Origin of the sequence: Streptomyces longisporoflavus (assembly GCF_014649775.1) — a bacterium.
GTDB lineage: Bacteria > Actinomycetota > Actinomycetes > Streptomycetales > Streptomycetaceae > Streptomyces > Streptomyces longisporoflavus.
Window position 1 is genome coordinate 171,489 of record NZ_BMTR01000005.1, and the last position, 57,289, is coordinate 228,777.

General features: G+C 71.4%; 49 protein-coding genes and 1 pseudogene (2 of these 50 only partly in view). 21 read left to right on the top strand and 29 right to left on the bottom strand.

The window, feature by feature from the left end; genetic code table 11:
* From IE226_RS12230 to IE226_RS12240, 3 genes are all read right to left on the bottom strand, one after another.
* Positions 1–353: the beginning of an FAD/NAD(P)-binding protein gene (locus IE226_RS12230; RefSeq protein WP_190081149.1), read on the bottom strand. Its footprint begins 1,666 nt before the window's first position; only the first 353 of its 2,019 coding nucleotides appear in the window; its start codon is at positions 351–353; its stop codon lies beyond the left edge, outside the window.
* Between the two features lie 380 nt (positions 354–733).
* A complete protein-coding gene (locus tag IE226_RS12235) occupies positions 734–2,464 on the bottom strand; it encodes an alkaline phosphatase D family protein (protein ID WP_190081434.1) in 1,731 nt (576 codons plus the stop codon).
* A gap of 151 nt (positions 2,465–2,615) precedes the next feature.
* The gene (locus tag IE226_RS12240) at positions 2,616–3,263 is read right to left on the bottom strand and encodes an HNH endonuclease family protein (RefSeq protein ID WP_190081150.1); all 648 of its coding nucleotides are present in this window, start codon (positions 3,261–3,263) and stop codon (positions 2,616–2,618) included.
* Between the two features lie 490 nt (positions 3,264–3,753).
* On the opposite strand from IE226_RS12240, the gene IE226_RS12245 reads away from it, so the two are divergent.
* A complete protein-coding gene (locus IE226_RS12245) occupies positions 3,754–4,332 on the top strand; it encodes a TMEM165/GDT1 family protein (protein ID WP_190081151.1) in 579 nt (192 codons plus the stop codon).
* Between the two features lie 304 nt (positions 4,333–4,636).
* Positions 4,637–5,302 (top strand): HAD-IA family hydrolase, encoded by a 666-nt coding sequence (locus IE226_RS12250; RefSeq protein ID WP_190081152.1) that lies wholly within the window; start codon positions 4,637–4,639, stop codon positions 5,300–5,302.
* An 87-nt stretch (positions 5,303–5,389) separates the two neighbouring features.
* Here the strand turns inward: IE226_RS12250 and IE226_RS12255 are convergent, their stop codons facing one another.
* Positions 5,390–6,430 carry a peptidoglycan-binding domain-containing protein gene (locus IE226_RS12255; RefSeq protein WP_229870796.1) on the bottom strand — a complete coding sequence of 347 codons (1,041 nt, stop codon included), beginning with the start codon at positions 6,428–6,430 and terminating at the stop codon, positions 5,390–5,392.
* Between the two features lie 137 nt (positions 6,431–6,567).
* Here IE226_RS12255 and IE226_RS12260 point away from each other — a divergent pair, with 137 nt between their 5' ends.
* Positions 6,568–8,637, top strand: coding sequence for an MDR family MFS transporter (locus IE226_RS12260; RefSeq protein ID WP_190081153.1), 2,070 nt, complete (start codon positions 6,568–6,570; stop codon positions 8,635–8,637).
* Positions 8,638–8,659: 22 nt separating this feature from the next.
* Here IE226_RS12260 and IE226_RS12265 read toward each other — a convergent pair whose 3' ends face one another.
* From IE226_RS12265 to IE226_RS12280, 4 genes are all read right to left on the bottom strand, one after another.
* Complete coding sequence (locus tag IE226_RS12265; protein ID WP_190081154.1) at positions 8,660–9,208, bottom strand: GNAT family N-acetyltransferase; 549 nt, start codon at positions 9,206–9,208, stop codon at positions 8,660–8,662.
* 5 nt (positions 9,209–9,213) lie between these two features.
* Positions 9,214–9,852, bottom strand: a complete 639-nt coding sequence (locus tag IE226_RS12270) for a LysE family translocator (RefSeq protein ID WP_190081155.1) — start codon at positions 9,850–9,852, stop codon at positions 9,214–9,216.
* Positions 9,853–9,961: 109 nt separating this feature from the next.
* Complete coding sequence (locus IE226_RS12275) at positions 9,962–10,291, bottom strand: antibiotic biosynthesis monooxygenase family protein (RefSeq protein WP_190081156.1); 330 nt, start codon at positions 10,289–10,291, stop codon at positions 9,962–9,964.
* 85 nt (positions 10,292–10,376) lie between these two features.
* A complete protein-coding gene (locus tag IE226_RS12280) occupies positions 10,377–10,784 on the bottom strand; it encodes a DnaJ family domain-containing protein (protein ID WP_190081157.1) in 408 nt (135 codons plus the stop codon).
* 177 nt (positions 10,785–10,961) lie between these two features.
* Between IE226_RS12280 and IE226_RS12285 the strand changes: the two genes are divergently transcribed.
* A complete protein-coding gene (locus IE226_RS12285) occupies positions 10,962–11,354 on the top strand; it encodes an FHA domain-containing protein (RefSeq protein WP_190081158.1) in 393 nt (130 codons plus the stop codon).
* 50 nt (positions 11,355–11,404) lie between these two features.
* Here IE226_RS12285 and IE226_RS12290 read toward each other — a convergent pair whose 3' ends face one another.
* Positions 11,405–12,073: an O-methyltransferase gene (locus IE226_RS12290; protein ID WP_190081159.1), complete on the bottom strand. Its 669-nt coding sequence runs from the start codon at positions 12,071–12,073 to the stop codon at positions 11,405–11,407.
* A gap of 132 nt (positions 12,074–12,205) precedes the next feature.
* Here IE226_RS12290 and IE226_RS12295 point away from each other — a divergent pair, with 132 nt between their 5' ends.
* Positions 12,206–13,312 carry a serpin family protein gene (locus IE226_RS12295; protein WP_190081160.1) on the top strand — a complete coding sequence of 369 codons (1,107 nt, stop codon included), beginning with the start codon at positions 12,206–12,208 and terminating at the stop codon, positions 13,310–13,312.
* Positions 13,313–13,441: 129 nt separating this feature from the next.
* On the opposite strand, the gene proP is transcribed toward IE226_RS12295, so the two are convergent.
* A complete protein-coding gene (gene proP, locus IE226_RS12300) occupies positions 13,442–14,941 on the bottom strand; it encodes a glycine betaine/L-proline transporter ProP (protein WP_373306933.1) in 1,500 nt (499 codons plus the stop codon).
* Positions 14,942–15,363: 422 nt separating this feature from the next.
* On the opposite strand from proP, the gene IE226_RS12305 reads away from it, so the two are divergent.
* Positions 15,364–17,460 carry a bifunctional glycosyltransferase 87/phosphatase PAP2 family protein gene (locus IE226_RS12305; protein ID WP_190081162.1) on the top strand — a complete coding sequence of 699 codons (2,097 nt, stop codon included), beginning with the start codon at positions 15,364–15,366 and terminating at the stop codon, positions 17,458–17,460.
* On the opposite strand, the gene IE226_RS12310 is transcribed toward IE226_RS12305, so the two are convergent.
* Both IE226_RS12310 and IE226_RS12315 read right to left on the bottom strand, forming a co-directional pair.
* Positions 17,414–19,036, bottom strand: a complete 1,623-nt coding sequence (locus IE226_RS12310) for a hypothetical protein (protein WP_190081163.1) — start codon at positions 19,034–19,036, stop codon at positions 17,414–17,416. The two genes, IE226_RS12305 and IE226_RS12310, sit on opposite strands and share 47 nt — an antisense overlap.
* A 154-nt stretch (positions 19,037–19,190) precedes the next feature.
* Positions 19,191–20,435, bottom strand: coding sequence for a cytochrome P450 (locus IE226_RS12315; RefSeq protein WP_190081164.1), 1,245 nt, complete (start codon positions 20,433–20,435; stop codon positions 19,191–19,193).
* Between the two features lie 294 nt (positions 20,436–20,729).
* Between IE226_RS12315 and IE226_RS12320 the strand changes: the two genes are divergently transcribed.
* Complete coding sequence (locus IE226_RS12320; protein WP_190081165.1) at positions 20,730–21,899, top strand: steroid 3-ketoacyl-CoA thiolase; 1,170 nt, start codon at positions 20,730–20,732, stop codon at positions 21,897–21,899.
* A gap of 117 nt (positions 21,900–22,016) precedes the next feature.
* On the opposite strand, the gene IE226_RS12325 is transcribed toward IE226_RS12320, so the two are convergent.
* The 7 genes from IE226_RS12325 to IE226_RS12355 form a co-directional block, all read right to left on the bottom strand.
* Positions 22,017–22,472: an aggregation-promoting factor C-terminal-like domain-containing protein gene (locus IE226_RS12325; RefSeq protein ID WP_229870802.1), complete on the bottom strand. Its 456-nt coding sequence runs from the start codon at positions 22,470–22,472 to the stop codon at positions 22,017–22,019.
* A 343-nt stretch (positions 22,473–22,815) separates the two neighbouring features.
* The gene (locus IE226_RS12330; protein ID WP_190081167.1) at positions 22,816–23,715 is read right to left on the bottom strand and encodes an ECF transporter S component; all 900 of its coding nucleotides are present in this window, start codon (positions 23,713–23,715) and stop codon (positions 22,816–22,818) included.
* On the bottom strand, positions 23,712–25,406 hold the full coding sequence (locus IE226_RS12335) for an ABC transporter ATP-binding protein (protein ID WP_190081168.1): 1,695 nt from the start codon (positions 25,404–25,406) through the stop codon (positions 23,712–23,714). The genes IE226_RS12330 and IE226_RS12335 overlap by 4 nt, the downstream gene beginning before the upstream one ends.
* The gene (locus IE226_RS12340) at positions 25,403–26,572 is read right to left on the bottom strand and encodes an energy-coupling factor transporter transmembrane component T (protein WP_190081169.1); all 1,170 of its coding nucleotides are present in this window, start codon (positions 26,570–26,572) and stop codon (positions 25,403–25,405) included. Before IE226_RS12340 ends, IE226_RS12335 begins: the two co-directional genes overlap by 4 nt.
* A gap of 8 nt (positions 26,573–26,580) precedes the next feature.
* Complete coding sequence (locus IE226_RS12345; protein WP_229870805.1) at positions 26,581–27,249, bottom strand: SCO2322 family protein; 669 nt, start codon at positions 27,247–27,249, stop codon at positions 26,581–26,583.
* Complete coding sequence (locus IE226_RS12350) at positions 27,246–28,463, bottom strand: SCO2321 family membrane protein (protein WP_190081170.1); 1,218 nt, start codon at positions 28,461–28,463, stop codon at positions 27,246–27,248. The genes IE226_RS12345 and IE226_RS12350 overlap by 4 nt, the downstream gene beginning before the upstream one ends.
* 342 nt (positions 28,464–28,805) lie before the next feature.
* Positions 28,806–29,855, bottom strand: coding sequence for a Strvi_7410 family MBL fold metallo-hydrolase (locus IE226_RS12355; protein ID WP_190081171.1), 1,050 nt, complete (start codon positions 29,853–29,855; stop codon positions 28,806–28,808).
* A gap of 196 nt (positions 29,856–30,051) precedes the next feature.
* Between IE226_RS12355 and IE226_RS12360 the strand changes: the two genes are divergently transcribed.
* The 6 genes from IE226_RS12360 (at position 30,052) to IE226_RS12385 (ending at position 38,766) form a co-directional block, all read left to right on the top strand.
* Complete coding sequence (locus tag IE226_RS12360; RefSeq protein ID WP_190081172.1) at positions 30,052–31,518, top strand: aldehyde dehydrogenase; 1,467 nt, start codon at positions 30,052–30,054, stop codon at positions 31,516–31,518.
* On the top strand, positions 31,518–31,751 hold the full coding sequence (locus tag IE226_RS12365; RefSeq protein ID WP_190081173.1) for a ferredoxin: 234 nt from the start codon (positions 31,518–31,520) through the stop codon (positions 31,749–31,751). Before IE226_RS12360 ends, IE226_RS12365 begins: the two co-directional genes overlap by 1 nt.
* 228 nt (positions 31,752–31,979) lie before the next feature.
* Positions 31,980–34,616 carry a class III lanthionine synthetase LanKC gene (lanKC, locus tag IE226_RS12370; protein WP_190081174.1) on the top strand — a complete coding sequence of 879 codons (2,637 nt, stop codon included), beginning with the start codon at positions 31,980–31,982 and terminating at the stop codon, positions 34,614–34,616.
* Positions 34,617–34,661: 45 nt separating this feature from the next.
* The gene (locus IE226_RS12375; RefSeq protein ID WP_190081175.1) at positions 34,662–34,787 is read left to right on the top strand and encodes a SapB/AmfS family lanthipeptide; all 126 of its coding nucleotides are present in this window, start codon (positions 34,662–34,664) and stop codon (positions 34,785–34,787) included.
* Positions 34,788–35,140: 353 nt separating this feature from the next.
* Positions 35,141–36,865, top strand: a complete 1,725-nt coding sequence (locus tag IE226_RS12380) for an ABC transporter ATP-binding protein (RefSeq protein WP_190081437.1) — start codon at positions 35,141–35,143, stop codon at positions 36,863–36,865.
* A complete protein-coding gene (locus IE226_RS12385; RefSeq protein ID WP_190081176.1) occupies positions 36,862–38,766 on the top strand; it encodes an ATP-binding cassette domain-containing protein in 1,905 nt (634 codons plus the stop codon). The genes IE226_RS12380 and IE226_RS12385 overlap by 4 nt, the downstream gene beginning before the upstream one ends.
* Here IE226_RS12385 and IE226_RS44070 read toward each other — a convergent pair.
* Positions 38,680–39,267: pseudogene (locus tag IE226_RS44070) on the bottom strand (LuxR C-terminal-related transcriptional regulator); the annotation flags it as partial. The gene IE226_RS12385 and the pseudogene IE226_RS44070 overlap by 87 nt on opposite strands.
* Positions 39,268–39,426: 159 nt before the next feature.
* Positions 39,427–40,062, bottom strand: coding sequence for a TetR family transcriptional regulator (locus IE226_RS12390; protein WP_190081177.1), 636 nt, complete (start codon positions 40,060–40,062; stop codon positions 39,427–39,429).
* 234 nt (positions 40,063–40,296) lie between these two features.
* Here IE226_RS12390 and IE226_RS12395 point away from each other — a divergent pair, with 234 nt between their 5' ends.
* The 3 genes from IE226_RS12395 to IE226_RS12405 are packed head-to-tail and all read left to right on the top strand — an operon-like array spanning position 40,297 to position 43,552.
* Positions 40,297–41,673 carry a glycosyltransferase family 4 protein gene (locus IE226_RS12395; RefSeq protein ID WP_190081178.1) on the top strand — a complete coding sequence of 459 codons (1,377 nt, stop codon included), beginning with the start codon at positions 40,297–40,299 and terminating at the stop codon, positions 41,671–41,673.
* A complete protein-coding gene (locus IE226_RS12400; protein WP_190081179.1) occupies positions 41,673–42,464 on the top strand; it encodes a class I SAM-dependent methyltransferase in 792 nt (263 codons plus the stop codon). Before IE226_RS12395 ends, IE226_RS12400 begins: the two co-directional genes overlap by 1 nt.
* Positions 42,461–43,552 (top strand): glucosidase family protein, encoded by a 1,092-nt coding sequence (locus IE226_RS12405; RefSeq protein ID WP_190081180.1) that lies wholly within the window; start codon positions 42,461–42,463, stop codon positions 43,550–43,552. The genes IE226_RS12400 and IE226_RS12405 overlap by 4 nt, the downstream gene beginning before the upstream one ends.
* Here IE226_RS12405 and IE226_RS12410 read toward each other — a convergent pair.
* Complete coding sequence (locus tag IE226_RS12410; protein WP_190081181.1) at positions 43,546–43,836, bottom strand: hypothetical protein; 291 nt, start codon at positions 43,834–43,836, stop codon at positions 43,546–43,548. The two genes, IE226_RS12405 and IE226_RS12410, sit on opposite strands and share 7 nt — an antisense overlap.
* A gap of 118 nt (positions 43,837–43,954) precedes the next feature.
* Here IE226_RS12410 and IE226_RS12415 point away from each other — a divergent pair, with 118 nt between their 5' ends.
* Entirely contained in the window at positions 43,955–44,506 is a 552-nt protein-coding gene (locus IE226_RS12415; protein ID WP_190081438.1) for a hypothetical protein, read from the top strand.
* Between the two features lie 58 nt (positions 44,507–44,564).
* On the opposite strand, the gene IE226_RS12420 is transcribed toward IE226_RS12415, so the two are convergent.
* From IE226_RS12420 to IE226_RS12435, 4 genes are all read right to left on the bottom strand, one after another.
* Complete coding sequence (locus IE226_RS12420) at positions 44,565–45,575, bottom strand: LLM class F420-dependent oxidoreductase (protein ID WP_190081182.1); 1,011 nt, start codon at positions 45,573–45,575, stop codon at positions 44,565–44,567.
* Between the two features lie 116 nt (positions 45,576–45,691).
* Entirely contained in the window at positions 45,692–46,543 is an 852-nt protein-coding gene (locus IE226_RS12425) for a hypothetical protein (protein WP_190081183.1), read from the bottom strand.
* 148 nt (positions 46,544–46,691) lie between these two features.
* Complete coding sequence (locus tag IE226_RS12430) at positions 46,692–47,714, bottom strand: N-acetylmuramoyl-L-alanine amidase (RefSeq protein WP_190081184.1); 1,023 nt, start codon at positions 47,712–47,714, stop codon at positions 46,692–46,694.
* Between the two features lie 22 nt (positions 47,715–47,736).
* Positions 47,737–48,393, bottom strand: a complete 657-nt coding sequence (locus IE226_RS12435) for a class I SAM-dependent methyltransferase (protein ID WP_190081185.1) — start codon at positions 48,391–48,393, stop codon at positions 47,737–47,739.
* 130 nt (positions 48,394–48,523) lie between these two features.
* Here IE226_RS12435 and IE226_RS12440 point away from each other — a divergent pair, with 130 nt between their 5' ends.
* On the top strand, positions 48,524–49,168 hold the full coding sequence (locus IE226_RS12440; protein ID WP_190081186.1) for a CatB-related O-acetyltransferase: 645 nt from the start codon (positions 48,524–48,526) through the stop codon (positions 49,166–49,168).
* A gap of 47 nt (positions 49,169–49,215) precedes the next feature.
* On the opposite strand, the gene IE226_RS12445 is transcribed toward IE226_RS12440, so the two are convergent.
* Entirely contained in the window at positions 49,216–50,952 is a 1,737-nt protein-coding gene (locus IE226_RS12445) for an MFS transporter (RefSeq protein ID WP_190081187.1), read from the bottom strand.
* Positions 50,953–51,190: 238 nt separating this feature from the next.
* Between IE226_RS12445 and IE226_RS12450 the strand changes: the two genes are divergently transcribed.
* From IE226_RS12450 to IE226_RS12460, 3 genes are all read left to right on the top strand, one after another.
* Entirely contained in the window at positions 51,191–53,404 is a 2,214-nt protein-coding gene (locus IE226_RS12450) for an acyl-CoA dehydrogenase family protein (protein ID WP_190081188.1), read from the top strand.
* Positions 53,401–54,615: a lipid-transfer protein gene (locus tag IE226_RS12455; protein WP_190081189.1), complete on the top strand. Its 1,215-nt coding sequence runs from the start codon at positions 53,401–53,403 to the stop codon at positions 54,613–54,615. The genes IE226_RS12450 and IE226_RS12455 overlap by 4 nt, the downstream gene beginning before the upstream one ends.
* A gap of 100 nt (positions 54,616–54,715) precedes the next feature.
* Positions 54,716–56,140 carry an MFS transporter gene (locus IE226_RS12460; RefSeq protein WP_190081190.1) on the top strand — a complete coding sequence of 475 codons (1,425 nt, stop codon included), beginning with the start codon at positions 54,716–54,718 and terminating at the stop codon, positions 56,138–56,140.
* 157 nt (positions 56,141–56,297) lie between these two features.
* On the opposite strand, the gene IE226_RS12465 is transcribed toward IE226_RS12460, so the two are convergent.
* Positions 56,298–56,903, bottom strand: coding sequence for a response regulator transcription factor (locus IE226_RS12465; RefSeq protein WP_190081191.1), 606 nt, complete (start codon positions 56,901–56,903; stop codon positions 56,298–56,300).
* Positions 56,900–57,289: the final stretch of a sensor histidine kinase gene (locus IE226_RS12470; RefSeq protein WP_190081192.1), read on the bottom strand. Its footprint extends 861 nt past the window's final position; 390 of the gene's 1,251 nt are visible here — the last part of the coding sequence; the start codon falls outside the window, past its right edge; its stop codon occupies positions 56,900–56,902. The genes IE226_RS12465 and IE226_RS12470 overlap by 4 nt, the downstream gene beginning before the upstream one ends.

Below are 57,289 nucleotides of genomic sequence, written 5' to 3' on the forward strand. Positions count from 1 at the left end.
GTGGGGTAGTCGTCGGGGCCGAGTCCCGGCGCGTGCCCGGCGGCGGCCCACGCGTACAGGCTCGGGCCCGGCCTGATCGGCCCCGCGCAGTCGACGCTCTCGTCGGTGAAGAGCGTCACCTGCGAGGCGACCGTGTTCATGAGCAGCTCGCCCGGCTGGGCGGTCCGCCAGACGCGTCCAGGCCCGGGCGGAGAGGGGTCGACGACGTGGACCGTCAGTCGCGCCCCCGGTGGCAGGAGTTCGGTCGCCGAGGCGCAGAGGCGTTCCAGGACACTCGTGCCGCGGGGTCCCGCGCCGACGACGGCGACAGCGATGTCACGTCCCGGTACGGCCGCTGCGGATGGTGCGGACAAAAGCGTGGCTCCCGGGCATCGAGGGGGCGGTGGGGGGAGTGGTGGTGCTGGGGGGTGGGGGAGGCGGGAAAGGTGGGAAGGGCGGGAAGGATGGGGCAGTGGTGGCGCTGGGGAGTGGAGTGATGGAAGCGGACGGTCCGCCTCATCATGCCGCCGGAAGCCCCGAAGGCGTACCCCGTAACGGAGGTTCGCCGGATGGGTGTGGCCTGTGTCACGCGAGTGTCGCGGCACACCCCCGTCGCCGTTGCGGGGCAAGGGGAACCAAGGGGCGGCGAAGGGAAGTACGGACCGAAAAGGACGTACGGGCTGAAAGTAAGCACAGGGCGATAGGGAGTGCCGGCCGGCATGAAGCGCAGGCGGGGCCGAAAGGGAGCGCGGGCCTACGAAAGCCGTGACTCCTGCGTCGTCGCAAGACGCACGCCCACGCCCTTCACCACCTGCGCCTGATCGAGCCGCACCTCCGCCGAACGGCCGCGCAGCGTCAGTGTCATGAGCTGGTTGCCGAACCAAGGCCCGCCTGTTTTGCGCCAGTTGATGGCGGCGCGTTTGACCCGGGCGTGCCGCACGAAGCGGCGGCCCAGCGCGCGGCCCGCCCTGCTCCAGCCGAAGTGGAAGCCCAGCTTTATCGACGCGGGGATGGAGTTGTGGACGGGGGAGCACGTCAGCTGAAGGACGCGGGCGTCGGGGCCGCCGCCGGCCGGCCACGTCGGCTCGGCGATGTACGCGTGGTGGACGTCGCCGGAGAGTACGCACACCGTCGCCGGGGCGCCCGCCCCCGTGCCCACCTCGGCGATCAGGGAGGTCAGCGCGTCGAAGGACGAGGGGAACGCCGCCCAGTGCTCCAGGTCCGAGCGCCTGCGCAGGTTCTCGCCGAAACGGGCCCAGCGCGCGCCCCGTTCGCCGCGGCACATCGCGGCGTTCCAGCCCTCGGCGTCGTGGATGAGGTGCGGCAGGAGCCAGGGCAGCGACGTACCGATCAGGAGATGATCGCATCCGCCCGCGCCGTCCGACCCGCCCGCGCCGCCTGACCCGCCCGCGCCGCCCGACCCGCCCGCGCCGTCCGCCCCCTCTGTTCCGTCCGCCCCGTCGAGGGCCTGCTCGCGCAGCCAGCGGGCCTCGTCCGGGTCGATCATCGCGCGGTTCTGTTCGTCCAGGACGCGCGCCGCCCTGGTGTCGACCATGAGCAGGCGTACGCGGCCGAAGTCCCGGCGATAGCTCCAGCGGGTCGCTCCGGGGTCGGCGTCGGAGGCGGCGGCGAAGGCGCGCAGCTCGTCCGTGCCGTCGGGCGTCGCGCACAGCGAGGCGTACAGCTCGTCCCGCTCCAGCTCGGCGGGCGGCAGATTGCCGAGGTGCTGATAGACCCAGTACGACATCAGGCCGCTCAGCACGCGCTCGCGCCACCAGGGCGTCGCGCGCATCTCGGCGAGCCAGGCCGCACTGGTGTTCCAATCGTCGATCACGTCGTGATCATCGAAGATCATGCAGCTCGGCACGGTGGAGAGCAGCCACCGCACCTCGGGGTCGAGCCACGACTCGTAATAGAGGTGGGTGTACTCCTCGTAGTCCGCGACCTGGGCGCCCGGGGGGTCGTTCAGGTTCCGCCGGGCCGCGAGCCAGCGGCGCGTCGCCTCCGACGTGTTGTCCGCGTACACCTGATCGCCCAGGAGAAGCAGCACGTCCGGGCGGTCGGCGGCCGTGCCGCCGGCTATCCGGGCGGCGAGGGTGTCCAGGGCGTCGGGTCCGACGGGGTCGTGCTCCCCGCTCGGCCGGGCCGCCCAGCGGCAGGAACCGAACGTGACACGGAATGCCTCGTCGGCGCCCCCGCCCGGCGTGCGGATGGTGCTCGGCGGGAAGGGTGAGTCCGGCAGCGGCCACACGGGGGCGCCGCCGTCACCGAGCCGCACCTCGTACGCGGTCTCCGTGCCCGGATTCAGACCCGTGACCGGAATGAGCGCGTAGTGGTGGCCCGCGATCTGGAACGTGTCGGCCGTGCCCTTGGCGCCGTCCGCGCACCGCACCTCGGCGGTGCAGGGCCGGTCGGTCTCGACCCAGACCGTCGCCGTCGAATCGTCGACGTACCTCAGCAGCGGACCCAGGCGCAGCCGTGCCACGATGATCACTCTCCTCCGTCGCCCCGTACGGTACGGAACGACGGAGGTCCGTGGCGAGGTTCCGGGGATTCCCGCTGGTCCGGGGGTTCCCCCTGGTCCGGGGGTTCCCCCTGGTCATCCGGGGATTCCCGCTGCTCGCAGGTGCGCGGCCTCAGCAGCCGTTGAGGATCGAGGACAGCTTCGTCTTCTCCGCCGCGTTCACCGTGAGGTTGTAGTGGTGCTTCACGTCTACCCACATCCGGGCGTAGTAGCAGTGGTACGACGCCGTGGGCGGCATCCACTCGGCCGGGTCCTGGTCGCCCTTGCTCTGGTTGACGTTGTCGGTGACGGCGATCAGCTGCGGCCGGGTGAGGTCGTTGGCGAAACCTTCCCGCTGGGCGGTGGTCCAGCCGCTCGCGCCGGACTTCCAGGCCTCGGAGAGCGGGATGACGTGGTCGATGTCGACGTCGGACGCCGCGGTCCAGGTGCCGCCGTCGTAGGGGGACTTCCAGGTGCCCGACGTGGCCGCGCAGCTGGAGTCCTGCTGGACGTTCGTGCCGTCGCGCTTGAGGACGACCTCGCGGGTGTTGCAGGCGCCGGACTGAGTCTTCCAGTGCGGGAACTTCTCACGGCTGTAGCCGTCGGACGAGCCCTCGGCCTTCTCCGTGAGCTGGCCGAGGTAGGTGCGGGCGGTGGCGGCGGAAACAGGGGCCGGGGGAGCGGCCTGGGCGGGCGCGCCGGTGAGGAGGGCCGCTCCGGAGGCGAGGGCGGTCAGGGCGGTGAGAGTGGCGAGGCGTCGACGCGCGTAGACAGCGGGCATGCGAACTCCCTTGTTGTGGGGGGATGTTGGCCGTTGGCGCGGCCATGGTGACGCGGCGGGGTTTCCTGTGGATGTGCGTCAGGTGACAGGGTCGCGTCAAACAGGTGCTCAGTTCAAGAGTTCTGGCGCCGTGTCATGTCCGCTCACGCGTACGGGAGTTGCCGAACGGGCGTCCGAAAAGACGTCGCGTGTGGCCGGGGTCACTTTCCCGCGGGGTCGAAAGGCCCTGGTCCGGGGCGTGCGGACGTCCCGTACGATGGATGGCGCAGAAGGGGAGTAGCTCTTCGCCGGACCGTCGACATACTGCTCAGCTCGCCTGAGCCGGCGCCCGGAGGCAGGTCCCGTCATCGACGCGGCCGGCCAGCGAGACCTTCGGCAAGCAGTGCCCGACGTACGCGACCGTGTGCGTCCGTGTGTGCTGCCGTGCCGAGGTGTCGTACGTGATGTACAGATTGCTCTCGGTGGGGCAGCCCCGACCGATTGAGGAACCTTGATCAGCATCAGCGTGACGGCGCTCGTGTTCGGCGTCGTCTTCCTTGCCGAACTCCCGGACAAGACAGCGCTGGCCGGGCTCGTCCTCGGGACGCGCTACCGCGCCTCGTACGTCTTCGCCGGGGTCGCCGCCGCCTTCGTCGTCCATGTCGTGCTCGCCGTGGCGGCGGGCAGCGTGCTCACCCTCCTGCCGCAGCAACTCCTGCACGCGCTGACCGGCGTCCTCTTCCTCGGCGGCGCGGCCATGCTGCTCCTGAAGGGCGGCGAGGAGGAAGAAGAGGTCCGCGAGCCCAAGGACCAGAGCTTCTGGAAGGTGTCGGGCGCCGGATTCATGCTGATCCTGGTCGCCGAGTTCGGGGACCTGACGCAGATCATGACCGCGAACCTGGCCGCCCGGTACGACGACCCGCTCTCCGTCGGTCTCGGTGCGGTGCTCGCGCTGTGGGCGGTCGCCGGACTCGGGATCGTCGGCGGAAAGGCGCTGATGAAGCGCGTGCCGCTGTCGCTCATCACCAAGATCGCGGCGCTCCTGATGCTGGGGCTCGGTGTGTGGAGCCTGTATGAGGCGATTGCCTGAGGTGCCTGAGGTGCCTGAGGTGTCTGAAGTACCTGACGTGACTGACGTGCCTGGCCTGTCTGGGTCGTCCGACATGCCGCGTCTGTCACGTCTGTCGCGTCTGGTTTAGTTGGGTGCCTGGGGCATCCAATTGGGTCGCCGTTGTGGGTGTGACCTGCGGTGCTGGCGTCTGGGAGCCTCTTTTTGTACCGTGTGGGAACAAAGTGGCTCCGCCCGTGTTCCCTGACCGGCGGGCGGAGCCGCCTTGATCTTTTCTCCGCACGCACCCTCCGCGGAGATTCCCTCTGTGCTCTGGAGTACGTCGATGACGGCTGAGACCGCCACTGTTCTGACCGCCCGGGCCCTCCTCCTGGACATGGACGGGACCCTCGTCAACTCCGATGCCGTGGTCGAGCGCTGCTGGCAGCGCTGGTCGGAGCGGCACGGGCTCGACTTCGACGAGGTCATCAAGGTCGTCCACGGGCGGCAGGGGTACGCGTCGATGGCGGTGCTGCTGCCGGAGCGGCCCATGGAGGAGAACTACGCGGAGAACCGCGAGATGCTGGCCGCCGAGACCGCGGACATGGACGGCGTCGTGCCGGTGCCGGGGGCCGCTGCCTTCCTGGAGTCCCTCGAAGGGCTCCCGCACGCGCTCGTGACGTCCGCCGACGTGCCGCTGTCCACCGGGCGGATGGCCGCGGCCGGTCTTTCGCTGCCCGACGTGCGGGTCACCGCGGAATGCGTGGGGGCGAGCAAGCCCGACCCCGAGGGGTTCCTCAAGGGGGCCGCCGAGCTGGGATTCGACCCCGCCGACTGCATCGTCTTCGAGGACTCCGGGGCCGGGATAGCCGCGGGGCTCGCGGCGGGCATGCGGGTCGTCGGGATAGGCCCCAGGGCCGGGGAGTACGGGCCCACCGTGCATGTCGCCGACCTGACGCAGGTGCGGGTCACCGCCGCCGGGGACGGGACGCTTCAGCTGACGATCGGCTGAGGCCGATCTGATCCGAGCCGGAGCCGGAGCCCGGGGCTCGGGCCGGAGCCCCGGGCCCAGGGCGTCGCCCGGCTCACCCCCCGGCGGCTACCGCCGAGGCCGATGCTCCCGAGGCTCCGACGTCTCCGCCTCTAGCGCCGCCCGCGTCTCCTCCCCGTAGACCCCCCGCTCGTCCTTCCGCACGCCGCGGGCGAACTGGTAGCGGGCCACCGCGTCCGCGACTTGGGCGTCGTAGGTGCCGTCGGGCTCCTCCATGTACAGGTAGAGCTGTTGCAGGCGGCGCTGCAGCTCCACGACATCCGGGCCCCGGTCGCCCTGGCTCAGGACGGTGCCGGACGACGGTGCGTCCGACTGCGCCGATTCCGTGGCGCGCGCCGTCGAGCGGCTCGGCGGCCTGGTGGGTCTCGCCTCGTCCGATGCCGAGCGTGAGGGTGACGGGGTCGGGCTCGCCTCGCGTGACGTGGACGGGTCCGGGGACGGTGACGCGGGCGTGGCGGGCGGCGGCGTGGAAGCCGTCGCCGTCTGTGTGCCGGTGCCGGACGGGGCGTTCACCGCGCGCGTCGGCACCTCGGGCAGCGCGCGGTCGTCCCGCTGCGGCTTGTCGGGCGGCAGCAGCACCGCGGCGAGCACCGCGACGGTGATGACCGCCACCGCGCCCACGCCCGCGAACAGGCCGATGCGCACGCGCCGCGGCTCCGGTTCCTCGTCGTACGGAAGGCCGTCTTCGTACGGAGGGCCGTCACCGTACGGAAGGCCGTGCCGCCGAGGGGGCGGGGACAGGCGGGGGCCGTCCTTTGCCGTGCCGCCCGCCGCGAAGAGACCCACGTCCGCCGAGCGTGGCGGAGCCGTCGCCTCCGGCGGGAGAACGTGGGCGGCGGCCGCCGCGGGTTCGGTGGCCGCGGCATCGTCCCCGGTGCCGGGCTCCGGCAGGGTCACGTACGGACGTATCCGCAGCGGATCGAAATCCTCCGCCGCCGCGGCGTCGGCCGACCGCGCTTCCCGTGCCGCGTCCGCGACCCGCTCCGTACAGCCGCAGGCGGGCGCGCCGCCCTGCTCGCGCGCGGTACCGCACTCCGGACACCGCGGCCCCTCTGCGGCGCCGCTCGAACGCATTTCGTCGCTGCTCACTCTTTCGTACCCCACCCCTAGAGAACTCCAGCGATTATGCAGATCTTGGCCTCAACAGGCCATAACGGGTCTCACGGACCAGGATGGAGGGGAGGACCCCGCAGGACACGCAGGGCGCCCTCAGGAGGTGTGTGTCCATGACACAGGACGTCAGCGCCCGCCCCGTGGAGCCGGAGCCGGACCCCGCCCCCCGGCCGCGGGACGGGCACGCGCACGGCGGTGTGCTGGTCTCCATCGGCGCGCTGCTGCTCGGCATGCTGCTCGCCGCTCTCGACCAGACCATCGTCTCCACCGCACTGCCCACCATCGTCAGCGAACTCGGCGGCATGGAGCACCTGTCCTGGGTCGTCACCGCGTATCTGCTTGCCGCGACGGCCGCGACGCCGCTCTGGGGCAAGCTCGGCGACCAGTACGGCCGCAAGAAGCTGTTCCAGCTGGCCATCGTGATCTTCCTGATCAGCTCGGCCCTGTGCGGCATGGCGCAGAACATGCCCCAGCTCATCGGCTTCCGTGCGCTCCAGGGCATCGGCGGCGGCGGTCTGATGGTGCTGTCGATGGCGATCGTCGGCGACATCGTCTCCCCGCGCGAACGAGGCAAGTACCAGGGTCTGTTCGGTGCGGTCTTCGGCGCCACCAGCGTCCTGGGACCGCTGCTCGGCGGCCTGTTCACCGAGCACCTCAGCTGGCGCTGGGTCTTCTACGTCAACCTGCCCATCGGCGTCGTCGCGCTCGTCGTCATCGCCGCCGCCCTGCACATCCCGGTGCGCTCGACGAAGCACACCATCGACTACCTCGGCACCTTCCTCATCGCGGCCGTCGCCACCTGCCTCGTCCTCGTCGCCTCGCTCGGCGGCACCACCTGGGACTGGGCGTCGCCGCAGATCATCGGCCTCGCGGTGCTCGGCGTCGTGCTCGCGGTGGCGTTCGTCGCCGTCGAGCGCAAGGCGGCCGAACCGGTCATTCCGCTGAAGCTGTTCCGTGTCAGGACGTTCACCCTCTCCGCGATCATCAGCTTCGTGGTCGGCTTCGCGATGTTCGGCGCGATGACCTATCTGCCGACGTTCCTCCAGGTCGTCCAGGGCGTATCGCCGACGATGTCGGGCGTGCACATGCTGCCGATGGTCGTCGGCATGCTGATCTCGTCGACCGCGTCCGGCCAGATCGTCAGCCGTACGGGCCGCTGGAAGGTGTTCCCGGTCGCGGGCACCGGCATCACGGCGCTCGGCCTGCTCCTGCTCCACCAGCTCAGCGAGCAGAGCAGCACGGCCGAGATGAGCGCCTACTTCTTCGTCTTCGGCTTCGGGCTCGGCCTCGTCATGCAGGTCCTCGTGCTGATCGTGCAGAACGCGGTGCCGTACGGGGACCTGGGCGTCGCCACGTCCGGCGCGACGTTCTTCCGCTCCATCGGCGCCTCGTTCGGAGTCGCCATCTTCGGCACGATCTTCGCCAACCGCCTCGTCGCCAAACTGTCCGACGCCGTAGCCGGCCAGGCGCTGCCACCCGGCGTCAGCGCGGACTCCCTGAAGGCCGACCCGCGCGGCATCGCCGAACTCCCGGCGGCGCTGCGCCCCGGCGTCCTGCACGCGTACGCCTCGGCCATCACAGACGTCTTCCTCTACGCGGCGCCCGCGGCCCTGGTCGCCTTCGTCCTCGCCTGGTTCCTGCGCGAGGACAAGCTGCGACGCTCGGTCACGGCGCCCGACACGACGCAGACGCTCGCAAGCAACCCCGTCGAGCGCTCGTCGCACGACGAGGTGGCGCGGGCCCTTTCGGCCCTCGGCACCAGGGAGGGCCGCCGCGAGATCTACGTACGCATCACGGAGCGCGCGGGCCTGGACCTGCTGCCCGCCGCCAGCTGGCTCCTGCTGCGCATCAGCCGCCACGGCCACGTCGAACCGGCGACGCTCGCCGACCGCAGCACCGTGCCGCTGTCGGTCATCACGGCGGCGTCCCGCCAGGTCGAGGAGCGCCGTCTCGCCCGCCGCGAGGGTATGTGCCTGACCCTGACCGACGAGGGGCGCACGGCGGTGGCGGCCCTGTCCAAGGCACGCGAGCAGTCCCTCGCCGAGCTGCTCGGCGACTGGTGGGGCCCCGACCGGCCCACCGACCTGGTCAAGCTCGTCGAGGAACTCGGCGCCGAGATGTGCGGCTCCGACGCCGAACGGCCGCACAACGGCAGGCTGGCGCAGCACGGCATGGCCGCCTGAGCCGCGCCGCGCCTGCGGGCGTTCAACTGGCCGCGGAGCCGAGCTTCTTGACGTACCAGCACTCGGCGTACTGCCGCTCGGTGAGCGGCTCGCTCTCCTCGTAGCCGTGCCGTGCGTAGAGCGCCCTTGCCTCGACCAGATCGAGGCGCGTGTCGAGGATGATCTGCTCCGCCCCGAGCGCGCGGGCCGCGTCCTCGGCCGCGGCGAGGAGGAGCGCGGCGCCGCCCCTGCCGCGCATGTCCTCGCGGAGGAAGACGCGCTTGAGCTCGGCGGTACTGATGCCCTTCATGTCGCCCAGGAGCCGCACGCCCGCCGTCCCCGCGGGTTCGCCGCCGTACCGCGCGACAAGGAGTGTGCCGGTGGGCGGGCGCAGGCCGTCGCCCGTCTCGGCCGCGATCTCGCGCTCCAGCTCGTCGGGCGTGGTCCTGCGACCCTCGTGAAGGAGGTAGTAACGGTCGCTGACCTCGGTGTAGTACGTGCGCCAGAGCGCGGCGGCGACAGGGGAGTCGACCGCTTCCGGGACGATGGCCCACGGGCCGCCGAGGAGGGGATCGACATCGACCCGGGTCACGGCGCTCACTCCTTGCGCCCGGTCGCGGCGATACCGACGCCGAGCCCGATCATGGTGAGGCCGCCGGCCCCGCCGACCATCGAGAGCCGCCGCGGCGAGTGCGCGAACCAGCCGCGCGCGGTGGCCGCGGCGAGGCCCCAGACGCTGTCGCAGGTGATGGCGATGGCGTTGAAGACCAGACCGAGCAGCAGCATCTGCAACATGACGTGCCCCTGCTCGCGGTCGACGAACTGCGGCAGCACGGCGGCGAAGAAGATGATGGTCTTGGGGTTGGCCACACCGACGGCAAACCCTTCCCACAGCGTACGCAGACCGCTGTGTGCGGGGCCGTCACCGATGAACGCGGCGTGCAGCGACGTACGTTGGCGCACCGCCTTGATCCCCAGATAGACCAGGTAGGCGGCGCCGAGCAGCTTGAGCGCCGTGAAGACGACGACCGAGCGCTCCACGACGGACCCGACACCGAGCGCGACGGCCACGACGAGTACGTACGCGCCGATCGTGTTTCCCACCACCGTGGTCAGCGCGGCGCGGCGCCCCTGCGCGAGGGCCCGCCCGATCACGAACAGGACGCTGGGCCCGGGGACCACGATCAGCAGGAAGGACATGGCCGCGAAGGCGAGTATCCGGTCTGTGGACATCATGAGATCCATCGGACCACGGGGGCGACGCGCTCCGGTATCGGTTTTCCCGCTCCCGGTCCCGCTCCGGTCCGCCCGCCTCCCCCCGGCGGGCTTTCCGTGCGGTTTGCGACTACTGCCCCTTGGGCGCGGCCTGCGTCACGACCTCGAACGACCACACCGCGGCGCTGCTCGACGCGGGCTTGGGCCGCTCACCGCCCGCCGCGCCGCCGCCCTGGTGGGCCGACTTCATGGGGCCCTCCATCCACGCCTTGAAGGACTCCTCGTCGCGCCAGCGGGTGTAGACCAGGTAGTCGTCGGTCCCTTCGACGGGGCGGAGAAGCTCGAACCACTCGAAGCCGTCCGAGCTCTCCACGGCGCCGGCGCGGGACGCGAAGCGCTGCTCCAGGATCTCTCGCTGCTCGGCAGGCACGGTCAGGACGTTGATTTTCACGATGCTCATCCGCCCATCCTCGCGCATGCCTCCGACAGGATCGGTCCGGGTGCGTGCCTCCGAGAGGCTCAGTCCGGGTGCACGCCTCCGAGACTCAGTCCGGGTGCCGCTCGCGCCAGGTGCGGGCCACCTCGTCGACGTCGAAGGGCTTCAGACCCAGGGGCGGGCCCGGCGGCGGCATGCGCAGGGCCTCGGTGATCTTGGCGTTGAGTTCCGTCACCAGCCGTCGGGCCGCTCGCTCGGACGGGGCGTCGGGCGCGGCGGCGAGTACGTCCTCGGCCTCCTTGCGCAGGGCGAGAGTCGGAGGGAGGTGGGATAGGCCCTCGCGGGCCATTTTCTGCTTGATCCACCACGTTTCGTCGTGCGAGGTGGTGTTGAGGGCGTCGGGGAGCGGTTTGCCGCGGCCCGGCAGAGTGGCGAAATCGCCGCGCTCCTCGGCCTCACGGATCTGCTTGTCGATCCATGACTCGAAGTCGACTCCAGGTGGCTTCCGTTCGGTCATGGGTTCATTGTTCCAAGGGCCAGTGCATTCGTGCGAGGGCCGACTTAGGATGCGGCGGCGCGGTGCGGAGCGGCCGGAAGCGCGTTCCGGGGTTCGCGTCCGGTTCGTCGTGAGTGGCCGGTAGCGGTCGAGAGCGCTCGGGAGCGGTCGTGAGTGGCCGGGAGTAGGGGGACGTACGTGCTGGAGCTGACCATGGCCTCCATGGCCGGGGCGGACGAGGGGGCGACCGCGGGCATGCTCATGGCTGACGCCCCGAGCGCACCGGGTGCCGTGTTGCGGGTGGGACGTGATCGCGGGGTGTGCCGTCTCGTGCCGCCGGACGACTGGCTGTTCGTGTCGCGCACGCATCTGGAGTTCCGCTGCGGGACCGACGGGGCCTGGACCGTCACCTGGCTGCGCGGCTCGCATCCCGAGCCGGCGTCGGAGGTGCGCCTCACGGTGAGCGGGGTGGCGCTGCCCCTCGAATACGGGGGGACGGCGCCGCTGCCACGGGGCGGCTCCGGCGATGTCGTGATCCAGGACCGGGCCGGGCCGCGCAGCGTGAACGTCGGGTTCTATCACGAGGGTTGAGGTCGGAGGGCCCTGGCTTTAGTCAACTTTGGTCAAGGGGACGTCGGGGGTCAGGCCAGTACGCGGGCCAGGGCCAGGCCGTCGTAGCCCTTCGTGCCCACCGTCTGAAGCGCCGTGCCGGTCAGCTTCGGGTGCCGGGCGATGAGTTCGAGCGCCTTGCGGGTGCCCTGCACGCCGGGGTCGGTGCTGTCGGCGTCGACGACCCCGCCGCTCCGTACGACGTTGTCGACGATGATGAGGCTGCCGGGGCGGGTGAGCTTGAGCGCCCACTCCACGTAGTGCGGGTTGTTGACCTTGTCCGCGTCGATGAAGACAAGGTCGAAGGGGCCCGCGTCCTCGTCGGCGAGCGCGGCGAGGGAGTCGAGGGCCGGGCCCACCCGGACCTCGGTGAGCTTGTCGAGGCCGGCGCGGGCGAGGTTGCCGCGGGCCACGTCGGCGTGGACCGGTGAGTACTCCAGGGTGATCAGCCGGCCGTCCGCGGGCAGGGCGCGGGCCAGCCAGATCGTGCTGTAGCCGCCGAGCGTGCCGATTTCGAGGATGCGCCGCGCGCCCTGGATCTGGGCCAGGAGCTGGAGCAGCTTGCCCTGGTTCGGCGCGACGCTGATCTGCGGCAGACCGGCGGCGTCGCTGTCGTGGAGGGCCGCGGTCAGCGCCTCGTCGGCGGGTGCGAGCAGGTCGGTGAAGTACGTGTCCACCGCGTTCCATTGCTGCTGGGTCATGAGGGCCTTCCGGTTTTCGTTAGGTTCGCTAACGATGTTAGTCGGGGGAGGGCCGATTGTCAGTGGGGACTCGCATACTGGGGTCGTCGGGATGTGCGGGCGTGACGTGGGCCGTTGGCTGCGGGGGTTGAGATGACGTACGGGACCGAGCAGGTGTTGCCGGCGGCTGCGATCAGGAGGCTTGCCGATCGTTGGCTGCCGCTGATGGCCGGGCGTGCGGAGGCCGGGACTCCGGGGGACTTCGTGTGCTCGCCCGCCGGGCTGTGGCTCGCCCTTGCCGCGGTCGCGGTGGGTGCGCGGGGGGAAACCGCCGGGGAGCTGCGGGAGTTGCTCGGCGTCGCGGGGGAGGATGCCGCCGGTGTGGTCACGACGGCCGCGGGGGCGCTGGCCGAGACGGACGCGGTGGCCGTCGCCACCGGGGTGTGGAGCCGCGTCCCGGTGTACCGCGCTTATCGCGAGGCGCTGCCTGACGTGGGGTTCGGGCCGATGGACCCGGAGGGCATCGATGCCTGGGTGCGGGAGGCGACGGGCGGGCTGATCGAGCGGCTGCCGGTGGTCATCACTCCGGAAGTGCTCCTTGTGCTGGTCAATGCCCTCGCGCTCAAGGCGCGCTGGGAGGTCCCCTTTGAGGGCGCCGGTACGCGCGACCAGGACTTCACGGACGCGCTCGGCGTGCGGCACCGGGTGCCCACCATGCACCGGCCCGTCCCGCTGAACTGCGCTTGGACGGTGGGCGGGGCGAGCGTCGTCGAGCTGAAGTGCCGGACGGAGGGCGGGCGGGCGCCCGCGCGGGTGCGGTTCGTCCTCGGCGAGCCGGGGGCGGGTGCCGCAGAGGTGCTGCCGCTCGCTTGGGCGCCGGAGGGGCGGTGGACCGGGATCGACGCCGAGCAGATCAACATGGCGGTGCCGCGGATGTCCTTGCGGACACGGGTCGACGCTTCGGAGCAGTTGGCCGCGCTGGGGGTGCGGTGGGCCTTCGGGGAGGGGGCCGACTTCTCCGGGATGTCGCCGGAGCGGCTCGCGATATCGCAGGTGGTGCAGGAGGCGGTGGTGAAGGTCGCGGAGGAAGGGGTTGAGGCGGCGGCGGTTACTGCTGTGCCTATGGCGCCGGGCAGTGCGTATGTTCCTCGGCGGATCGAGTGGCTTGCCTTTAATCGGCCGTTCGGGGTTGTTGTGCTTGATGGGGCGGGGGAGGTGCCTTTGTTTGTTGCTTGGCAGGCGGGGGTGCCGGTGGGGTAGGGCGGGGGTTTTTCCCCGACCCCGCCCCTTCCCGAAAACCCGCTCGGCGCGGGGGCCCTGGGGTTGCCGCAATCACCGGCTCCGCCGGGTTCGTCCTCAAACGCCGGACGGGCTGAAACGGGCCCGTTATTACTTCTCCACCGCCGGCGGTGATCCCGGCAGTGGGCGGCCCGCGCTTTCGCTCGTGAACCACACCGCGATGCCGCCCACGACGGCCGCCGCCATCATGTAGTACGCGGGCATCATCATGTTGCCCGTCGCGCCGATCAGGGCCGTGACGACCAGGGGGGTCGTGCCTCCGAAGATCGATACGGAGATGTTGAAGCCGATGGAGAGGGAGCCGTAGCGGACCTTCGTCGGGAACAGGGCCGGGAGCGTCGACGGCATCGAGGCCGTGAAGCAGACCAGGAGCAGGCCCAGTGCCGCCATGCCGAGGCCGATCGCCCAGAGCGAGCCCTGGCGGATCAGGAGCAGGGCCGGGACCGAGAGGAGCAGGAAGCCCGCGCAGCCCGCGGCGATCACCGGGCGGCGGCCCACGCGGTCGGTCAGCGCGCCCGCGAACGGCTGGACGCACATCATCAGCGCCATCACGGCGAGCACGACCAAGAGCCCGTGCGTCTCGTCGTACTTCAGCTCGCTCGTCAGGTAGCTCGGCATGTACGAGAGCAGCATGTAGTCCGTGACGTTGAAGACCAGGACCAGGCCCATGCACAGGAGCAGCGCCTTCCACTGGCCCTGGACCATGTCGCGCAGCCGCACCTTCGGGCGGGACTGCTCGTCCTTGTGCGCCTTGGCGAGCTCCGCCGCGAACGCCGGGGTCTCCTCCAGCTTCATCCGCAGGTACAGGCCGATCAGGCCCATCGGGCCCGCGATCAGGAAGGGGATGCGCCAGCCCCAGGAGAGGAGGTCATCGGTGGAGAGGAGGGCCGTCATCAGGGTGACCAGGCCCGCGCCGCCGATGTAACCCGCGAGGGTGCCGAACTCCAGCCAGCTGCCGAGGAAACCCCGCTTCTTGTCGGGGGAGTACTCGGCGATGAAGGTGGACGCGCCCGCGTATTCGCCGCCCGTCGAGAAGCCCTGCACCAGGCGGGCGATCAGCAGGAGGACCGGGGCGCCTACGCCGATGGACGCGTAGGAGGGGATGAGGCCGATCGCGAAGGTGCCCGCCGCCATCATGATCATGGTGAGGGCGAGGATCTTCTGGCGGCCGATGCGGTCGCCGAGGGGGCCGAAGACCATGCCGCCGAGCGGGCGGATCAGGAAGGCCGCGGCGAAGGCGCCGAAGGTGGAGAGAAGCTGGGCCGTCGGGTTGCCCGAAGGGAAGAAGACCTTGCCGAGCGTCACGGCGATGTAGCTGTAGACGCCGAAGTCGAACCACTCCATCGCGTTGCCGAGTGCCGCCGCCTTCACTGCCCTCTTGACCAGCACCGGGTCGACGACGGTGGCGTCCGATCGGACGTCCGACGGGACATCCCCTGATGCGGACGCGGACGGAGGGGCCTGTGTCCGGGAGGTCTGCTGGACTGCGGGTGCGACGGGGGCGGCTGCCGGCAAGGGTTCGCTCGCCTGCCTCTCGGTGGACGACAAGGACAGAGCCGCCCAGCTGGGGGACGGCTCGAAAACGACCATAGGTGTAGGCAGCATCATTACGTTGGGTCATCAAGTAAGCGCTCACCGTTCTGAATGTGGCGCTATGCAGCATGAATGGTTCCGCTTGTGAAGGCGGCGGCGCGGCCCGTTTGTGATCTATGTCGCCGTTCCGCCAAGGAACCGCATGGTGGGCCCGGCAGGCGTCTCATGGAGGGGAAGTGGACACTGGATGGAGATCCTGCGAGCCGCCGGACGAATCAGTCAGTCGGGAAGTCTGCGCAAAAGCCGGTAGAAAGCGGTGGTGGCCGACAGGTGAAATGGGGGTTGCCCGCGTCTCTCCTGAGGGCGCGAGCCTCTCGGAGCCGACTGCCGCCCGGAGAGAGCCGACGGAGAACTCTCGCGGCGGGCCGGACGTTGGGACCGAGCAGAGACGAAGAACGGGGCGGGAGGGCCGACGACGCGTGGCGAATGTTGAGCACCGGGGACCGGGAAACACCTTCGGGGCGGGAGCACCGGGTGCACCGCAGGCGCGGATCGGGGCGGTCCGCGCCGCCCTCTGGCTGATCGCCGCCGTACTGGCGCTGCGGCAGCTGATCGTCGTCCTGCGCACGCCGGAGAGCGAGCGGCTCACCGATCTGGAGACCTGGATCGGTCCGGAGGGCGTCCTCCATGTGAACGGCTCCTTCTACGACACGGACAAGTTCACCGGCACGCCCTTCGCGGGACTCGTGCTCAAACCGTTCTCCCGCGCCGCCGAACAGGCGCTCGGCTGGGGCTGGACGTTCGGCACGCTGATCCTGGTCGTCATCCTCGGCCTGGTCGCCGCCCGCGCCCTGCCGCAGCCCGTGTCCCGGCGCACCTCACTGCTCGCCGCGCCCGTCGCGATCTGCCTCCTGATGCTGTCGCTCCCGGTGCGCAACACCCTGTACCTCGGCCAGACCAGCATCCTTCCCGTTCTCCTCGTCCTGCTCGGATGCTTCGCGGTCCGCGGGGAACGCGCCAGCGGCGTCCTCGTCGGCGTCGCGGCCGCGCTCCAGCCCACCGTGCTGCTCTTCGCCGCGCTGTTCTGGTTCACCGGCCGCAGACGCGCCGCCCTCTCCACCGGCGCCACCTTCCTGGCCTGCACCGCGCTCGCCTGGGCCGCGATGCCGCACGACTCGTGGACGTACTGGATCCACCACCTTGCGGGAGCGGGCCTCGGCGCGAACCCGGGCGGCCTCGCCAACCAGTCGCTGCACGGCGCGCTGCTCCGGTTCGGCCTCGAAGGGCCCCTGGAGATCACCCTCTTCGTCGTCCTGGGGCTGACCGTCATCGGGTTCGGCCTGCGCCGTGCCGTGCGCTACGCCGAGGACGGGCAGCTGCTGCTCGCCGTCGCGATCACCGGCTGCGTCGCGGTCGCCGTCTCGCCGACGACCTGGCAGCACCAGCTCCTGTGGGTGCTGCTCGCGGTGGTCGGCCGGGTCGGCAAGAAGCAGTCCGACCGGTACATGTGGCCGGTGGCCGTCGTCCTCGTGTCGACGCTGCCCGCGAAGATGATGCTGCCGAACATGCCGGTCGTGGAGCCGATCCGCGACAACATCGTGCTGATCGCCGCCCTCGCCGCCGCCACCGTCGTACCGTTCCTGTCCCGTACGGCGCCGCAGTACCAAACGCCAGTCCCGACCGACTACGCCCGCCCCGCCCCCGCGCGCTGGAGCTGGGTGCCGCTGCTCCCGTTCTGGCGCCGTGTCACCACCCGTCCGAACCTCCTGCTCGAACTGCTCCTGATCCGCGTCGGCTACTCCGCCTACCAGCAGGCGCGGCTCGCCGCGACGGGCGGCACCAACTCGGGCGGGCGGGCCACCGCCGAGCACCACGGCGAGCAGATCCACTCGATCGAGCAGTTCCTGCACATCGACGTCGAGCACTGGGTCAATCACGCGGTGGTGAAGGTCGGCTGGCTGGAGGAGTTCTTCAACTTCTACTACACGTCGTTCCACTTCGTGGTGCCGCTGACCGTGCTCGGCGTGCTCTACGTCCGGCGCCCCGCCGACTACCGCTGGGCGCGCACCGCGCTCGGCTTCGCGACGATCCTCGCGCTCGTCGGGTTCTGGCTCTACCCCCTTGCCCCGCCGCGCCTGATGCCCGACCTGGGCTTCATCGACACGGTCCACGGCGTGCAGGACTTCACCAAGCCGGAGTACGGCACACTGACCGCGCTCACCAACCAGTACGCGGCGATGCCCTCGCTGCACTTCGGCTGGTCGCTGTGGTGCGGCGTGGTGATCGTGGCCCTCGCCCCGAAGTGGTGGATGAAGGCGCTCGGTCTGCTGCACCCGCTGTTCACGGTCTCCGCGATCGTCGCCACCGGAAACCACTGGATCCTGGACGCGGTGGGCGGCGCGGCCGTGGTCGGCGCGGGCTTCGGCCTCGGCTACCTCCTGGCGGGGCCCCGGGTCGGCAGGACCCTGAAAGTGGCCACAGGAGCCGAGCCGGCCACAGGAAGCGAGCCGGTCCCTGGTGCCAAGCCGGTCATCGACATGTCGAAGGACTCGGCGAAGGACCGTACCCCGAGCTGATCTTGTACGTCCCCGGCGCGGACGCCGTGAGCCGGGTGAAGTCGCCGTGCCGCTTCAGGCAGGCCCCCTCCGCCCGGAGCCACGGTGAGTACACCAGGCGCAGCGTCACCGGCTCGCGGGTAGGCACGCGGACGGTCATCGTCGACCCGGTGGACCGGACGACGGACGCGGGCTCCGACACCATCGGCACCGCGTTCTTCACCCGGAACACCCGCCAGTGGGCGTCCCGCCACACCGGTTCGAGCCACTTGGGCCCACTGGCGACAAGGGCGGCCTCGTCCTCGGCGAACCCGTCCGGCTTGCCCGAGGGAAGGACCACATAGCCGACCGCCCACTTGTCCAGCCACGCCCGGTAGGTGGCGGCCGAGAAGGACCCGTCGTAGAAGAGGCGGCCACGCTCGATGTCGAGCTGCCGGTTCCAGCCGCGCGCCATGTTCACGTACGGGGCAAGGGCCGTGGCCTCGCGGTGATTGCGGGCCGGGACCACCTCCACGCGCCCCCGGTCGGCGCCGAGCCGCTCCAGCTCCCGCACCACGCCCCGGGTGTCGGCCGCCCACTCCGGCACGGTCGTCGACACCGTCAGATCGTCCGCCGTCTTCTGCCCCACCCAGGCCGATGAGAGGACGAGCGCGACGGTGAGCACGATGCGGCGCCTGCGGGTCAGCGCGGGAATCAGCAGCGCGCCGAGCAGCGCGGTGGGCGCGAGCAGCTCGGCCAGGCGCTCCACGTTCGTGCCGATCGGGGACGGGATGAGATACGTCAGAACCGTCCCCGCCGCGTACACCCCCGCCCCCCACCGCAGCACCCGCCACTCGCGCGGCGCCGCCACGATGAGCGCGAGGCTGAAAAGGACGGGCGGGAAGATCCGGTCGAACGGCATCAACTGCTCGCCGTTGAACGGGAAGAGCACGGTCGTCGCGCCCACGACCACCACCGGCGGCACGATGAGGGCCGCGGCCCGCCCCCAGTCCCGTACGAGGAAATAGGCGGCGCCCGCCACCACGAGGAAGAGGCCCGCCACCGGGCTGGACATGGTGGCGAGCGCCGCGCACACCACGGCGGCCGCCACCCGCCGCTCCCGCACGAGCACCAGGCACGCGGCGAACCCGAAGGCGATGCCGAGGGCGAACGTCGTGCGCCCCGAGGCGACGTTGCACCACACGGCGAGCGAGGCGAGGACCGCGGGCCACAGCGGGCGCCGTATCCCGGTGCGCTCGACCAGGGAGGCGACCAGCCAGGCACCGGCGACGCCCGACACCACCGTCACCGTCTTCACGCCCACGGCGGCCATCAAGTAGGGCGAGATAAGGCTGTAGTTGGCGGTGTGCATGCCGCCGTACCAGAACAGGCCGTACGCGGATGCCCCGTGCTCGGAGGCGAAGCGCGCCCAGGCGTACTGTGCCGCGAGGTCGCCGCCGCCGGTGGCGAGGAAGGCCGCCCACACCGCGTACAGCGGGAGGGTGGGCAGGGTGGCGATGAGCGGGATCCGGTGGCGCCGGACGAAGGCACGGAAGGATGCCCTCCGCTCTGACGGCGTTCTGCCCGATGGTGCGAGAGAGAGTCCGGCGGAGACCACGGCACCGTTTCCGTTCGAAGTCTTGGAGAGGCAACGTTTGCTTCTCAAGACGCGTAACACAACGGGAACGTTGGCTCCGGGCGGCCCTTGGCCGGATCTGTCACCTGGATGGCGGCCACCGGGGGTGGCGGCCATCCGGATGGCCGGCCGCAGGTCAGCCGGTGGTGACCTGGAGTTCCTTGACGCCGTTCAGCCAGGCCGAACGGAGCCTGCGGGGGTCGGAGACCAACCGCAGATCGGGCAGGGCGTCCGCTATCGCGTTGAAGATGAGGTTGATCTCCAGGACCGCGAGCGACTTGCCGAGGCAGAAGTGCGGGCCGCCGCCGCCGAAACCGAGGTGCGGGTTCGGGTCGCGGCTGATGTCGAACTTCTGCGGCTCGTCGAAGACTTCGGGGTCGTTGTTGGCCGACGAGTAGAAGATCCCGACGCGGTCACCCTTCTTGATCGTCACGTCCCCGAGCTCGGTGTCCTGCGTCGCGGTGCGCTGGAAGGAGACGACGGGGGTCGCCCAGCGCACGATTTCCTCGGCGGTGGTGTCCGGGCGCTCGCGCTTGAAGAGCTCCCACTGCTCGGGGTGGGTGAGGAAGGCGTGCATGCCGTGGGTGATGGCGTTACGTGTCGTCTCGTTGCCGGCCACGGCGAGCAGGATGACGAAGAAGCCGAACTCGTCGGAGGAGAGGTTGCCCTCGTCCTCGGCGGCCACGAGCTGGCTGACGATGTCCTTGGCCGGGCACTCCTTGCGGGCGGCGGCGAGATTCATCGCGTACGAGACGATCTCCATGGCCGCCTCGGCGCCGACCTCCTCGGTGATCGCGTACTCCGGGTCGTCGTACGCAGCCATCTTGTTCGACCAGTCGAAGATCTTCGTCCGGTCGTTCTGGGGGACGCCGATGAGCTCGGCGATGGCCTGGAGGGGAAGTTCGACGGCGACGTTCGTGACGAAGTCGAAGGAGCCGTCGGCCGCGGCGTTGGCCAAGGCCGTCTCGACGATGGAGCCCGCGCGGGCGCGCAGCGCGTCCTCCAGGGACCGGATGGCGCGGGGCGTGAAGCCGCGCTGCACGATCTGGCGGACCCTGGTGTGCTCGGGCGGGTCCATGTTGAGCATGATCATCTTCTGGACCTCGATCTGGTCACGGCTGATCGTCTCGTTGAAACGGATGATCGCCGTGTTGAGGTTCGAGGAGAACAACTCGGGGTGCGTGGAGACGTACTTGACGTCCTCGTGCCGCGTGACGGCCCAGTAGCCCGCGTCGTCGAAGCCGGAGATACGCGGCGGCTGGGCGATCCAGCGCACCGGTTCCGTCTGCCGCAGCTCGGCGAACTCCGGGAGCGGTACGCGCGCTTGGAGCAGGTCGGGGTCGGTGAAGTCGAACCCGTCGGGCAGCGCTGGACAGGGCATCGGCAACTCCTGGAGTTCAGGTCTGTCATCGCTGGAGCTTTCCTGACGGTCCATCAGGAGATGCCCCGCAAGGTAGTAACGGGTTCTACAAGAGGCAAGGCCCGTGACGGGCTCGCTTCCCCGAACTCTCGACGAGCCGGGGAAGCCCCGCTGTGCAGGTACTGCGCAAGGTGCGTGCAAGCCCCTTGCGGTGCCGGGGCCCGGCTCAGCAGACTGCAAGCAGAACTAGAACGCGTACTAGTTCTACTCGGGGGTGCCGGGACACCCCCGAGGGATGTGATGGAGAGGACGCCCATGGCCGCGGAACCTGTCATCGTCGAAGCCGTACGCACCCCCATAGGTAAGCGCGGCGGCGCGCTCGCCAATCTCCACCCCGCCTATCTGCTCGGCGAGACCTACCGGGAACTCCTGGGCCGCACGGGCATCCATGCCGACTGCGTCGAGCAGATCGTCGGCGGCACGGTCACGCACGCCGGGGAACAGTCCATGAACCCGGCGCGCACGGCCTGGCTCACGATGGGTCTTCCGTACGAGACCGCGGCCACCACCGTGGACTGTCAGTGCGGCTCGTCGCAGCAGGCGAGCCACATGGTCGCGAACATGGTCGCCGCCGGTGTCATCGACGTGGGCATCAGCTGCGGTGTCGAGGCGATGTCGCGGGTGCCGCTGGGGTCGGGCTCCAAGCACGGTCCCGGCAAGCCGTTCCCCGAGGAGTGGAACGTCGACCTGCCCAATCAGTTCGAGGCGGCCGAGCGCATCGCCCGTAACCGGGGCCTCACCAGGGAGAACGTCGACTCGCTCGGCCTCATCTCGCAGGAGCGGGCAGGTGTGGCCCGGGCCGAGGAGCGCTTCAAACGGGAGACGTTCGCCGTCCAGGTCCCCACGACCGAGGAGGAGCAGGCCGCCGGGCAGGGCATGTGGCGGCTCGTCGACCGGGACGAGGGGCTGCGGGACACCACGATGGAGGCCCTCGCGCGGCTCAAGCCGGTGATGCCGACCGCCGTGCACACCGCGGGCAACTCCTCGCAGATCTCCGACGGCGCCGCGGCGATCATGTGGGCGTCGAAACGGATGGCGCGGGCCCTCAAGCTGAAGCCGCGCGCGCGGATCGTGGCGCAGGCGCTCGTGGGCGCCGATCCGCACTTCCATCTGGACGGGCCGATCGACGCGACGCGGGCGGTCCTCGGCAAGGCGGGGATGTCCCTGAAGGACATCGACCTGGTGGAGATCAACGAGGCCTTCGCCTCGGTGGTCCTCAGCTGGGCGCAGGTCTTCGAGCAGGACCTGGAGAAGGTGAACGTGAACGGCGGCGCGATCGCGCTCGGGCATCCCGTGGGGGCGACCGGGGCTCGGCTCATCACGACCGCCCTGCATGAACTGGAGCGGCGGGACAAGGAGTTCGCGCTGATCACGATGTGTGCGGGCGGGGCGGTGGCCACGGGGACGATCATTCAGCGCCTGTAGTTCGCGGGAAGCCGGAAACGCCGGACGGGCTGGGATATCCAGCCTGTCCGGCGTTCGAGGACGAACTCGGCGGAGCCGGTGATTTCCCGGTGCGCCGGATTCTGGTTGAGCCGGCGGCTAGTAGGAGCCGTTGGCCTGCCAGTGGTTCCACGCGCCGACCGGGCTGCCGTAGCGGTCGTTCATGTAGTCGAGGCCCCACTTGATCTGGGTCTCGGGGTTGGTCTTCCAGTCCGGGCCCGCCGACGCCATCTTCGAGGCGGGCAGCGCCTGGACCAGGCCGTAGGCGCCGGAGGAGGAGTTCGTGGCCTTGGCGTTCCAGCCGCTCTCGTGCTCCACGATCTTGCTGAACGCCTTGTACTGCGCGGGGTCCGGGATCATCTTCTTCGCGATCGCCTTCGCCGAGGAAGGCGCCGCGGCGGGGGCGGCGGCCGGAGCCGCGGCCTTCGCCTCGGTCGGGGCGGCGGCCTGGGCCGCGCCCGCGCTGAACACCATGCCGGTCGTGGCGACGGCCACGGCGGCACCGGCGAGGGCCTTCTTCGGGGTGGCGATGCGGCGGATGAGCGTGGCGGACAAAGCGTGACCTTCCGTGGGGAACATGGTGTCGCGGGCATGCCGTGGGCCACGGGGGTGTGGCTGGGGGGCTGCGTCGGCGCCGGGGGCTGTGCCGGTGGCGCTGTGCGACTCGATCCAGAGAAGCAGGGCTGTTACGCCTCCGCAATGCCCCCTTTTACTAGTGGATGTCGCATGAAGGCGGAAAGTCCTTTGTGTGACCCGGCTCTCATGTCCCAGGTCAGGGCACCTTTTGACGCGTGCGCGACAAGCCATGCAATGTACGGCCCTCCTTCGTAGAGGACCAACGTCCTGTGGGCCGCCTCACCCCGAGAGGCGCTCGGGGTAACGCAGAGCGGCCGGCCGCTTACGCCCTGGGCTCCTCGAAAGTGACCTGCGCCTCGAACGCGGCCCGGCGCGTGGCCCGGCGCAGCGCCTTCAGGACGGCGGGCCCGAGAGCGAGGCTCAGCAGGACCGTGACGACGGCACGCGGCAGGTCCCAGCCCAGCGAGGTCGCCAGGCAGTACGCGACGAAGCGGCCCAGGTTCTCGCCGACGGGATCGCCGGGCACGAAGGAGACGCCGGTCGCCAGGCCGCCGAGATAGGGCCAGCCCTGCAAGTTCATGACGGTGCCGTACAGGACGGACGAGACCGCTCCGTAGGCGGCGAGCAGCCACAGTTCGCGCCGGCCGCGAATGGGGCCGCCCCTGCCCGGACGGAGCCGGGGGCCCGGGGAGCCGTCGGCGCCCGGCAGCAGCCCGGCGCCCATGCAGACCCACCCCATGGACAGCATCTGGAACGGCATCCACGGCCCGACGCCCCCGGTGAGCAGCGCCGAGGCGAACATGGACACGGCGCCGAGCACGAACCCGAAGCCGGGTCCGAGCACCCGCCCGCTGAGCACCATGAGGAAGAACATCGGCTCGATGCCGGCCGTCCCCGCACCCAGCGGCCGCAGTGCCGCCCCGGCGGCGGCGAGCACCCCTAGCATCGCGATGGCCTTCGCGTCGAGACCGACATCGGCGATGGTCGCCACGACCACGGCGAGCAGCAGCGGCAGCAGCGCCGCGAACAGCCAGGGCGCGTCTTGGGCGTGCGCGCTCAGCCCCGAATCGCCGGACGCGATGAGCGGCCACCCGAAGGCGACGACGCCGACCGCGCTGACGAGCGCGAGGGCGCCGATGGAGCGCGGGCCGAGGCGGATGGGGCGGGCCCGACGGGTGGCGGCGGGGCGGGGCGCTTCGGGGCGGGGGCCGTCGGGGCTCACGCGGCGCCGTCCCCGGCGTCCAGCGCCTCCCGTACCTCCGTGACCGTCAGCCACTTCTGCGGGGCGAGGATCTTGGTGGTCTGCGGGGCGAAGGAGGGGGACGAGACCACGATCTCCGGGGTCGGGCCGTCCGCGACGATCTCGCCGTCGGCGAGGATCGCCACCCGGTGGGCCAGTTCCGCCGCCAGTTCCACGTCGTGCGTGGCGAGGACGATCGCGTGGCCCTCGGCGGCAAGACCGCGCAGGAGTGTGACCAGGCGGGCCTTGGCCGCGTAATCGAGGCCCCGGGTCGGCTCGTCCAGGAGGAGAAGAGGAGGGCGGGCCGTCAGGACGACCGCAAGGGCCAGGGTGAGGCGCTGGCCCTCCGAGAGGTCGCGGGGGTGCGTGTCGTCCGTGATGCCGGGAAGCAGCTCCGACACCAGGGCGCGGCAGGTGCCGGGGTCCGCCGCCGCGTCGTGGTCGGCCGCCGTGCACTCGGCGGCCACCGTGTCCGCGTAGAGGAGGTCCCGCGGTTCCTGGGGGACCAGGCCCACGTGGCGGATCAGCTCGCGCGGGCCCGTGCGGTGCGGGACCGCGCCGCCGACGCGGACCGAGCCCGACGCCGGTTCGAGCAGGCCCACCAGGGTGGACAGGAGCGTGGACTTCCCGGCGCCGTTGCGGCCCATCAGGGCCACCGTCTCGCCCGCAGAGACGGTGAGGTCGACGCGGCGCAGGGCCTCCACGCGGCCCCGGCGGACGGCCAGCCCCGCCACGTTCGCGGCGGCTGTCCGGGCTGCGTCGGCCTTCGTACGTCCGCGCAGGCCGGACCAGCGTGTGCGTGCGGCCGGGGTTTCCCCGCGATCGTGCGGGGCGCGATCGTGCGGCCCGGCGCCGGTGACGGCAAGCCGCTCGCGCAGCGCCCCCGCCCCGCGCCGCGCGTCCCGCACCGTCAGCGGCAGCGGCGACCAGCCCGCGAGCCGGCCGAGGCCCACCACCGGCGGGTAGACCGGCGAGACGGCCATCAGCGATGCCGGGTCGCCGAGCACGGGAGCCTCGCCCGGCGCCGCGAGAAGCAGCACCTGATCCGCGTACTGCACGACACGCTCCAGGCGGTGCTCGGCCATCAGGACCGTCGTGCCCAGGTCGTGCACGAGGCGCTGCAGTACGGCGAGCACCTCCTCGGCGGCGGCCGGGTCGAGCGCCGACGTCGGCTCGTCGAGCACGAGGACCTCGGGGTGCGGCGTGAGCACCGAGCCGATCGCGACGCGCTGCTGCTGGCCGCCGGAGAGCGTGGCGATGGGGCGCTCGCGCAGATCGGCGAGGCCGAGCAGGTCGAGCGTCTCCTCGACCCGGCGGCGCATCACGTCGGGGGAGAGCCCGAGTGACTCCATGCCGTACGCGAGCTCGTCCTCGACCGTGTCGGTCACGAAGTGCGAGAGCGGGTCCTGGCCCACCGTGCCGACCACGTCGGCGAGCTCGCGCGGCTTGTGGGTACGGGTGTCGCGCCCCGCCACGGTCACCCGCCCCCGCAGCGTGCCGCCGGTGAAGTGCGGCACGAGCCCGCTCACCGTGCCGAGCAGCGTCGACTTGCCGACCCCGGAAGGGCCGACGAGGAGCACCAACTCGCCCTCGGGCACGGCGAGATCGACCCCGCGCACGGTGGGCTCGGCGGCCCCCTCGTACGTCACGGAGACATCCTCGAAACGGATCATGAGGGCTCCTCGGAGTGCGCGGGGGAAGGAACGGGGACGGAGGAATCGGCGGGCACCGGCGCCACGAAGGCGGGAAGCAGGCCGATGAGCACGGCAGCGGCGGGCCACAGCGGCAGCGTCGGCGCCGTCAGGGGGACGACTCCGGGGTGCAGGGCGGCCGCGTCGTACGAGGCCGCCCAGATCGTCAGGCCCGCCACCGCGATCCCCGACCCGGCGACGAGCCAGGCGCGCACGCCCCAGGAGTCGGGCCGGTAGCGGGTGCGCACGGAGCGCCGGCCGCCGAGGCGGAGCCCGGCGAGGGCGGCGAAGAGACCGACGGCCAAGGCGGGCAGGCCGTACTCCGTGCCGTCCGCCGTGAGCAGGCCGTACGTGCCCACGCAGACGCCCATCAGACCGCCGAGGGTCAAGACCGCCGTCGCCCTGCGTACCCCGGCCGGAACCGGCGCGCTGCGGCCGAAGCCGCGCGCGTCCATCGCCGCGGCCAGCGCGACCGAACGCTCCAGGGCGCCCTCCAGGACCGGCAGTCCGACCTGGAGCAGCCCCCGGATGCCCTTGTCCGCCCGCCCGCGAAGGCGCCGCGCGGCACGCAGGCGCTGCACGTCCAGGATCAGGTTCGGCGCGAACGTCATCGCCACGACGATGGCGACGCCGACCTCGTACAGCGCGCCCGGCAGCGACTTGAGCAGCCGGGCCGGGCTCGCGAGGGCGTTGGCGGCGCCGACACAGATGAGGAGACCGGCCAGGCGCACCCCGTCGTAGAGGGCGAAGAGCAGCCCCTCGGCCGTCACCCGGCCCCCGATCCGCACGCCCTTCGCCCACTCGGGCAGCGGCACTTCCGGCAGCGTCACCATGACGTGCGAACCGGGGATGGGGGAGCCGAGCACGACGGCGAAGACGAGCCGGATCGCGATGACGACGAGACCCAGCTTCACGAAGGCGCCGTACGACCGCGCCCACGGTGCCGATGTCCTGCGCGCCGCGACGACATAGCCCGCGACGCCGATGAGCAGGCCGAGCAGCAGGGGGTTGGTGGTGCGGGACGCCGCGACGCCGAGCCCGAGCGCCCATACCCACCAGGCGCCGGGGTGCAGCGCGTTGCTCCGGTGCGCTTCGGGGGCCAGCCGCCGCCGCAGCGCACCGGGAGCGGTGCTCGGGTGATCGTTCATGGGGCGGATCAGCCGCGTCGGCGGCGGGCCTGCCAGAGGGCCGCGGCACCGAGTACGGCGATGGCGGCGACGCCCGCGATCAGGCCGACGGAGGGACCGCCGGAGCCGCTCTCCTCGCTCGCGGATGCCTTCTTCTCCGCGCCCTCGGACTCTCCGTCGCCCGCGACCTGCTCCCCGCAGCCCGACTTCGGATAGTCGGCGATGGCGCACAGCAGGGCGTTGCTGCCGTAGCGCAGGGGTTTCGCGACCGCGGCGATGGCGTCCGCGCTCGTCGCGTCGTCCGCGATCCGCGCGCAGGCGGTTCGCGGCTCGGGCGGGGTCTCGCCGTCGGGGGCGTCACCCGGCGTGCCGAAGTCGATGACCAGGGCGACGCGCTTGCGGCCGTCCTCGGCGGGGGTCTTGGCGCAGATCGTGTCGAAGTCGCCGGCGCCGCGCGGCTTCGCGGCGTCCTTCGAGTCCTCGGACACGGAGAACCGGAAGCCCTGCACGGCCCCGTCATCGGGGCGCGCGGTGCCAGGCCCCTGGCTCGCGTACGCCCACGAGGAGCCGTCCCGGTCCCAGAAGGACCAGTAGCGGTAGCCGGCGGCCTGAGCGGGGGCGGCGGCGAGGAGACCGAGCAGGGCGGCGACGAACGCCCCCGCCACCAGGCGCCCCCACCGCACGCGACCCCGCGTCACAGCTGCTGCTTCTTCTTGTTGCCGCTGTAGAGGAAGCCGATGCCGATACCGGCGACCATGCCGACGCCGATGATCCACCAGATGCTCACGCCGCCGTCGTCACTGTCCTTCTTCTCGTCGGCGGCCTTCTCCGTCGCCTGCGGGGCCGGACCCTGCGCGCTGAGCTGCTTGACCAGGTCGGCGCCGCCGAAGTCACGCGGGTCCATGCCCGAGGCGTGGGCGGCGAAGATCAGCTGGGCGTAGGCGGCGGGGCCGGACTTCTCGGCCCACTGCGCGGAGTTCTTCGCCAGCCACCCGGCCGACTTCTGGGCCTGCTCCGGCTGACCGGCCGCGGCGAGCGCGAGCACGGAGTCGGCGGTGTTGCCGAGGTCGGGCATGTTCTTGGCGCCGGGCAGCGACGACATCAGGTGGTCGTCGCTGTCGGCGAGGGTCTTCAGGAGGTAGCCCGTGCCGTTGGCCGCGGCCTGCTCGGCGGTGTCGGCCTTCGCGCACTTCGGGGCGGCGGCCTCCTTCTTCGCCTCGTCCACGACCAGGCCCTTGCCGTGGGCGCCGAGGACACCGGCCGCCGTGGCGTCCGCGTTCGGCGAGAGCTTGCCGGACTTGGCGTCCGCCAGCCCGAAGGCGCCGCCGTCCTTGCCGCAGCTCATGGAGAGGGCCGGGAGGGCGTCGTACGGGGAGTTGCCGTCCTGCGACTTCACCGACTGCGGCTTCAGGCCCGCCCCGGTGAGGGCGCCGATGACGATGCCCGTGGAGTTCGCGTCGGAGTCCATGCCGGGGTTGTAGCCCCAGCCGCCGTCCTTGTTCTGCACCGACCTCAGCCAGTCGACGCTCTTCTCGACGGCCTTGTCCTGGCCGCCGAGCGCGGTGAGTGCCTGTACGGCGGAGGCGGTCGAGTTGCTGTCGACCATGGTCTTGGAGTCGCACGGCTCGCCCGCGTCGGCCCGGTAAGCGGCGAAACCGCCGCTCGCGCACTGCTGTCCCGTGAGCCAGTCGACGGCCTTGTCGGCGGGCTTCACGCCGGCCGAGTCCAGGGCGAGCAGGGCGTACGACTGCCGGAACACCCCGTCGAACTTGGGGTCCGCGTCGCCGTACAGACCGGAGGGCAGCTTGGCGGAGGGCGACGGGGACGCGGTGTCCGCGAAGGCGGCCGGGGCGGCGGCCGAACCGAACACGGCGACGGCGGCCAGGACCGCTGCGCTGCGGCGAACGTTCATGATGCGGCGGGTGCCTCTCACTGCGGGGAGCGGGGCAGCACGGGCGCGCGGCGGGCACGGGCACCGGGCGGCTCCGGCTCCGTATACCTCGACGGTGCCGGTCATCGGCGGTTCCGATGACGCGAGCCGGTCATGTTCCGTGCGGGGCATTCCGGCTCTCCACCGGTCGCTGTGGACCGTGGGTCACGGATTGGGGTGTCCCCTGCTCGAGCGAAGTCGAGAGCTTGGGGAAGGGCCAGCGCCGGATTCGCACCGGCTTCCCCCCGTACGGGCATGATGACGACGGGGCCACTCTACCGGCCCGTAGGGAAGCGGGCCCGGCTGCCCGCCCCCGGCCAGGGGTCACACCGCCCGGTAGCGCACCGGATCGCTGCCCACCGCCTCCGCGCGCCCCAGCTTCACCAGGCGCCGCACATGGGCCTCGGCCTCGGAGACCGCGATGTTGCGCGAGCCGTAGCGGATCTGGTCCCAGGGACGGTTCCACTCCATGCGCTCGGCGAGCTGCCAGGGCGTGAGGGGCTCGGCGAGGAGGGTGTGCAGGTCGGTGAGGCGCTCCTCGTGGTGGGCCAGGATCTCCCGGACGCGGGCGGGGGCGTCGGTGAACGCGTACTGGTGGGCGGGAAGCACCTCGGCGGGGCCCAGGCGGCCGATGCGCTCCAGGGAGTCGATGTAGTCGCCGAGGGGATCGGTGACGGTCTCGTCGTCGGGGTCTTCGTACAGGCCGATGTGCGGGGTGATGCCGGGCAGCAGATGGTCGCCGGAGAACAGCCGGCCGTGTCCGGCAAGGCGCGCCGGGTGCTCTTCCTCCAGGTGCAGGCAGACGTGGCCCGGCGTGTGGCCGGGGGTCCAGATGGCGCGGAGCCTGCGCCCCGGCAGTTCGAGCAGCTCGCCCGGAGTGATGTCGCGGTCGGGCAGCGCGGCGGCCAGGCCCGGAAGGCGGGGCGCGCGGCCCGCGTCACGGGCGGCGAGGAGAGGGGCCAGATGGTCGGCGGGGGCGCCCGCGGCCGTCAGCTTCTCCACCATGTAGTCGAACCAGCGGGCGGGCGGCCCGGTCCGCGTGCGGCGTACGACCGAAGCGTCCGCCTCGTGCATCGCGATCCAGGCGCCCGAGACCTCGCGGACCTTGGCCGACAGGCCGTGGTGGTCGGGGTGGTGGTGGGTGATGACGACGCCGTGCACCGATTCGGCGGACGTGCCGCAGGCGGCGAGGCCGGTGGCGAGGGCGTCCCAGGAGGTGGGGTCGTCCCAGCCCGTGTCGATGAGGACAGGGCCCGCGTCGGTGTCCAGGAGGTGGACGAGGGTGAAGCCCAGGGGATTGTCGGGGATCGGGACCTTGATGCTCCACACGCCCCCGCCGTGCTCGGTCACCTGCGGTTCGGTCACCTGCGTCATCGGGCGCCCTCTTCTTCTCTCGTTTCTTCGCACGACCATAACTAGAACTAGTTTCAATGATCGCCCAAGTCGACCGTTTCGTCAGGCTACTTGAGCCTTGCCCTCCGTGGACTAGTGGAACTAGAACTGGTATCAGTTCTGAAACAGTGTCAGAAAGCGTGCCGCGCAGGCGGAATCCCGCAGGAGGCAGTCAGCCATGACCGAGATCGTGGAACACGGGCAGCTTTTCATCGGCGGGGAGCTGGTGGACCCGCACGGCAAGGACGTCATCGAGGTCATCTCGCCGCACACCGGCCAGGTCTTCGCGCGGGTGCCGCACGCCGCGCCCGCCGACGTCGACCGGGCCGTCGCCATCGCGCGCAAGGCGTTCGACGAGGGGCCCTGGCCCCGGATGACCCTCGACGAGCGGATCGAGGTCATCACCAAGATCAAGGACGCCTTCGCCGTACGGCACGAGGAGATCGCCCGCGTCATCAGCTCCGAGAACGGCACCCCGTACACCTCCGGCGTCATGGTGCAGGCCCTCGCCGCGATGATGGTCTGGGACTCGGCGCTCACGGTCGCGCGGAACTTCACCTACGAGGAGGAGCGCGACGGAGCGCTCGGCAAGATCCTCGTCCGGCGCGAGCCGGTCGGTGTCGTGGCGGCCGTCGTCCCGTGGAACGTCCCGCAGTTCACCGCGGCGGCCAAGCTCGCGCCCGCGCTGCTCGCCGGGTGCCCGGTGATCCTGAAGACCTCTCCCGAGGCGCCTCTCGACGCGTACATACTCGCCGAGATCGCCACCGAGGCCGGGCTGCCGCGGGGCGTCCTCTCGATCATCTCGGCGGACCGCGAGGTGAGCGAGTATCTCGTCGGGCACCCCGGCGTCGACAAGGTCTCCTTCACGGGTTCAGTCGGCGCGGGCAAGCGCGTCATGGAGGTCGCGGCCCGCAACCTCACCCGCGTGACCCTGGAGCTCGGCGGCAAGTCCGCCGCGGTGATCCTGCCGGACGCGGACGCGGCGTCCGCGGTGGCCGGCATCGTCCCCTTCGCCTGGATGATCAACGGCCAGGCGTGCGTGGCCCAGACCCGCATCCTCGTGCCGCACTCCCGCCACGACGAGTTCGCCGAGGCCTTCGCCGCCGCGGCCTGTGCGCTCAAGGTCGGCGACCCGCTCGACCCGGCCACCGAACTCGGCCCGCTCGTCGCGCGGCGCCAGCAGCAGCGCTCCCTCGACTACATCCGCATCGGCCAGGAGGAGGGCGCCAAGATCCTGGCGGGCGGCGGACGTCCGGCAGGTCTCGACGACGGCTGGTACGTGGAACCGACGCTGCTCGGCGGCGTGGACAACTCGATGCGCGTGGCCCGCGAGGAGATCTTCGGCCCGGTCATCTGCCTGCTCCCGTACGGCGACGAGAGCGAGGCCGTGAAGATCGCCAACGACTCCGACTACGGGCTCAGCGGCAGCGTCTGGACGGCGGACACGGAGCGCGGCATCGACATCGCGCGGCAGGTGCGCACCGGAACGTACTCCGTGAACACCTTCAGCCTCGACATGCTCGGCCCGTTCGGCGGCTACAAGAACTCCGGTCTGGGGCGGGAGTTCGGGCCCGAGGGGTACGGCGAGTACTTCGAGCACAAGATGATCCACCTCCCCGCGGGCTACGAAAGGGCGGGTGCCTGATGGGTGACCGCTGGCACGTCGAGGTGGACCGCTCCGTGTGCATCGGCTCCGGGATGTGCGTGATCACGGCACCGGGCGGGTTCGCGCTCGACACCGCCCGCCAGTCGCACCCCGCGGATCCCGAGACCGACGCCAACGAGAAGGTGCTCGAAGCGGCCGAGGGATGCCCCGTCGAGGCGATCACCATCGCGCTGTCCGGCAGCGGGGAGGTCGTCTTTCCGCCGGAGGACTGATGCCGCAGGTCTGGTCGGCCGGCATGGGCGGCACGGGCGGGCGGACTTTACATCCGCGACGGCGCCCGCACGTGCCCGTAGACGTCCTGTACGTATCGTGTTCGATCGAACAGGTGCGAACACGAATTTACCCATGCGTTCTGCATGCCCGATCGATGACATCCGTGACTGTCCGCCCCCTTTGCGGTCTGGAAATCTCAAGTCCAGACCACTTGGGGAGGGGACGGCGTGGACAAGCGGTACGAGGTCTACTGTCTGGCCGACAGGCATTTCTACGAGACTCCGGACCGTCTGTCCGTGGGCGGCAGCGCCCCCGAATTCGGGACGGCGCAGCGCCCGGTCCCGCAGGGATGGCGGTCGGCGCGCCAGGGCGACTGGCTGACCCTCGTCCCCGTCGACGAGGACGGGCACGCGAAGCCCGCGCCCCAGCAGGGGTGGAAGATCCACGTCTCCGCCACGCTCGAGAACGCCGACCGGATCGCCGCGGCGGTCTGGGACCACTGCGTGCCGCGCTCCGTCCCCTTCAAGTTCATCGCGGGACGGCCCCTGCTCCACCTGCGCAACAGCAAGTACGCGGGACGCGACGGCAGCGGGAAGTTCGCCACGATCTACCCCGCCGACGAGCACCAACTGCACTCCCTGTTGTCAGAGTTGGGCCAGACGCTCGCCGGATTCGAGGGCCCTTACATCCTCACCGACCTGCGCTGGCAGGAAGGCCCCCTGTACGTCAGGTACGGCGCCTTCACCCGCCGTATGTGTGTCGACGAGCGCGGCGGACTCGTTCCCGCGATCGAGGACGACCGGGGACGCCTCGTCCCCGACTCGCGCGACCCGGCCTTCCGGGTCCCCGAGTGGGTGACGCTGCCGCCGTTCCTCGAATCGCAGCTGGCGGCGCGCAACAACACGACGGTCACCGACCTGCCGTACCGCATGGAGAAGGCACTGCACTTCTCCAACGGCGGCGGGGTCTACGTGGGCACCGACACCAGGGACGGCCGCAAGGTCGTCCTCAAGGAGGGCCGGCCGCACGCGGGCCTGGCATCCGACGGGGCCGACGCCGTGGCCCGCCTGGAGCGCGAGCGGGACGCGCTGGGGAAACTGGCGGGCCTCGGCGTCGCGCCCGAAGTACGGGACTGGTTCGAACTCGGCGGCCACCGGTTCCTCGTCATGGACTTCCTGGAGGGCCGCACCCTCAACTCCTTCTTCGCGGACCGGCATCCGCTGCTGGTCAGCGAGCCGGACGCCGACGCCGTCGCCGCGTACACGGCCTGGGCGCTGCGCATCCACCGCGCCGTCGAGGAAGCCGTCGCGGCCGTGCACGAGCGGGGTGTCGTCTTCAACGACCTCCACATGTTCAACATCATGGTCGCGCCCGACGAACAGTCCGTGTCCCTGCTCGACTTCGAGGCCGCGACGCGGGTGGGGGACGGGGGCAGGCAGGTCGTGGCCCACCCCGGGTTCATGGCGCCGGCGGACCGCGAGGGCGTCGACGTCGACTCCTACGCCCTGGCCTGTCTGCGCCTCGCCCTCTTCCTGCCGATCACCACGCTCCTCGCCGTCGACCGCGGCAAGGCCGCGCACCTCGCGAAGGTGATCGCCGCCGAGTTCCCCGACGTGCCGCCGGAGTTCCTCGCCGCGGCGGTGGCGGAGATCGAGCGCGGCGGGGACGGCGTGACCCGCGGCGCGAGAAGCGGGGCGACGACCGGGGCGACGACCGGGGCCGCCGCACCGCTCGTCGACCTCGCCGACTGGCCCGCCGGGCGGGACTCGATGGCCAAGGCGATCCTCGCCTCGGCCACCCCGGAGCGCGACGACCGGCTCTTCCCCGGCGACATCGCGACGTTCTCCGACGGCGGCGGACTCGGCCTCGCGCACGGCGCCGCCGGAGTGCTCTACGCCCTCGCCGAGAGCGGCGCCGAGCGCTACGAGGAGGGCGAACGCTGGCTCCTGAAGCACACCGAATCCGCCCCGACCGGCACGCCGCTCGGACTGAACGACGGACTCGCGGGCATCGCCCACGTACTCGAACGGCTCGGCCACCGCACCCGCGCGCTCGACCTGATGGAGAGCGTCCTCCAGGAGAACTGGCAGCGGCTGCCCTCCGATCTGAACGGCGGCCTCGCCGGACTCGGACTCGCCCTCGACTCCCTCGCGCACCGCACCGGCGAGGAAGCACTCGCCCAACACGCCTTGCGCGCGGCCGAGTTGATCGGCGAGCGGCTCACCGCCGGGCCCCCGCCGAAGGGGCGGCCACGAGCCGGCCTGCTGCACGGGGACACCGGCCCGGCACTCCTCTTCCTGCGGCTCTACGAGAGGAACGGCGACCCCGCGCTTCTCGACCTGGCGGCGCGCGCCCTGCGCGCGGACCTCGACCGGTGCGTGGCGCGGCCCGACGGCAGCCTCGGAGTGGACGAGGGGTGGCGCACCATGCCCTACCTCGGCGACGGCAGCGTCGGCATCGGCATGGTCATCGACGACTACCTCGCGCACCGGGACGACGCCGGGTTCGAGGCGGCACGGCCGGGCATCCTGGCCACCGCACGCTCACGCTTCTGCGTACAGCCGGGCCTGTTCCAAGGGCGGGCCGGACTGCTCCTGCACATCAACCGCAGCACCGCACCCGGCATCACGCCGGGGGACGTCGCCGCGCAGATCGAGGGACTGGGCTGGTTCACGATGCCGTACGCGGGCCACATCGCCTTCCCCGGCAACCAGATGCTCCGTCTCTCCATGGACCTGCACACCGGAACGGCGGGCTGCCTTCTCGCGCTCGCCGCCGCCCTGGGGGACGGCGGAGCACACGTCCCCTTCCTGCCGCCCTTGCGGCGGCCCCAGAGCCGGTCCCGCGAATCCGCGGGGTCGTGACACCACCCATAAGGACATCTACGTCCCCAAATGAGAGGGAAGATCATGGCGCTTCTCGACCTGCAGAGCATGGAATCCGAAGAGATGACCGGTGGCGGCCACGGTGGCGGCGGCAGCAACGTGAGCCTGCTGCTGTGCTGGAGCGACGCGAGTGTCCTCCTCTGTCTCTGATGTGTCTCTGATAACGGCCCGTGCCGTCTGACCGGCACGCCGTGAGGGACCGGGCGGCGCCTCTCCCCAGAGGCACCGCCCGGGTCCGTCCGCGCCGTCCGGACCCGGGGCGCCGCGGCCGGCCCGTCGCGGACGGGAGAGGCACGGGCGGCCGATGTATCCGCTCTGCGGCACCGGCCGCTCGCCGGCCGTCGCCCCGACCGCTCCGGTACGACCGCTCCGGTACGGCCGCCCTGTCCCCGGACACCCCGCCGCGGACGGCTGCCCCGGGCGCTCCGCCCGGCCACTGCCAGACGGACGGCCGTCACGTGGCGCTCCGTCCCGGCCACGAGGAACGCGAGGACCCGGACCGTATGGCGACCACCACCCGCCCGCCGCGACCCGACCACGACGCCGGCCTGCTGAAGGCCGTGACCCGCCACAACGCCGCCCGCTGCGCGGCCCTGGCGCTGTGCAGCATCGCGGGTGCCGGCGCCGCCCTCCTCCTGCCGTTCGCGATCGGCCGCGCCCTGGACGCCGTCCTCGCGGGACACGCCGCGGGCCACGTCGGCGCCGACGCCGGCCGCTGGATCCTCCTGTGCACGGCGCTCGTCGCCGCGAGCGCACTCCTGGACGCGCTCGACGGCGTCCTCACCGGAACCACCAACGCCCGCGCCACCGCCTGGCTGCGCGGCCGTGTCGGACGCCATGTGCTGGGCGTCGGACCCCGCGCCACCGCGCGCTTCGCCCCCGGCGACCTGGTGGCACGCCTTGTCGACAACGCGGCCCACGCGGGCGTCGCGCCCGCCACGCTCGCCGCCCTGCTCGCCGCCCTGGTGGCGCCCGTGGGCGCCGTGGCCGCCCTCGCCCTGATCGACGGCCGGCTCGCCCTGGTGTTCATCGCCGGGGCACCCGTCCTCGTCCTGCTCCTGCGGGCGTTCGTGCGGGTCTCCTCCGACTGCGTGGCCCGCTACCAGCAGGTCCAGGGGGACATCGCGGGCCGCCTCGGCGAGGCGATCGGCGGGGCCAGGACCGTCGCTGCCGCGCACACCGAGGACAAAGAGGCGGAACGCGTCCTCGGCGCGCTGCCCGAACTCTCCCGGCAGGGACACCGCATGTGGCGGGTCCAGGGCCGCTCCCAGGCGCAGGCCGTCGCGGTCGCGCCGCTGTTGCAGATCGCGGTCATCGCGGTCGCGGGCCACCTCGTCGTCCAGGACCGCATCACCGTCGGCGAACTGCTGTCCGCTTCCCGGTACGCCGTGCTCGCCACCGGCATCGGGATGCTCGTCGGCCAGCTCGGCGGCCTTGTACGAGCGAGGGCCGCGGCGCGGCGCCTGGGGGAGGTGCTCGCGGAGCCCGCGACTTCTCACGGCGGCGCTGAACTCCCGCCCGGCGACGGCCTGTTGGAGCTGCGGGGGATCAAGGCGGTCCGCGGCGGACGCGCCGTCCTCGACGGCGTCGACCTGACGGTCCCCGCGGGCAGCACGCTCGCCGTGGTCGGCCGCTCCGGCGCGGGCAAGTCGCTGCTCGCGGCCCTCGCCGGGCGGCTCGCCGATCCCGACGAAGGAGACGTACGCCTGGACGGCATCCCCCTGCGCTCCCTCAGCCACCAGGAGCTGCGCCGCGAGATCGGCTACGCCTTCGAGCGGCCCGCGCTGCTCGGAGCGACCCTGGAGGACACCATCGGCTTCGGCGCCCCGCGCCCGGCGCCGGGCCGCATCCGCGAGGCGGCCCGCGCGGCCCGCGCCGACACGTTCGTCACCCGCCTCCCCGACGGCTACGCCACGCTCTGCGCCGACGCGCCCCTCTCCGGAGGCGAGGCCCAACGCCTGGGCCTGGCGCGGGCGTTCGCGCGAGGCGGCCGGATCCTGATCCTGGACGACGCGATGTCGAGCCTGGACACGGTGACGGAACACCACATCGCCGAAGCCCTCCTCCACCACACCCCGCACCGCAGCCGCCTGATCATCGCCCACCGCGCGGCGACGGCGGCCCGCGCGGACGTGGTCGCCTGGCTCGACGGCGGCCGGATCAGAGCGGTGGGCACGCACGCGGAGCTGTGGAAGCGGGCGGAGTACAGGAAGGTGTTCGGCGAATGAGTCATCCCGCGCTGTCCCCGACCCCGCTGGGCACCTATCGCCGGGGTGTCCGCTTCCTGTGGCGCAGGTGGCCGGTACTGCTGCGGCTCGCGCTCTGGTCCGTACTGGAGACCGGGCAGACCTTCCTCACCGGGTACGCCCTCGCGCGCGCCCTGGACGACGGGTTCCTCGCGGGGCGCGCGGCGGTGGGGTTCGGGTGGCTCGGCGGGGCCGGGCTCGGTGTGCTCGTGGCCGCGTACGGCACGGGGCGGGTGTTCCGCGCGGTCGCCGACCTGGTGGAACCGCTGCGGGACAGCCTGGTGCGGCAGGTCGTCGGCCGGGGGCTGCGGGACGCGGACAGCGGCTCAGTGTCCCGGCTCACCCAGCAGGTGGAGATCGCCAGGGACACGTTCGCGGGCCTCATTCTCGTCTCCCGCTCCTTCGTCTTCACGGCGGCGGGCGCGCTGATCGGCCTGTTCTCGCTGGCCCCGCTCCTCCTCCTGGTGGTCGCGCCGCCGCTGTTCGCCGGTATCGCCCTGTTCGCGGCGAGCCTGCGTCCGCTGGCCCGGCGCCAGGAGCGGTTCCTCGTGGCGGACGAGGCGATCGCGACGCAACTGGGGGCCGTGGCACCGGGGTTGCGCGACATCGCGGCGGCGGGTGCGGAGCGGGACGTGGCGGGAGAGCTGGACCGGGCCGTCGCCACCGAGTACGCGGCGGCGGGCTCCCTCGCCCGCTGGGGCGTCCTGCGCACCGCCGCCCTCGTCACCGGCGGCCAGCTCCCGCTCGTCCTGCTCCTCGCCACGGCTCCCTGGCTCCTGAACCGCGGGGTGACGCCGGGCGCCCTCGTCGGCGCGATCGCCTACGTCACCCAGGCCCTGCTGCCGGCCCTGAACAACTTGATCCACGGCCTCGGCACGAGCGGCTCCCGCCTGGCCATAGTCCTGCGCCGCCTGACCTGGACCCCGCCGCCGACCGCCCCCGAGGGCGTCGCGGACAGCGGTACGGACCCCGGTGCGGCCCCGGCCGGGCGCCCCGCCCCCGCCCTCCAGCTCTCCTCCGTCACCTTCGCCTACGGCCCCCTCGCCGAACCCGTCCTGCGGGATCTGTCGCTCACCGTTCCCGGCGGCGGGCACCTCGCGGTGGTCGGGCCGAGCGGCATCGGGAAGTCGACGCTGGCCGGGCTCGTGGCCGGGATGCTCGAACCCGGCAGCGGTGTCGTACGGGTGGACGGGCGGGACGTGCGGGGGCCGGATGCCGTCGGGCGGCGGGTGTTGATACCGCAGGAGGCCTACGTCTTCAGCGGCACCCTGCGCGAGAACCTGGAGTACCTGCGGGGGGACGGCGTCGGGGACACGGAGTTGCTCGCCGCCGCCGACGCCGTCGGGCTCGGCGGGGTCATCGAGCGGCTCGGCGGGCTCGGCGCCCCGGTGGACCCGGCCGCGCTCTCCGCGGGCGAGCGCCAGCTCGTCGCGCTGACCCGCGCCCATGTCTCGTACGCGCCCCTCGCCCTGCTCGACGAGGCCACCTGCCACCTCGACCCGGCGGCGGAGGCCCGCGCCGAGCGGGCGTTCGCCGCGCGGCCCGGCGGCACCCTCGTGGTCATCGCCCACCGCATCAGCTCGGCCCGCCGCGCGGACCGGATCCTGGTGATGGACGGCTCGCACACCGAGTGCGGCAGCCACGAGGAGCTCCTCGAAAGCTCCCCGCTCTACCGCGAACTCTCCGGCAGCTGGGGCCCGGCGAACGGAACGTCACACCCAGCCCTCGACCCGCGAGATCCTTATCGCGTCGATCCTGTTGCGGGCCCCGGTCTTACGGGTGATGGCGGCCATGTAGTTGCGCACCGTCCCGTTGGTCAGATGCAGACGGTTCGCGATCTCGGCGACCGGCGCGCCTCCGGCGGCGAGCGCGAGGACCAATAACTCCCGGTGCGTCAGCGGCATCTGAGCCGCTTTCAGGAAACCGAAGCCCAGGGAATCGTCCACGAAACGCAGACCGGCCGCCACCTGCCTGATCCCGGCGAGCAGCCGGTCCGGCGGGCTCGCCTTGTCCACGTAACCAAGGGCGCCGGCCTCGGTGCAGCGCCGCAGCAGCCCCGGCCGGTTGCCGGAGACCAGGACGAGCAGCGGGCTGCCGAGACCGCCGGTCACCGGATGGGACTGCTCCCCGAACTCCGCGGACGCGTACGACGAGTCGCCGTCGGGGTCTACCACGCAAACGTCGGGCCGTACATCGCCGATACGGTCACGGGCTCCCCGCCACGGTGCGTGGAACACCTCCAGGTCCGGTTCGCGGGCGAGGCGTTCGGCCAGAGCCGACCGCAGCAGACAGGCATCATGCACGAGAAGAACCCGGATCACGTTCCGATCCTCCAGCTCTCCGCTTTTGGTCCGATGGCTTCGTACAGCACGTAGACCATTCATAGCCGCGCGACCGCCGATAGGGACCCGGAGATCTGGCCAAGCGCGACCAGAGGAGGCTCAGGGGCGCAAATGTCAAGCGTGTGTGCGCCCCCTGTGCAACTGTTCAGAGGTTGTGTTCGAGTCGCGGCGGACGACGCGCCGAGCGATTGCGGCGGAGTGTTACGCGGTCTCGGGAGACGTCAGGTCGATCAGGCGGCACACCATCTCGATGTCGATCTTGACCTGCGCGATGGACGCCCGCCCCGAGAGCCAGGTGATCAGCGCGGAGTGCCAGGTGTGCTCGATGACCCGGACCGCCGAGAGCTGCTCGGGCGTCGGCGCGTCCGCGAGGCCCATCGCGTCCAGGATGATCGCCGTGGTCAGCCGCGAGACCGTGTCCACCTCGGGGCTCACGGAGCGATCGGCGAAGGTCAGCGCCCTGACCATGGCGTCCGCCAGATGCGGCTCGCGCTGCAGGGCGCGGAAGGCCCGCATCAGGGTCTCGGCGCAGCGCTCGGCGGGAGTCTCGCCGGCGGGCGGTCGCTTGCGGATCGTGGTGTGCATGTGTTGCAGCTGGTCCTGCATGGTGGCGACCAGGAGATGCACCTTCGAGGGGAAGTAGCGGTACAGCGTGCCGAGCGCGACGCTCGACGACTCGGCGACCTCACGCATCTGCACGGCGTCAAACCCGCCCCGGCTCGCGAGCTGGGCGCTGGCGTGCAGGATGCGGCGACGGCGCGCCTCCTGCCGTTCGGTCAGGGGCGGCGACGCCGGATCAGCTGCTGCGACTTCCGCTGGCTTGGCTTCCGCTGTCATATGTCCCGTTGTTCCGTGGTCTCGGTCCGTCGTCCCGGTCCGGCTATGTGGTGGGCCAGCATGGCAGGGGACCTGTCGTGGCGCGAATCACCTGATCCGGGCCTTACAGCGCGGCTACCTGCCGGTAGATTCAGACCTCGTTCAGCGATCATTCAACGATCAAGTCTGAAACTTGTTCTAGATTACCGTCCCGGCGTAACCTCGCGGACAACCGCAGGCAGAAGGGGGCCGAGAGTGACCGCTGAGGCCATGGAGGCGGGCCCCCGGACGGGCCCGCAGGGCTCCGATGGTGACCGACCGTTGCGCATCGCTCTCCTCACGTACAAAGGGAACCCGTTCTGCGGGGGGCAAGGCGTCTACGTACGTCACCTCTCACGCGAGCTGGCCCGCCTCGGGCACAGCGTCGAGGTGATCGGCGCGCAGCCCTACCCCGTCCTCGACAATGCCGCCGAGGGTCTCGAAGGCCTCAAGCTCACCGAGCTGCCGAGCCTCGACCTCTACCGCTCGCCCGACCCGTTCCGCACGCCGAAGCGCGACGAGTACCGCGACTGGGTCGACGCGCTCGAAGTGGCGACGATGTGGACCGGCGGCTTCCCCGAGCCCGCGACGTTCAGCCTGCGCGCCCGCCGTCACCTGCGGGCACGGCGGGGCGAGTTCGACGTCGTGCACGACAACCAGACCCTCGGCTACGGCCTGTTGGGCGACATCGGCGCCCCGCTCGTCACGACGATCCACCACCCCATCACCGTGGACCGCCGTCTCGATCTCGACGCGGCGGACAACTGGCGGCGCCGTATGTCGGTGCGCCGCTGGTACGCGTTCACGCGCATGCAAAAGCGCGTCGCCCGCCGGCTGTCCTCCGTGCTCACCGTCTCCGGCACGTCACGCCAGGAGATCATCGACCACCTCGGCGTACGCGGCGACCGTATCGACGTCGTACACATCGGCGCCGACACCGACCTCTTCTCGCCGGACCCGGCGGTCGCCGAGGTACCGGGCCGGATCGTCACGACCTCCAGCGCGGACGTCCCGCTCAAGGGCCTGGTGTACCTCGTCGAGGCGCTGGCCAAGGTCCGCGCCGAGAACCCCGCCGCGCACCTCGTCGTCGTCGGCAGGCGCGCCGAGGACGGCCCCGTCGCGCAGGCGATCGAGAAGTACGGCCTCGCGGACGCCATCGAGTTCGTCAAGGGCATCACCGACGAGGAACTGGTGGACCTGGTCCGCTCGGCCGAGGTCGCCTGCGTGCCCTCGCTCTACGAGGGCTTCTCGCTCCCCGCGGCCGAGGCGATGGCGACGGGGACGCCGCTGCTCGCGACGACCGGCGGCGCGATCCCGGAGGTCGCCGGCCCGGACGGCGAGACCTGCCTGGCCGTGCCGCCCGCCGACCCCGGCGCACTCGCCGCGGGCCTGAACCGTCTGCTCGGCGACCGCGAGCTGCGGGCGCGCCTCGGCGCGGCGGGACGCGAGCGGGTTCTCGCCAAATTCACCTGGGCCCGAGCCGCTCAGGGCACCGCAGAGTTGTACCGCGCGGCGATCGCCGGAAAAAACGCGGCCCCGCAATCCGGCCGCCCCCCGGCCACCACCCCGACGTACTCCGGGAGCCATCGCTGATGCTGACCGTCGACTTCACCCGCTTCCCGCTCGCCGCCGGCGATCGCGTCCTGGACCTGGGCTGCGGCGCGGGCCGGCACGCCTTCGAGTGTTACCGGCGTGGAGCCCGGGTGGTGGCCCTCGACCAGAACGGCGAGGAGATCCGCGAGGTCGCCAAGTGGTTCGCCGCGATGAAGGAGGCGGGCGAGGCACCGGCCGGCGCGACCGCCACCGCGATGGAGGGCGACGCGCTCAACCTCCCCTTCCCCGACGACTCGTTCGACGTCGTGATCATCTCCGAGGTGATGGAGCACATCCCCGACGACAAGGGCGTGCTCGCGGAGATGGTTCGTGTGCTCAAGCCCGGCGGCCGCATCGCGGTGACGGTTCCGCGCTACGGCCCGGAGAAGATCTGCTGGGCCCTGTCGGACGAGTACCACGAGGTCGAGGGCGGTCACATCCGCATCTACAAGGCGGACGAACTGCTCGGCAGGATGCGCGAGGCGGGCCTGAAGCCGTACGGCACGCACCACGCGCACGCCCTGCACGCGCCGTACTGGTGGCTGAAGTGCGCGTTCGGCGTGGACAACGACAAGGCGCTGCCGGTGCGGGCGTACCACAAGCTCCTGGTCTGGGACATCATGAAGAAGCCGCTGGCGACGAAGGTGGCGGAGCAACTGCTCAACCCGGTCGTGGGCAAGAGCTTCGTGGCGTACGCGACGAAGCCGCACCTGCCGAAGTCCGAAGCGAAGACCGACGCGAAGTCCGAAGCGAAGACAGACGCAAAGACCGACGCGAAGACCGACGCGTGACGAGCCCGGAGCGGACGGAACACCTGGTACTGCCGGGCGTCCTGACGGCGGATCAGGCCGCGCGTACGGTCCGGGGCATTCTGGCGGTCCAGCGCGAGGACGGCGCGATCCCGTGGTTCCGCGGCCACCACCTCGACCCCTGGGACCACACCGAGGCCGCCATGGCCCTGGACGCGGCGGGCGAGCACGAGGCGGCGGGTCGCGCCTACGACTGGCTCGCGCGGCACCAGAACCAGGACGGTTCCTGGTACGCGGCGTACGCCGACGGGGACCCGCACGACGTGACGGACCGGGGCCGCGAGACGAACTTCTGCGCCTACATCGCGGTGGGCGTCTGGCACCACTACCTCTCGACCGGCGACGACACGTTCCTCGACCGGCTGTGGCCGACGGTGGTGGCGGCCGTGGAGTTCGTCCTCACCTTGCAGCAGCCTGGCGGCCAGATCGGCTGGAAGCGCGAGCCGGACGGCGAGCCGGTCAACGACGCGCTCCTGACGGGCAGTTCATCGATCTACCAGGCGCTGCGGTGTGCCCTCGCGATCGCCGAGCAGCGCGAGGAGGCGCAGCCGGACTGGGAACTGGCGGCGGGCGCCCTCGCCCACGCCATCCGCAGCCATCCCGAGCGGTTCCTGGACAAGGACCGCTACTCGATGGACTGGTACTACCCGGTACTCGGCGGCGCGTTGACGGGCGCGGAGGCCAAGTCCCGCATGAAGGAGGGCTGGGACCGCTTCGTCGTACCGGATCTCGGCGTGCGCTGCGTCATTCCCAACAACTGGGTGACGGGCGGCGAGAGCGCCGAACTCGCCCTATCTCTCTGGGTGTTGGGGGAATCCGACCGCGCCCTGGAGATCCTCCAGTCGATCCAGCACCTGCGCGACCCGGAGACCGGCCTCTACTGGACGGGCTACGTCTTCGACGACAAGGCGATCTGGCCCGAGGAACTCACCACGTGGACGGCGGGCTCCCTGCTGCTCGCGGTGGCGGCACTCGGCGGCGACGAGGCCACCTGCGCGGTGTTCTCGGGAGAACGCCTGCCGGTGGGCCTCGCGCCGGAGTGCTGCGTGCCTGCCGCGGGGGATCAGTAGCGGCGGAGCCGTCCCGCGAGGGCGTGCCCGATGAAGACGTAGACGAGGGCTGCCAGGCCGTAGCCGCAGACGACCCGTGCCCAGGCTTCGTCGAACGTGAACAGGTCGTGCGACCAGCCGGCGAGCCAGCGGGCCGCGTCGTGGATGAACTGGACGAGGTCGTTGGCGCGGTTCGCGTCCAACAGGTACATGAGGATCCACAGGCCGAGGATGATGGCCATCACGTCCGCGACGATGACGATGACCCTCGCTGCGGTGCTGCCACGTGCTTGTCGGGTGGACATGGAACCCGAATACCTGTTTTCGCTTGGATGAAACCCGTACGGACTCGCCCGGGTGGCGAGCTCCACCGGCCGGGGTGACGCTGCCGGGAGAGCTGTCCACTGCCCGGAGGTCCCCGTGTTGCTGTCCGCCGCGACCGTACGCCGGTCACTCGTCGCCCCTGTGCTGTGCGGCGCCCTGCTCGCGGGAACGACCGCGTGCGGCGGCGACGACGACGCCGACGCGGCGTCGTCGTCGCCGTCGGCTTCCAGCTCGGCACAGAAGCAGAAGTTCGCGAAGACGCGGTTCGTCGCGAACGCGGGGATCGCCGCCGGGGCGACGTACCAGTGGATCGTGAAGCCCTTCAAGGCCGGGAAGTTCAAGAAGGGCGCCGACGGGCGGAAGTTCGCCCTGATCAAGGCCGGGCTCGCGGGGACGCTGGCCTACAACCGCCTGAAGGCGGCAACGAAGAACGCGAAGGGTGACCCGACCCTCTCCAAGGCGGTGGCGCCGCTGACGGCGGGGATCGACTCCCTGAAGGACCTCCCGAAGAAACTGCGGAAGGGCGACTCGACGGACTCCGTCGTGAACTCCTTCGACGATGTGATCAACAAGGTGAAGGACGCGGGCAAGGGGGCGGGGGCGGAGGTCAAGAACAAGGTGCCGTCGGCGGGGGAGCTGGCAAAAGGCTGATCCTGGCTATTTCAGCCCGTCCGGCGTTTGAGGACATCTCGTCGGGGGGCTCAGAGGGTTAGCCGTTCAATTCCGCAAGCACCCGCAAGGTATGCGGATCAGGAGCCAGTACCAGCAGATCCGTCACCGGCCCCTCGCGCCACAACTCCAGCCTCTCCGCGATGCGTTCCCGCGGCCCCACCAGCGAGATCTCATCGGCGAAAGCATCCGGAACCGCGAGGACCGCCTCCTCCCGGCGCCCTGCCAGAAACAGTTCCTGAATTCTCCGCGCCTCAGCCTCGAACCCCATCCGCGCCATCAGATCCGCATGAAAGTTTCGCGCGGAGTGCCCCATTCCGCCGATATAGAACCCCAGCATCGCCTTGACCGGAAGCAGGCCCTCCGTAACGTCGTCACAGACCTTCGCCCGCGCCATGGGCGCGACCAAGAACCCCTCCCGCGCTCCCGCGAGCGACGCCTCGTACACGTCGGACCGCATCGGCGACCAGTAGAGCGGCAGCCACCCGTCCGCGATCCGCGCCGTCTGCGCGATGTTCTTCGGCCCCTCCGCCCCGAGCAGCACCGGCAGGTCCGCGCGCAGCGGATGCGTGATCGGCTTCAGGGGTTTGCCGAGACCGCTGCCGTCCTCTCCCCGGTACGGGTGGGAGTGAAAGCGTCCGTCGAGGGCGACGGGCCCCTCCCGCCGCAGCACCTGGCGGATGACGTCCACGTACTCCCGCGTAGCGGTCAGCGGCGACTTCGGGAACGGCCGCCCGTACCACCCCTCCACCACCTGCGGCCCGGAAAGCCCGAGTCCGAGCATCATGCGCCCGCCCGACAGGTGGTCCAGGGTCAGCGCGTGCATCGCGGTCGTCACCGGCGACCGCGCCGCCATCTGTACGACCGCAGTGCCCAGTTTGATCCGCGAGGTCTGCGCGGCGATCCAGGTCAGCGGCGTGAAGGCGTCCGAACCCCATGCCTCCGCCGTCCAGACGGAGTCGTAACCGAGCCGCTCGGCCTCTTGGGCGAGTGCCACGTGCCCCGGGTCGGGGCCGCGCCCCCAGTAACCGAGTGCGAGTCCCAGGCGCATACGCGATCCCCGATCCCTCCTGACGGGCCGTCAGCTCAGTGCAGGGTGGCGACTGTACGACAACGGCCCCCCGCCCGGAAGGGCGAGGGGCCGCGAGGTGCGGGAGGTGCGGGCGGTCAGCCGCGCTGGATTCCCGTGGTGTCCTGCAGTACGCCGCGACGGCCGTCCTGCGTCTGGGCCACCAGGCCGGGGCCGCGCTGCTCGACGGCCAGGTACCAGGTGCCGGGCGCCAGTTCGGCGATCGGCGTGGGCGAACCGTCCTCCGCGTACAGCGGACGCGGCACCGGCACGGCGAACCAGAACGGCGAGAAGTCACCGGTGGCCTGCGCCGCCCCGGGAGGCGGCGTCTGCCCCTGCGGCTGACCCTGCTGGGCGCCGTAGGGCTGACCCTGCTGGGGCTGGCCGGGCTGGGTGCCGTACGGCTGGCCCTGCTGCGGCTGACCCTGCGCGCCGGGGTAGCCGTAGCCACCCTGCGGCTGGCCGCCGTAAGGCTGCGGGGCGGGCCGCGGGGAGCCGACGAGGGGAGCCTTGAAGGCGGGAACCGTCAGGGAGAGGATCGCCCCGGCGGCCAGGACCAGCGTGGCGATCAGGGAGAGGATGGTGCCGATGCCGGCGTCGATGCCGCTGTCACCCTGCCCCATGTTGTCGATGCCGCTGGCCGGGTCGAAGATCTGGCCGAGGGCGCTCCAGAGAGCGGCCACGCTGAAGACGACGCCGAAGTGGCCGAGGTCGATGCCGAGGACCTTCGGGGCCGTCGGGAGGCCGCGGGCGACGATGATGCAGACGGCGCCGATGAGCCCGGCCAGGGTGACGCTCAGCAGGAAAGGCCCGCTGTTCCAGGCGTTCGGCATGTCGGCGGAATCCGAGATGCTTTCGATGTCCCAGATGTCCAAGAACGAGGCGATGAACAGCAACACCGCTGCCCCGATCACCACGCCGTCGCCTCGAGTGAGAGAGCGGATATTCACTTCAGGTCCTTCGTAAGTCGTCTCGTCGGTGGAGGCGTCGCTCGCCGCAGGTCTCGGCGCAGAGCGCGGGGATGGCCCCCCATCGTACGGAGGACATTATCGTTCCCACGGGTGGGGTGTCTGCTCCGGATAAAGAGCTGCCGACCCGTTATCCCCGCAGAAAACTCACGATTCCGTCCGAGATCCCCCGGGCTGCCTTCTGCCTCCAGGCGCCATTCGTGATCAACGCCTCGTCCTTCGAGTCCCGCATGTTGCCGCATTCGATGAACACTTTGGGGACGGTGGAGAGATTGAGGCCGCCCAGATCCTTGCGTACGTCGAGCCCTGTTCCGTCGCCGACGTAGTTGGACGGGGCGCTGCCCGTCGCGCTCAGGAACTTGCCCGCGATGCGCTCGCCCAGGTCGCGTGACGGGACGACGATCCCGGAGGTGTCCGCGGCGCCGGACTTCACCGACGCGGGCAGGATCACGTGGAAGCCGCGGTTGCCGGCCGCCGATCCGTCGGCGTGCACGGAGACGACGGCGTCCGCGCGGGCGTTGTTGCCGATACGGGCGCGCTCGTCGACGCAGGGGCCCCAGGGGCGGTCGCCGTCCTGCGTGAACTTCACCGTGGCGCCCTGGCTCTGGAGCAGCGTGCGCAGGCGGCGCGAGACGTCGAGGGTGAACTGGGCCTCGGTGTAGCCGTTGTTCGTGGAGGTGCCGGTGGTGTCGCACTCCTTGCGGTGCGTACCGACGTTCACGAGGCGGTTGATCTCGGTCGTGTGCTTGCCGTTGCCCGGGTTGTGGCCGGGGTCGATGACGACGACCTTGCCCTTGAGGGGTCCGGAGGCGGCGGGCCGGCCCGACGGCTTCGCAGGCTTCGCCGGGCTCGGCTCGTCGCTAGCCTTGTCCTTGTCTCCCTTGTCTCCCTTGTCGCCCTTCCCGGCCGCCTTCCCGTCGTCCTTCCCGGAGGCGGAGGAGGAGGGCTCGGCGGGCGAGGAGCCCTGCGCGGACTGGCTCGTCGCGGGGAGCGTTCTCGCGGGCTCGTCGCCCCCCGGCCCGCTCGTCGCCTCATAGATGAGCCACCCGGCCAGGCAGGTGGGCACCAGCGCGGCGAGCGTCACGGTGAGAGGGCCGCCGGTGAAACGGCGGGGCGGGCGTGGGGGCTGGCTGTCCGGGCCTACGTACGACACGAGAGCGACTCTAACCGCGAGGTCAGATCCCCGCGCCCGTTCGCCGCAGGACGCGCAGGGAGTCGGTTGCCGAGACCTCCGTGAACGCGCCGGACTCCAGGGCCCTGAGGTAGACGCGGTACGGCGCCTGGCCGGTCATGATGTCGGCGGGGTCGGGGAAGACGTCGTGGATCACGAGCAGGCCGCCCTCCGCGATGTGCGGGGCCCAGCCCTCGTAGTCGCCCGTCGCGTGCTCGTCCGTGTGGCCGCCGTCGATGAACACCAGGCCGAGCGGACCGCCCCACGCCTTCGCCACCTGCGGCGAGCGCCCGACGATCGCGATCACGTGCTCTTCCAGGCCCGCGTGGTGGAGCGTGCGGCGGAAGGTGGGGAGGGTGTCCATCAGGCCGACCTCCGGGTCGACCGTCGCCGGATCGTGATACTCCCAGCCCGGCTGCTGCTCCTCGCTGCCGCGGTGGTGGTCCACGGTGATCGCCGTGACGCCGGCCTCGCGGGCGGCGTCCGCGAGCAGGATCGTGGAGCGGCCGCAGTACGTTCCGACCTCCAGGAGCGGCAGACCGAGCGCCGCGGCTTCCGTCGCCGCGGCGTACAGGGCGAGGCCCTCGCCGGCGGGCATGAAGCCCTTCGCCGCTTCGAAGGCGGCGAGGATCTCCGGCTCGGGCTGGGGGGCGACGGCCATGGGGGTCCTCCTGGGCTTCGGAAAAGCGGTGGGAAAAGCGGTGGGTCTGCGCCGGGGGCCGACCTATGCTGCCGCATGGTCCGGCCGATCATGGAGGCGGGGCCGTACACAGAGGTGAAGGGGAACAGTCATGAAACTCGTACCGGCGGATCCGACGGTGCTGCACCCTTTCCCGGACCAGCCCCGCGTCGTGCTTCTGAAGCCGCTGGTGAAGTCTCCGCTGATCGAGGCGGGGGAGTACTCGTACTACGACGACCCGGACGACGCGACGGCCTTCGAGACGCGCAATGTCCTCTACCACTACGGGCCGGAGAAGCTCCGTATCGGGAAGTTCTGCGCGTTCGGGACGGGGGTGCGGTTCATCATGAACGGCGCGAACCACCGGATGGACGGGCCGTCGACTTTCCCGTTCCCCATCATGGGCGGTTCCTGGGGCGAGCACTTCGACCTGATCAGCGGGCTGCCGGGGCGCGGTGACACCGTCGTCGGACATGACGTCTGGTTCGGGTACGGGGTGACGGTGATGCCGGGGGTGCGGATCGGGAACGGGGCGGTGGTCGCCTCGGGGTCCGTCGTCGTGGACGACGTTCCCGATTACGGGGTGGTCGGCGGGAATCCGGCCAAGCTGATTCGTACGCGGTACAGCGAGGACGAGGTTGCGCGGCTGCTTGCCGTCGGCTGGTGGGACTGGCCTGCGGAGCATCTCACCGAGCACGTCCGGACCGTGATGTCCGGGACCATCGACGACCTGGAGAAGGCCGCGCCGCGGGGTTAGCGGCGGACGGGCTGGAGCTATCCAGCCCGTCCGGCGTTTGAGGACATCTACGCCAGCACGTCACTCCCGCCCGCAGGCAGCAGCAGGTCCATCTCCACCGCCCGGTGGTCCCCGCGATGCGCCGCCGCGGAAGCGAGCGGCGCATGCCCGGAAGCCGTCGCCGCGAGGACGTACGAGCCGTCGCCGGGGACGGAGAGCGTGTAGCGACCGACCTCATCCGTGAGGGCCGACCCCGCCTGCCGCCCCCGGCGGTCGATCAGCGTCACCTTCGCCCGCGCGACCGGCGCCCCGGAGGGGCTCAGTACCCGGCCGTGGAAACCGGCGAGCGCCTCCGTCGCGGCACGCAGGTTGGCGTCCTCCTCACTGCTGGCCCGGAGCTGGGTCTTGGCCGAGCGGCGGGCGGAGGGGAGGAAGAGGGCGAAGACCAGACCCAGGGCGACCGCGCCCGTGGCGATCAGGAACGAAGTGCGGAAGCCCGTCATCGTCGGGACCGCGACGCCGCCCACGTGGTTCGCGGTGTTGGCGAGGACCATGCCGATGACGGCGCTCGACACCGACGTACCGATGGAGCGCATCAGGGTGTTCAGGCCGTTCGCCGCACCCGTCTCCGAAGCCGGTACAGCGCCGATGATCAGCGCGGGGAGCGAGGAGTAGGCGAGGCCGATGCCCGCGCCCACGACCACCGCGATGACGATCGTCTGCCAGGCGGCGCTCATCAGGCCGAGGCCCGCGCCGTAGCCGATCCCGATGATCAGCATGCCGAGGATGAGGGTCACCTTCGGGCCGTACTTCGCCGAGAGGCGTGCGTACACCGGCGCCGTGAACATCATCGTGAGGCCCAGCGGAGCCACGCACAGGCCCGCGACGACCATGGACTGGCCGAGACCGTAGCCGGTGGCGGTCGGGAGCTGGAGCAGCTGGGGGAGGACGAGGGAGATCGCGTAGAACGCGACACCGACCATGATCGAAGCCAGGTTGGTGAAGAGGACCGCGGGGCGGGCCGTGGTGCGCAGGTCCACCAGCGGCGCCTTGAGTTTGAGCTCCATCACGCCCCACAGGACGAGGACGACCGCCGCCGCGCCGAACAGGCCGAGCGTCATGCCGGAGGTCCAGCCCCAGTCGCTGCCCTTGGTGATGGGGAGCAGGAAGAGGACCAGGCCGGCGGAGAGGCCCAGCGCGCCGATCACGTCGAAGGTGCCCTGCGCCTTGACCTTGCTCTCGGGCACGAAGGCCACGGTCAGGAGCATGGATATGACGCCGAGGCCCGCCGCGCCGAAGAACAGGGCGTGCCAGTCGGCGTGCTGCGCGGTCAGTGCCGCGAGCGGCAGCGCGAGGCCGCCGCCGACGCCGATGGAGGAGCTCATCAGGGCCATCGCGGAGCCGAGCTTCTCGCGGGGCAGCATGTCGCGCATCAGGCCGATGCCGAGCGGGATGGCTCCCATCGCGAAGCCCTGGAGGGCACGGCCGACGATCATCACGACGAGGTTGTCGGTGAAACCGCAGATCAACGAGCCCACGACCATCACGGCCAGGCTCATGAGGAGCATCCGGCGCTTGCCGTAGAGGTCGCCGAGGCGGCCCATGATCGGGGTCGATACGGCGCCCGCGAGCAGGGTCGCGGTCATGACCCAGGTGGCGTTCGACGGCGAGGTGCTCAGGAGCGTCGGCAGGTCCTTGATGACCGGCACGAGGAGCGTCTGCATCACCGCGACGACGATGCCGGCGAAGGCGAGTACGGGGACGACTCCGCGGGGGCCGCGTTGGTGGGTCGTCGACTGCGTCATTGCGTGGGGCCTCCGGGGGCGGTGCGAAAACTGGCAGGGGTACGTGCAGTACGAACCTGTTTCCCCGGGCGACTATTCCGACGGATGTCGTACGAGGGGAATTCTTGACCTGTTGTTAACCGGCCGGATAAGTGATGCCCCGACGGACCCGACATCTGACCCTCCGTCAGGCTTCCACCGTACTGAAACGTGTTCTAGTCTGTCGCCGTCCCGGAAGCTGCTACCGGCGAGGACGCGCATGGGCATCGGAATCACGCAGGAACAAGGGGAGTTGGCGGCGGCGGTGCGCGGCTGGACCGCCCGCACCGTGCCGCCCGGGGAAGTGCGCAAACTGCTCGACGCCCCGCCCGGAACCGGAGGCAGGCCCGCGTACTGGGACAGCCTCGCCGAGCAGGGGCTGCTCGCGGTGCATCTGCCGGAGGAGTGCGGCGGCGGGGGCGGCGACCTCGTGGACCTGGCCGTAGTCCTGGAGGAGGCGGGCCGCGCCGCGCTGCCGGGGCCGTACCTGGCGAGCTCCCTGGCCTCGGCCGTGCTGCACGGGGCGGGCGCCCGTGAGCTTGCCGCCGAGCTGGCCGCCGGAGCACGGATCGGCGCCGTCGCGCTCGGTGCGGGCACGCTGACCGCGGTGCCTGTGGCCGGCGGCTGCATCCTGGAGGGAACCGCACCGCCCGTGCTCTCCGGGGCGGACGCCGATCTCCTGATCCTGGCCGCGGAGCGCGCGGAGTCCGCGGATGCCGCTGGTGGAACGGTTTGGCTGGCCGTCGACGCCGCCGAGCTGACCGTACGCACCCACGAGAGCGCCGACCCGACACGGCCCACCGCCGAGGTCACGGCGGCCGGTGTGCGGGTCCCGGCCGGGCGGATGCTCGACGTCGACGCGGCGCTCGTACGGGATCTCGCGTGCGCCCTGTACGCGGCGGACGCGTGCGGGGTGGCCGGCTGGGCGCTTGGCACCGCCGTCGAGTACGCGAAGGTGCGCGAGCAGTTCGGGCGGCCCATCGGGCAGTTCCAGGCGGTCAAGCACGCCTGCGCCGACATGCTGGTGCGGCTCGAACAGGCGCGGGCACTGGCGTGGGACGCGGCGCGGGCGGCCGACGAGCCCCCGGAGGTGCGGGGACTCGTGGCCGCGCTCGCCGCCGGGTCCGCGCTCGATGCCGCGTACTCCTGTGCCAAGGACGCCATCCAGATCCTCGGCGGCATCGGCTTCACCTGGGAGCACGACGCGCATCTGTATCTGCGCAGGTCGCTCGTTGCCCGGCAACTGGTCGGGACCGGTGACGCGCACCGGCTGCGGGCGGTGCGGTTCGCGGAGGGCGGGACGCGCAGGGAGCTGCGGACGGAGCTGCCCGAGGAGGCGGAGACCTACCGGGAGCAGGCCCGCGAGGCCATCGCCCCGGCCCGTGGCCTCGACCCCGCCGCCGCACGGAAGGCACTCGCACCGACCGGTTACGCGGCACCGCACCTGCCCGAGCCGTACGGTCTCGGCGCGGGCCCCGTCCAGCAGCTCGCCGTCCAGCAGGAGCTGGCCGCCGCCGGGGTGCGCGTCAGCGATCTCGGGATCGCCACCTGGGTGGTGCCCTCCCTCATCGCGTACGGCACGCGGGAGCAGCAGGAGCGCTTTTTGGCACCGACCCTCAAGGGGGAGGTGCTGTGGTGCCAGCTGTTCAGCGAGCCGGGAGCGGGGTCGGACCTGGCGTCGCTGCGGACGCGGGCCGAGCGGGTCGAGGACGGCTGGCTGATCAACGGCCAGAAGGTGTGGACGAGCGCGGCCCAGTGGGCGGATCACGGAATCCTGCTGGCCCGCACGGACCCCGGAGCCCCCAAGCACAAGGGCCTCACGTACTTCGTCATCGACATGAAGCGGACCTCGGGCATCGACGTCCGGCCGCTGAAGGAGATCACCGGGGACTCCCTCTTCAACGAGGTCTACTTCGACGACGTCCTGCTGCCCGCCGACGCGGTCGTCGGCGAGGTGAACGACGGCTGGCGCGTCGCACGCCACACCCTCGGCAACGAACGCGTCCACATGGCCGACCAGCTGACCTTCGACACCGGTCTGGAAGCGCTCATCGGACGCGCCGCCGGTCTCGACGCCGCGTGCCGCGCGCGGATCGGCGTGCTCGCCGCCGAGGCACACGCGCTGGCCTGCATCGGCCTGCGGACGACGATGCGGCAGGTGTCCGGCGCGGAACCGGGGGCCGGAGCCTCCGTACGCAAGCTCGTGCAGACCCCGCACCAGCAGAAGGTCGCCGAACTCGCCCTCGAACTCCTCGGCCCCGCGGGCGCGGTCCGCGAGGGCGCGGGGGACCGGGCGCTGCACGGCTTCCTCATGTCGCGCTGCCTGACCATCGCGGGCGGGACCACGCAGGTGCAGCTGAATGTCGTCGCGGAACGGCTCCTCGGCCTGCCGAGGGACCCCGAGCCGCACCCCTCGAAAGGAGCCGGTCAGTGAAGGCGTACGTCGTCGGTGTCGGCATGACGAAGTTCGAGAAGCCCGAGACACGGGACTGGCAGTACTGGGACATGGCGAAGGAGGCGGGGACGAAAGCGCTCGACGATGCCGGGATCAGTTACGAGGACGTGGAGCAGGTCCCGGTCGGCTACTGCTTCCAGGCCTCGACGGCGGGCCAGCGGGCCGCGTACGAACTGGGCCTGACCGGTGTCCCCGTCTACAACGTCAACAACAACTGCGCGACCGCCTCGACCGCGCTGATGATGGCGCGGCAGTTCGTCGAGGGCGGCATCAACGACTGCGTGCTCGCGCTCGGCTTCGAGAAGATGGCGCGCGGCGCGCTGGGGGGCGGGAGCGACGGGGGTGCCCGCGGCGGAGCCGCTGATGGATTCGGCAAGACGTCCCCCGTGGCCAGGCACTACGCCGTGATGGCGGCGTTGCACGGCTTCGAGATGACCCCGCCCACCGCCCAGATCTTCGGCGACGCGGCGCGCGAGCACATGGAGAGGTACGGCACGAGCGAGGCGCAGCTCGCCGCCGTCGGTGCCAAGAACCACCGGCACTCGGTGCACAATCCGTACGCCCAGTTCCAGGACGAGTACACGGTCGACGAGATCCTCGCCGCCAAGACCATCCACCGCCCGCTCACCAAACTCCAGTGCTCCCCGACGTCGGACGGGTCGGCCGCCGCCGTGGTGGTGTCGGAGCGGTTCGTGGAACGGCACGGCCTCCAGGACCGCGCCGTGGAGATCGCCGCGCAGGCGATGACGACGGACACGGGGGAGTCCTTCGACTCCGGCTCGTGCATCGACGTCGTGGGACAGCCGATGTCGGCGGCGGCGGCGCGCCAGGTGTACGAGAGGTCGGGGCTCGGCATCGAGGACGTCGACGTGATCGAGCTGCACGACTGCTTCTCGATCAACGAGCTCCTCACCTACGAGGCCCTCGGCATGTGCGCGGCGGGCGAGTCCGGGAAGCTCGTCGAGAGCGGGGCGACGACGTACGGCGGGCGGTGGGTGGTGAACCCGTCGGGCGGCCTGATCTCCAAGGGACACCCGCTCGGCGCGACGGGAATCGCGCAAGTGGCCGAACTCACATGGCAGTTGCGCGGCGAGGCGGACGCGCGGCAGGTGACGGGGGCGCGGGTGGGACTCGCGCACAACATCGGGCTCGGAGGAGCGGCAGTGGTGACACTGCTGCGCAAGGAGTAGCCGCCCGTGGCGACGGCCCCGGGTCCTAGGACCCGGGGCCGAGAATCTTTGCGCCGAAACCCCGATGCAACGGCCATGCGCTCCTGAGAGCATGAACGTCATGGTCCAAACGCCCCCTGACACTTACATAGCCGCGACAGCGCGGAAGTCCGCTCCCGTATGGGCGGTGCTGCTCGCCGCCTGCGCGGGGCAGTTCCTGGTCGTTCTCGACGTGTCGGTGGTGAACACCGCGCTGCCTTCCATGCGGGCCGACCTGGGCATGAGCGCGGTCGGACTGCAATGGGTGGTCAACGCCTACTCGATCGCCTTCGCCGGTTTCATGCTGCTCGGCGGCCGGGCCGGGGACCTCTTCGGCCGCAAGCGGATGTTCCTGGTCGGGCTCGGGCTCTTCACGGTGGCCTCGCTCGCTGGCGGGCTCGCGCAGGCCGAGTGGCAGCTGCTCGCGGCGCGGGCCGTGCAGGGGCTCGGCGCGGCGGTCCTCGCCCCCTCCACCCTGACGATCCTCACCTCGGCGGTGCCCGAGGGGCCCGCCCGGATACGGGCGATCGGCACCTGGTCGGCGGTGGGCGCGGGCGGCGGCGCCGCGGGCGGCCTCGTCGGCGGAGTCCTGACCGACCTGCTCTCCTGGCGGTGGGTGCTCCTCATCAACGTGCCGATCGGCGCGCTCGTCGTCGTCGCGGGCGTGGCCTGGCTGACCGAGAGCCGGGCCGGCGAGGCGCGCCGGCTCGACGTGCCGGGCGCGGTGCTCGTGACGGCGGGGCTCGCCACGCTCGCGTACGGGATCGTGCAGACGGAGGAGAAGGGCTGGACGGCCGCGGCGACCCTGGTGCCGCTGGCCGCCGGGCTCCTCCTGCTCGCTCTCTTCCTCCTGGTCGAGGCGCGTACGAAGGTGCCGCTCATGCCGCTCAAGCTGTTCCGGGTGCGGTCCGTCTCGGCGGCGAACGCGGCGATGTTCGTGTGCGGCGGCGGCATGTTCGCCATGTGGTTCTTCATGACGCTGTACGCGCAGAACGTCCTCGGCTACTCGGCCCTCAAGGCGGGCCTCGCGCTGATCCCCTCCTCGCTCACCATCGTCTTCGGCTCGAAGCTCGCGCCCCGCCTGATGCGGGTGCTCGGGGCGAAGAACGTGTCCGTGCTCGGGATTCTGGTGGCGGCGGCCGGGTTCGGCTGGCAGTCCCTGATGACCGCCGACGGCGACTACGTCACCTCGATCATGCTGCCCGGCATCATGATGATGTTCGGCGCGGGGCTCGCCACGACGCCGCTGGCGTCCCTGGGCACTTCGGGGGCGGACCCCGGGGACGCGGGCCTCGTCTCCGGGCTCATCAACACCTCGCGCACGATGGGCGGCGCGCTGGGCCTCGCGGTGCTCTCGACGGTCGCCGCGTCGCGGATGGGGGGTTCTTCTACTCCGGAGGCGCTTACCGCGGGGTACGCGATGGCGTTCCGGACGAGTGGGTGCATCTTGCTGGTGGGGGTGTTGGTGCTGCTGCTGTGGATGCCGCGGGACGGGGCCAAGCGCTGATCTTTCCCCCCGCGGGGGCCTGCCCGGGGCTCCGCCCCCAGACCCCGTACAAGATGTCCTCAATCGCCGGACGGGCTGGATATTCCAGCCCGTCCGACGATTGAGGACGAACTCGGCGGAGCCGGTGATAACGGTACGTATAAGGCCCCCGGAGTGGCTAAAGCCAGCCCCGCTGCCTCGCCTCCCGTACCGCCTCCATGCGATTCCGCGTCCCCGTCTTGCCGATCGCCCCCGAGAGATAGTTCCGCACCGTCGACTCCGAGAGATGGAGTTTCGACGCGATGTCGGCGACCGTCGCTCCGTCCACGGAGGCCCGCAGTACGTCCGCCTCCCGCGTCGTCAGAGGGCTGGGCCCCGCGCTCAGGGCGGCCGCCGCCAGCGCGGGGTCGATCACCGTCTCGCCCCGCAGCGCCTGCCGGACCGCCTCCGCGAGATCCTCCACAGGACCGTCCTTGACCAGGAAGCCCACCGCCCCCGCCTCCATCGCCCGGCGCAGATAGCCGGGCCTGCCGAAGGTCGTGAGGATGAGGACCCGGCACTCGGGGCACTCCTCCCGCAGCGCGGCAGCCGCGTCGATCCCGCTGATGCCCGGCAGCTCGATGTCGAGGAGCGCCACGTCGGGGCGTGAGTTCAGCGCCGCGTCCACGATCTCGTCACCCGCGCCGACCTGCGCGACGACCTCGATGTCCTCCTCCATGCCGAGCAGCAGCGCGAGAGCGCTGCGCATCATGCCCTGATCCTCGGCGAGCAGGACTCTGATCATGGGGTGCGCTCCTCCACAACGTGACCGGTATGGAACTCGGTGACCGGCAGCTCCGCCGAGACCCGGAATCCGCCGCGCGGCGCGGGGCCCGACTCCAGGGAGCCGCCCGCCGCCGCCAGGCGTTCGGCCAGGCCCGTCAGCCCGCTGCCGGGCGCTGCCGAGCCTACGCCGCGGCCGTCGTCCGTGATCAGCAGCCGAGTCCGTTCGGCGGTGCCGGTCACCTCGATCTCGCAGCGGGCCGCCCCGGAATGGCGTACGACGTTCGTGGCTGACTCCCGGACCACCCAGCCGAGCAGCGCCGCAGTCTGCGGGGCGAGCGGCGGTCCCGACTGGCGTACGACCGACTCGATGCCCGCCGCGTCCAGGAGATCGCGGGCCCGGTCGAG

Excerpts from the sequence above, each read along its gene's own strand:
- IE226_RS12380 (WP_190081437.1), top strand. The coding sequence starts at position 35,141 with ATGGCGACCACCACCCGCCCGCCGCGACCCGACCACGACGCCGGCCTG.
- IE226_RS12240 (WP_190081150.1), bottom strand. The coding sequence starts at position 3,263 with ATGCCCGCTGTCTACGCGCGTCGACGCCTCGCCACTCTCACCGCCCTG.
- IE226_RS12420 (WP_190081182.1), bottom strand. The coding sequence starts at position 45,575 with ATGCGCCTGGGACTCGCACTCGGTTACTGGGGGCGCGGCCCCGACCCG.
- IE226_RS12385 (WP_190081176.1), top strand. The coding sequence starts at position 36,862 with ATGAGTCATCCCGCGCTGTCCCCGACCCCGCTGGGCACCTATCGCCGG.
- IE226_RS12275 (WP_190081156.1), bottom strand. The coding sequence starts at position 10,291 with ATGAGCATCGTGAAAATCAACGTCCTGACCGTGCCTGCCGAGCAGCGA.
- IE226_RS12270 (WP_190081155.1), bottom strand. The coding sequence starts at position 9,852 with ATGATGTCCACAGACCGGATACTCGCCTTCGCGGCCATGTCCTTCCTG.
- IE226_RS12250 (WP_190081152.1), top strand. The coding sequence starts at position 4,637 with ATGACGGCTGAGACCGCCACTGTTCTGACCGCCCGGGCCCTCCTCCTG.
- IE226_RS12400 (WP_190081179.1), top strand. The coding sequence starts at position 41,673 with ATGCTGACCGTCGACTTCACCCGCTTCCCGCTCGCCGCCGGCGATCGC.
- IE226_RS12360 (WP_190081172.1), top strand. The coding sequence starts at position 30,052 with ATGACCGAGATCGTGGAACACGGGCAGCTTTTCATCGGCGGGGAGCTG.
- IE226_RS12315 (WP_190081164.1), bottom strand. The coding sequence starts at position 20,435 with ATGCCCTGTCCAGCGCTGCCCGACGGGTTCGACTTCACCGACCCCGAC.
- IE226_RS12410 (WP_190081181.1), bottom strand. The coding sequence starts at position 43,836 with ATGTCCACCCGACAAGCACGTGGCAGCACCGCAGCGAGGGTCATCGTC.
- proP (WP_373306933.1), bottom strand. The coding sequence starts at position 14,941 with ATGGTCGTTTTCGAGCCGTCCCCCAGCTGGGCGGCTCTGTCCTTGTCG.
- IE226_RS12445 (WP_190081187.1), bottom strand. The coding sequence starts at position 50,952 with ATGACGCAGTCGACGACCCACCAACGCGGCCCCCGCGGAGTCGTCCCC.
- IE226_RS12375 (WP_190081175.1), top strand. The coding sequence starts at position 34,662 with ATGGCGCTTCTCGACCTGCAGAGCATGGAATCCGAAGAGATGACCGGT.
- IE226_RS12355 (WP_190081171.1), bottom strand. The coding sequence starts at position 29,855 with ATGACGCAGGTGACCGAACCGCAGGTGACCGAGCACGGCGGGGGCGTG.
- IE226_RS12365 (WP_190081173.1), top strand. The coding sequence starts at position 31,518 with ATGGGTGACCGCTGGCACGTCGAGGTGGACCGCTCCGTGTGCATCGGC.
- IE226_RS12450 (WP_190081188.1), top strand. The coding sequence starts at position 51,191 with ATGGGCATCGGAATCACGCAGGAACAAGGGGAGTTGGCGGCGGCGGTG.
- IE226_RS12460 (WP_190081190.1), top strand. The coding sequence starts at position 54,716 with ATGGTCCAAACGCCCCCTGACACTTACATAGCCGCGACAGCGCGGAAG.
- IE226_RS12260 (WP_190081153.1), top strand. The coding sequence starts at position 6,568 with ATGACACAGGACGTCAGCGCCCGCCCCGTGGAGCCGGAGCCGGACCCC.
- IE226_RS12295 (WP_190081160.1), top strand. The coding sequence starts at position 12,206 with ATGACGTACGGGACCGAGCAGGTGTTGCCGGCGGCTGCGATCAGGAGG.
- IE226_RS12465 (WP_190081191.1), bottom strand. The coding sequence starts at position 56,903 with ATGATCAGAGTCCTGCTCGCCGAGGATCAGGGCATGATGCGCAGCGCT.
- IE226_RS12390 (WP_190081177.1), bottom strand. The coding sequence starts at position 40,062 with ATGACAGCGGAAGCCAAGCCAGCGGAAGTCGCAGCAGCTGATCCGGCG.
- IE226_RS12320 (WP_190081165.1), top strand. The coding sequence starts at position 20,730 with ATGGCCGCGGAACCTGTCATCGTCGAAGCCGTACGCACCCCCATAGGT.
- IE226_RS12335 (WP_190081168.1), bottom strand. The coding sequence starts at position 25,406 with ATGATCCGTTTCGAGGATGTCTCCGTGACGTACGAGGGGGCCGCCGAG.
- IE226_RS12350 (WP_190081170.1), bottom strand. The coding sequence starts at position 28,463 with ATGAACGTTCGCCGCAGCGCAGCGGTCCTGGCCGCCGTCGCCGTGTTC.
- IE226_RS12440 (WP_190081186.1), top strand. The coding sequence starts at position 48,524 with ATGAAACTCGTACCGGCGGATCCGACGGTGCTGCACCCTTTCCCGGAC.
- IE226_RS12280 (WP_190081157.1), bottom strand. The coding sequence starts at position 10,784 with ATGACCGAACGGAAGCCACCTGGAGTCGACTTCGAGTCATGGATCGAC.
- IE226_RS12340 (WP_190081169.1), bottom strand. The coding sequence starts at position 26,572 with ATGAACGATCACCCGAGCACCGCTCCCGGTGCGCTGCGGCGGCGGCTG.
- IE226_RS12290 (WP_190081159.1), bottom strand. The coding sequence starts at position 12,073 with ATGACCCAGCAGCAATGGAACGCGGTGGACACGTACTTCACCGACCTG.
- IE226_RS12435 (WP_190081185.1), bottom strand. The coding sequence starts at position 48,393 with ATGGCCGTCGCCCCCCAGCCCGAGCCGGAGATCCTCGCCGCCTTCGAA.